Here is a 55366-nt window from a genome sequence, read left to right as displayed (position 1 = left end):
GAATGTCGCCACGCGCCCGTCGTGCACCAAAATAAAGCACTGACGCATCAAAATAGAGCACGGCGATGGGGCGCCACTGCACGGGCGGTGATAAACTGCTGCAAAACAGGGAGTTAGGCCCCCTGGAATCTTGGCATGGGTTTTGCTGTTAGGAATCCTGCCAAGATTCGCTGGCCGCTGACGGAGCGCTCGCAAGCAACCGCCGCACCAGGAACACGCACTGCGCCGAAGACTGTGGCACGACTTTACACCCCATGGAGGACATCCAATGTCAGAGCATACTCTGAACCTGATCAAGAATAGCGAAGCAAAATGGGTCGACCTGCGCTTCACGGACACCAAAGGCAAGGAACAGCACGTCACCCTGCCCGCCAGCTCCGTGGACGAAGATTTCTTCGAAGACGGCCAGATGTTCGATGGTTCCTCCATCGCCGGCTGGAAGGGCATCAACGAGTCAGACATGATCCTGATGCCGGACGACAGCACTGCGGTGCTGGATCCCTTCACCGATGACACCACCGTTATCCTGCGTTGTGACATCGTCGAGCCAAGCACCATGCAAGGCTACGAGCGCGACCCGCGGTCCGTTGCACGTCGCGCCCAGGAATACCTGCAGACCACCGGTATTGGCGACACCGCCTTCTTCGGCCCTGAGCCCGAGTTCTTCGTGTTCGATGACATCAAGTGGCACGCGGACATCTCTGGCGCGGGCTACGCCATCAGCTCTTCCGAGGCCGCCTGGTCTTCCAACCTGCACCAGGAAGACGGCAACACCGGCCACCGCCCGCGCGTCAAAGGCGGCTACTTCCCGGTTCCCCCCGTGGATTCGCTGCACGACATCCGCGCAGCCATGTGCACCGCCATGGAGCAGATGGGCCTGGGCGTAGAGGTACACCACCACGAAGTGGGCACTGCCGGGCAGTGTGAGATCGGCGTCAAGTTCAACACGCTGGTGAAGAAAGCAGACGAAGTACAGATCCTCAAGTACTGCGTGCACAACGTGGCGCACGCCTACGGCAAAACCGCCACCTTTATGCCCAAGCCACTGGTGGGTGACAACGGCTCTGGCATGCACGTTCACATGTCCATCTCCAAGGACGGCGTGAACACGTTTGCTGGCGACGGGTACTCCGGGCTGTCGGAAACCGCGCTGTACTACATCGGCGGTGTCATCAAGCACGCCAAGGCGCTGAACGCGTTCACCAACCCGGCGACCAACTCCTACAAGCGTCTGGTTCCCGGCTTTGAAGCGCCTGTGATGCTGGCCTACTCTGCCCGTAACCGCTCCGCGTCGATCCGCATTCCCTACGTTGCGAGCCCCAAGGGCAAGCGCGTGGAAGTGCGCTTCCCCGACCCGGCTGCCAACCCCTACCTGGCCTTTGCCGCACTGCTGATGGCGGGCCTCGACGGCATCCAGAACAAGATCCACCCCGGCGATGCCGCCGACAAGGACCTGTACGACCTGCCACCCGAAGAAGGCAAGGCCATCCCCACCGTGTGCTCCAGCCTGAGCGAAGCGCTGAAGTCACTCGATGAGGACCGTGGCTTCCTGACCGCAGGCGGCGTGTTCACCGACGACATGATTGATGGCTACATCGACCTGAAGGCGGCCGACATCGAGCGCCTGAACATGACCACACACCCGGTCGAGTTCGACATGTACTACTCCGTGTAAGCTGCGGAACGCTGTTTCCAGGCCCGCCACGTGCGGGCCTTTTTTATGCCCGCAGCACCCCGCCCCGGGGATAGGGCACCAACGCTTTTTCTGCTAAGGTTATGGGGAATCGCCGCGCCGGAGGCTATCGGGCATGATCCGTCTACTGCTGCTGTTATCGCTGCTGTTGCCTGTGGCCACCCAGGCCAGTCAGCCTATCTACAAATCCACGGATGCCCAGGGCAACGTGGTGTTTACCGACAAACCACCCGCCGAAGGCACCGCCCGTGAAGAAGTGACCCTGCGCCGCCTGAACACGCAGCCAGCGCCCGACATGAGCAGTGCGCCCGCGCCGCGCGATATCGCCCCGGAGGCGGAGCCAGCCGTAGCGCGGACGGTGACGATCATCTCGCCGGCAGACCAGACCGTGATACCCATGGGGCAGGGTGACTTTACTGTAGAGGCCTCTGCACAGCCCCCACTCAGCTCGGGCGAGAAGCTGGTGCTGCAGATTGACGGCGCACCCGTAGGCGATGCCCAGACGAACGGACGCTGGGCCCTGACCAATGTGTTGCGCGGTGGTCACGACCTCACGGTGGTGCGCCTTGGCGCCAGTGGCGCCGAAGTCGCGCGCTCCCCATCGGTACATGTCCAGGTCATGCGGCCCTACAATATCCAGAACCGCAACTAGCCCACACTGGACAGCGCCAGCGCTGCCGTGCACTATATTGGTGCGAATTATCAGCGGCTGCGGGAAAACACTTCGACAACCTGCCCTGAATCGCTGAGACTTGCCATTTTCGCCTTTTAAGTAAGTGCTCGCTACCAATATAACCCTATTTTTTATTGGTCAACCAGTGAGGCGCCTCTCCTAAAGGCCAAGTTGGCGTTATTCTTGCTTTGCCAACAGGCGTACCGCGCTCAGGCGGTCAATCATGGGGCAGGCATGCAGCAGAAACCCGACATTCTGGACCACATCAGCACCGGCGTGATCGCTTTGGACGCACAGCTGCGCGTCACGGCGATCAACTCGGCGGCCGAGGTGCTGCTGGAAGCCTCGGCCACGCGGGCCATGGGCATCGACGTCAGTCAACTGGTGCAGCACCCGGGTGAATTGCTGCAAACCCTGAAGCAGGCCCGGGCCAACCGCGCCACCCTGGCCCGGCGGGGCATGCTACTGGTCACACACACCGGCCAGGAAGTACAAATCGACCTGATTGTCACCGTGCTGCACGGCGAACAGGGCGATAGCCTGCTGCTGGAGCTGATTCCTATTGACCGGCTGCAGCGGATCAGCCGGGAAGAAAGCATGCTGCACGCGCAGGAAACGACCCGTGCGGTGATCCGTGGTCTGGCGCATGAGATCAAGAACCCGCTGGGTGGCGTGCGGGGGGCGGCCCAGCTGCTGGCCAAGGAACTGCCCAACGAAGAACTCGCAGAGTACACCCGTATTATCATCCGCGAGGCGGACCGCCTGCGCGACCTGGTGGATCGCCTGCTTGGTCCCAACCAGCGGCTGGCGATAGAGCCGGTGAATATCCACGAAATCATTGAGCATGTGCGCAACCTCATCTCGGCCGAGGTGAATAACGCTGTCACCATCAACCGCGACTACGACCCCAGCCTCCCGCCGCTGCCGGTAGATCGCGCACAGCTCATCCAGGCGGTGCTGAACATCATGCGCAATGCCCTGCAGGCGGCGGCGTCGCCGGAAGCGTGCAGCATTCTTCTGCGCACCCGCTCGCAGCGGCAGTTCACGATCAGTGGTCGGCGACACCGCCTGGTATGCCGCGTCGATATCATCGACAACGGCCCCGGTATTCCGGCAGACCTGCAGCAGGCCATTTTTGTGCCCATGGTGACCGGACGCCCGGACGGCACCGGGCTGGGACTGTCCATAGCGCAGTCCATCATCAACCGCCACGGCGGCCTGCTGGAGTGTGCCAGCGAACCGGGCAACACCCGTTTTACCCTTTATTTACCAATGGAACAGAGCCATGCAGAGACACGCTAAAGTCTGGGTCGTGGATGATGACAGCTCTATCCGCTGGGTGCTGGAACGCGCGCTCAGCCAGGCCGGTATCGACAACGAGAGCTTTTCCGATGGCGACCAGCTGATCGAGCGCATGCTTTCCGAGCAGCCGGACGTCATCATCAGCGACATACGTATGCCCGGTATCGACGGCCTGGACCTGCTGACGCGCATCAACGATCAGCACCCGGAACTGCCTGTCATCATCACCACCGCCCATTCCGACCTGGAGAGCGCTGTCGCCTCCTACCAGCGCGGCGCATTTGAGTACCTGCCGAAGCCCTTCGACATTGACGAAGTGGTGGCGATCACCGAGCGCGCACTGGCACAGGCGCGGGAGAAGCGCGGGGAAATGACCCTGCCCGAAGCCCTGCCGGACACCGAGATCATCGGCGAAGCCCCGGCCATGCAGGAGGTTTTCCGCGCCATCGGGCGACTGGCACAGAGCAACATCACCGTGCTGATCAACGGCGAATCCGGTACCGGCAAGGAGCTGGTGGCCCGGGCCCTGCATCGCCACAGCCCGCGGGCCCAGCGCCCCTTCATTGCCCTGAACATGGCGGCGATACCCCGGGACCTGATGGAATCCGAGCTGTTTGGCCATGAAAAGGGCGCCTTCACCGGTGCCAACAGCAAGCGCGAAGGCCGGTTCGAGCAGGCCAACGGCGGCACACTGTTTCTTGACGAAATTGGCGACATGCCAGCGGAAACGCAAACGCGCCTGTTGCGGGTGCTCGCCGACGGCGAGTTCTACCGCGTGGGGGGGCATACCTCAGTCAAGGTCGATGTGCGCATCATCGCCGCGACCCACCAGGACCTGGAAGAGCGGGTACAGCGCGGCGACTTTCGCGAAGACCTGTTCCACCGCCTGAACGTGATCCGTATCCACATACCCAAGCTGGCGGAGCGGCGCGAGGACATCCCGCGGCTGATGAAATTCTTCTTTCGCAAGGCCGCCGAGGAACTGGGCGGTGAGCCGAAGCTGCTGCTGCCGGAGACCGAGCGCTTTCTTACCGCGCTGTCCTGGCCCGGCAACGTGCGGCAGCTGGAAAACACCTGTCGCTGGCTGACCGTCATGGCCTCCGGGCGTGAGATTCACCTGCGCGACCTGCCTCCGGAACTGGGCAAGGTGGCGGCGCCCGCGGCGGGCGGCGGCTCCTCGCAATGGAACGAGCAACTGGGCCAGTGGGCGCGCAAGGAACTGCAGCAGGGCAAGCACCACATTCTGCGCCAGGCGGTACCCATGTTCGAGCGGGCCATGATTGAAGTGGCGCTGGCGCAAACCCAGGGCCGCAAGCGCGATGCCGCGGAGCTCCTGGGCTGGGGTCGCAATACGCTCACCCGCAAAATGAAAGATCTGGATATGAGCGACTGAGGGACGGCATACTGCGTGCATGCTGAACATCGTCCTGTACGAACCGGAAATTCCCCCGAACACCGGCAATATCATCCGCCTGTGCGCCAACACCGGCTGCCAACTGCACCTGATTGAACCACTGGGGTTCGAGCTGGACGACCGCCGCCTGCGCCGCGCCGGCCTGGACTACCGGGAGTTCGCCAACGTGCAGGTGCATGCCTCACTGGAAGCACTGCGCAGCAGCCTGCCACACTCGCGCCTGCTGGCTGTCAGCACCCGGGGCACCACGCCACACCACAGGGCAGACTTCCGCCGTGGCGACGCGATTCTATTGGGCCCGGAAACGCGCGGTCTGCCCCAGGCGCTGCTGGATGCATTGCCGGCGGAGCAGGTCTTGAGAATTCCCATGCAGGCCGACAGCCGCAGCCTCAACCTGAGCAATGCGGCTGCCATTCTGTGTTACGAAGGCTTGCGCCAGCTCGGCTTTCCCGGGCTGGCGTGAACGGCGGGGCGTGCGCAGCCGACCGGCGCCGGACAGGCGCGGCCGGGTAGCAGACTAGTGCTCGGTGCCAGCGGCAGCGGCCGGTGCCTGGCCCTGCTCCTGTGAGCGCGCCAGCGCCTGCATATACAGGCCATCGAAGTTCACCGGCGCAAGCATGACCGGGGGAAAGCCGCCCTTCACACACAGGGAGTCGATATTCTCACGGGCGTAGGGGAAGAGGATGTTCGGCGCCGCCGTGGCCAGTACGCGGCGCAGATTCTCGCCGTCGAAGCCCTTGATCAGGAAGATGCCCGCCTGCTGGATTTCAACCAGGAAGGCTGTTTCGTCTTCCATCTTGGCAGTCACCGTAATGGTCAGCACCACTTCGTAATTGCCGTTCTCGTCAATGGCATCGCTCTTGGTGTTGAGGTCGACATTCACCTTGGGCTGCCACTGCTTGCGAAACACGCCCGGGCTGGCAGGCGACTCGAACGACAGATCCTTGTTGTAGATGCGCTGCAAAACAAACTGCTGTTGCGCCGGTTCTTGTGCGGCGCCTGCTGCTGTTGCTTGTTCATCGGCCATTGAGCCGTCCTCCATCAGGTTGTGTTAGCGGCCGGGCGCCTGTTGCGCCTGGGCCAATAGGGAATCGAGACGGCCCTGGCGCTCCAGCGCCACCAGCTCGTCGCAGCCGCCGACATGCACGTCGCCGACCCATATCTGCGGCACCGTATGGCGACCGCTGAGGCGCTCCATCTCGGCGCGCTTTGCGCGGTCACCATCGACCGGAATGTCCAGAAACTCTACGCCCTTGTCGGCCAGCAGCCTGCGCGCTCGCACGCAATAGGGGCAGAAGCGCGTGGTGTACAGGGTTACCGGAGCCGTCACGAGCGCGACCTACTTGACCGTGGGCAGCTGCAGGTTACTCCACTCCAGCATACCGCCACCCATCTTGTAGACCTTTTCATAGCCGGCGGCCTTGAGCTGTTTACCCGCAGGGCCAGCTGTCTGTCCCATCTTGCAGACCAGGATGACCGGGCGCTGGCGATACCTGGCCAGTTCGTCCATGCGGGCAGGCAGTTTGGCCGCGGGAATGTTCAGCGCATCGACGATGTGCCCGCTTTTGAACTCCGCGGCATCGCGCAGGTCAACGAAAACGCCCTCTTCCGCGTTCACCAGGGTAATGGCCTGCTGTGGCGTCAGGGCCGGACCGGACTTGCGTGCCTCGTGCATAACCAGCATGACGACAACCGCCAGCAATGCGGCAAACAGCAGCCACTGCTGTATGAAAAATTCGATAAACAGGGCCATAACCGTGTTGTGCGCTCACCTGTGAGAAACTGTTCGGAGGCCACCCCGGGCACACATTGGCAAAGCGCCGGCGGGAGGGCTGCAGAAAAGGCCGCAAGTATACAGGCTAAGCCCTGCGGCAACCAGCCTGCCCGGCGGGCGATGCGATTCCCCCAGCGACAGGGTAGAATGGCAGCCCCCCGGCTTTTCGCCACCACCGGAGCATTGGATCAAGCATGAGCAACCCCCGCAAGCAGCCCACCGTACTGATCATCCTGGACGGCTGGGGCCACCGCGCAGAGGCCCGCGACAACGCGATTGTGCAGGCCAACACCCCGGTGTGGGACCGGCTCTGGTGCGAGGCGCCGCATACGCTGGTGTCTGGTTCGGGGCTGGATGTCGGGCTGCCCGCAGGGCAAATGGGCAACTCAGAGGTTGGCCACATGAGCCTCGGCTCCGGCCGGGTTATCTACCAGAACATCACACGCATCGACCAGGCCATCGCCGATGGCAGCTTCAACAACAACCCTGCCTATACGCAGGCGATCGACGCCGCAGTCACCGGCGGCGGCGCGGTGCATGTACTCGGCCTGCTGTCCCCCGGCGGTGTGCACAGCCACGAGGACCAGATACTTGCCGCCGTGCGCCTGGCCGCGGCGCGCGGGGCGAGCCAGGTGTATCTGCACGCATTCCTGGACGGACGCGACACACCCCCGCGCAGCGCCGACGCGTCTCTGGCCAAAGCCGAGGCACTGTTTGCCGAGCTCGGCTGTGGCCGCGTTGCGAGCATCGTGGGGCGCTACTACGCCATGGACCGCGACAACCGCTGGGAGCGCATTGAGCAAGCCTGGCAGCTGCTGACAACCGGCACCGCAGCGCACCACGCCGACACCGCGCGGGCCGCCCTCGCGGCCGCCTATGCCCGTGATGAAAATGACGAGTTCGTGCTGCCAACCGCAGTCGGCGCCGAGGGTGACCCCAGTGGCGCCATATGCGATGGCGACTGCGTGTTGTTCATGAACTTCCGCTCTGACCGCGCGCGCCAGCTCACCCGCGCCTTCACCGACCCGGCGTTCAACAGTTTCGAACGTGGCGCGGTGCCGAAACTCGCTGGTTTCGTCACCACCACTGAGTACGCGGCAGATATCAACGCACCCTGCGCCTTCCCGCCGGAGCACCTGAACAACGTGCTGGGCGAATACCTGGCGGATCAGGGCAAAACCCAGCTGCGCATCGCTGAAACCGAGAAATATGCTCACGTCACGTTTTTCTTCAGTGGCGGACGGGAGGACACATTCCCGGGCGAGGAGCGCATCATGGTGCCCTCACCAGACGTCGCCACCTATGACCTGCAACCCGAAATGAGTGCCCCGGAAGTCACCGACAAACTGGTTGAGGCCATCCACAGTGGCCGCTACGACCTGATTGTCTGCAACTACGCCAACGGCGACATGGTCGGCCACACCGGTATTTTTGCCGCCGCGGTACGCGCCGTGGAAGCCCTGGACGCCTGTCTGGGCAGGGTGGAAGCGGCCTTGCTGGAGGTGGGCGGCCAGGCTCTGATCACCGCGGACCACGGCAACTGCGAGCAGATGGTCGACTACGAATCCGGCCAGCTGCATACGCAGCACACCACTGAGCAGGTACCGCTGGTGTATATCGGGCAGCGGGACTGTGAACTGGATCCCGCCGGCGGTATTCTCGCCGATATCGCACCCAGCCTGCTGTGCCTGATGGGGCTACCGCAACCCGCGGAAATGACCGGGCACAGCCTGGCGCGCTGCCAGGATTAGCCATGCCTCGCCTGCGCCAGCATCGTGCAGGCCTGTTGCTGGGCATCGCCCTGCTCTGCCTGCCACTGGCCATGCCCGCCTCGCCACAGGATGACGAAGCGCAGGCGCGCGCCAGTCTCGCCGAATTGCAGGCCCGGATCAAGGCCGTGACCGGGCAGCTGGACCAGGCGCGCAGCCAGCTGAGCAGCGAACAGAAGCAGCTCCGTGAAGCGGAAAGACGTCTCGGCGAGCTGCAGACAGCAATCGGCAACAACCGCGACGCCATCCGCAGCACCGAGGCCGAGCTTGCCTCACTCGCCCGGCGCAGCAGCGAGCTGGAGGCCGCCCGCGACAGCCAACAGGTACGCATAGGTACCGAGTTGCGCGCGGCCTGGCAAATGGGTCAGCAGGGCACAGTGAAAGTGCTGCTCAATCAGGAAAGTCCACACACGGTGGCGCGCGCCATGGCCTACTACCGCTACTTCTTCGAGGCGCGCAACGAGCTGGTGGTTGCCTATCGCGCGACACTGGCGGAGCTTTCCGCCGTCGCAGCCCGCAGCCAGACCGCAGCCCTCGAACTGGAAGCGCAGCAGGCGCAGCTGCAGAGCCAGCAGGAAGCACTGCTGGCCTCGCGCGCGCAGCGTGAGCAGGCCATTGGCGCGCTGGCTGCCAATATCCGCAGCAAGGACGACGAGCTACAGCAACTGGAGCGCGACAGGGAAGAGCTGGAGCAACTGTTGGAGTCGATCAAACAGGCCATCGTAGAAATCGAGCTGCCGACCGACTACAAACCCTTCGCCAGCCGCAAGGGCAGCATGAGCTGGCCCATCGAGGCCCGCCGCAGCAACGGCTTCGGCGCCAGCCGCGGCGTCGGCGGCATGCGCTGGCAGGGCATCAACCTCATCGCCGAGGAAGGCACGCCGGTGCGTGCCATCCACCACGGCCGTGTGGTGTTCGCCGACTGGCTGCGCGGTTCCGGCCTGCTGCTCATACTCGATCACGGCGACGGCTACATGAGCCTGTACGCTCACAACCAGAGCCTGTTGAAAGAGGTCGGCGAATGGGTGGCACCGGGCACGCCGGTGAGCACCGTCGGCAGCAGCGGCGGCCTTGAGCGCTCGGCTCTGTATTTTGAAATACGCAAGGATGGCAAGCCTCTGGACCCGGTCGCCTGGTGCCGCTGAAGCCCCGCGCTTGCGCGGTTTCAGCCGGAATCGGTTACACTGGGGCCTTTCATCTGGCAACGGCGCAACGCCGACGGCGGTAACTCATGCAGTCACAGTTCTCTCCCCTGGCAGTCCTGCGCAGTGCGCTGCTGGCCTGTTTCCTGGGGGCGCCCGCAGCGCTGGCGCAGCACACTCAACAGGATGCCCAGCTGCCGCTGGACGCGCTGCGCACCTTCGCCGACGTGTTCAACCAGATCCGCATCGGCTACGTGGAGGAAATCGACGACAGCACACTGCTGGAGTACGCCATCCAGGGCATGCTGATGAACCTGGATCCACATTCTGCCTATCTCACGGAAGAAGCCTTCGAAGACCTGCAAACCAATACCAGCGGCGAGTTCAGCGGGCTCGGCATTGAGGTGGGCATGGAAGACGGCTACGTCAAGATCGTCGCGCCCATTGACGGCTCGCCCGCCGCAGAAGCAGGCCTGATGAGCGGTGACCTGATCCTCAAGCTGGATGGCAAGCAGGTGAAAGGGCTTTCCCTGAACGAGGCCATTGAACTCATGCGTGGCCCGAAGGGTAGCCCAATCGAACTGCAGATAGGCCGGCCCGGCACCAGCCAGCCTTTCGATATCACCCTGAAACGCGACACCATCAAGGTGGCCAGCGTGCGCGAGCGCTTTCTGGAGCCGGGCTACGGCTACATCCGCGTAGCGCAGTTCCAGACCGGCACCGGTGACGATGTGGGCGCTGCGCTGCAGCGGCTGATAGCCAAGGGCCCGCTGAAAGGCCTGGTGCTGGACCTGCGCAACAACCCCGGCGGTGTGCTCGGTGCCAGCGTTGAAGTAGCCGGGTTGTTCATGGATGGTGGACTGGTGGTGTACACCGAGGGCCGACTGGCCAACTCGGAAATGCGCTACTCGGCTGAAGCCGGGGACGCCAGCGGCGGCGCGCCACTGGTGGTACTGATCAATGGCGGTTCCGCCAGCGCCTCGGAAATCGTGGCCGGGGCCCTGCAGGACCAGAAGCGCGCGGTCATCATGGGCACTGACAGCTTCGGCAAGGGTTCCGTGCAAACTGTCATGCCCATCTCTGAATCCCGCGCCGTCAAGCTCACCACCGCGCTGTACTTCACACCCAACGGCCGCTCCATCCAGGCGTCAGGTATCGAGCCCGACATTATTGTAGAGCGCGCCCAGGTCACTGCCTACGACACATCCAACCAGATTACCGAAGCCGACCTGACGCGCCGGCTGGACAACGTGAACGGCGAAACCCGCCGCAGCCAGCGCCAGTCGGAGGGCCTGCTGGGCACCGACAACCAGCTCTATGAAGCGCTCACGCTGCTGAAGGGCGTGAACATCCTCGGCCTGCGCAGCGCCCCTGCCAACGCCGGTACGGCGGGCGACGGCTGACCGCATGTGGCGGGGTCTGCTGCTAGCATTGCTGCTCCCTGTAGCCGCCTGGGGCATGCGCCCGCTGGAAACGCCCCAGGCCTTGCCCGTCTCCGGCGGCCTAGTCGGCACCGCCTACCGCGCGCCGCTGCCCAGCCAGCCCCCGCCCTTCGTACTGCCACCGGGCGACCCGGCCACGCTGGTCATTATCATTGACGACCTCGGCAACCGCCTCAAGGAAGGACGGCAGACCGTCGCCCTGCCCGGACGCATCAGCGTGGCGGTGCTGCCCCACACACCTCACGGTGCGCGCCTCGCCGAAGAGGCCCACCGCGCCGGCAAGGACGTGATGCTGCATGCCCCCATGAGCACACTGGATCACCGCCCCCTCGGGCCTGGCGCGCTCACCAATGAGTTATCGCAAACCGAGTTCCGCGACACGCTGGACGCCGCGCTGGCCAGCGTGCCGCATGTGCGGGGCGTGAACAACCACATGGGCAGCGGGCTCACCCAGAGTCCCGAACCCATGCGCTGGCTGATGGCCGAGCTCACCGAGCGCCAGCTCTATTTCGTGGACTCGCGTACCCACAGTGCCACCGTGGCCGCCGCCGCCGCGGCCGAAGCCGGCCTGCCGCACCTGTCACGGCAGGTGTTTCTGGACAACGTGGCCGACCCCGAGGCCATTGCCGAGCGCTTCCTCGCCGCCGTAAGTCAGGCCCGACAGCGAGGCCTTGCGGTGGCGATTGGGCACCCGTACCCGGAAACCATCGCCTTTTTACAAGCGGTACTGCCCGAGCTGGAGGCGCAGGGCATACAATTGGCGACGGTTTCGGAAGTGTTGGGGCTGTAGCGCCGTCAACCGCCCTGTTTCATTGCGTTTGCTCATTGCGAGCGCTGTGCCATGATTAACGCATAGCGCAGAAAAGCGCCCAAGCAACAGCCTTTACCATATTGATTGAATCCGCGAGGTGGTGGGGGACTAACTAAACGTTTCCCCCGCCGCACCCTCTATCTCAAAAACGGGCAAAATGCGCGGATACTGGTTTGCCCACTCCTGGTACTGCTTGTAGACAGGTGCATGCCGGCAGCACAGGGCAAACTTCTCGTCACGCTCTGCGCCTTCCAACAGTCGTGTTTTCACATTGTAATTCTTGCGTTTGTAGCGCATTGCCGCATCAGGGGTGGCGCGAAGATTATGCGCCCAGTGGGGGTCCCTGCTGGTGCCACCGCGCGAACCCACGACCAGCAGCTTGCCATCGCCAGTGGGAAAGGCCGGCAACACCGTGGAGCGCGGCAAACCCGATTTGCGGCCTAGCGAGGTGAGGATGCAGGGATTGTTATAGCCGGATTTGTCATCTTTTGTGAAGATCCAGATGATTGGTGAGAAAGCGAACCATCGGACGCAGAACACATCAAAGACACGGCCGAACTCCGAGCCGCCGAACCATCTGATGAATTGCTGAACTGGCGACACCTTCATTGCAGATTTCCCTCTCGCCCGGCTGTCAATCGTTATGTGTGGTTTGACGGTACTCGCGAGACAGCTCAAGTAGCCGGTCCTGCGGAATGCATCTGCCGGCGGCGGTCATGCACGTTTATCACCCAGCTTCAGCTTCCCCATCACTTCACTGAGTGACAGACCTTGAATCTCGACGACCTTCCTTTGCGCAACCTTGCCTGCAATTATAGTGACAGCGCTTCGAGGGACGCCCAGTTTTTCTGCCAATAGCGCCTCGACAGCCGCGTTCGCTTTCCCATTCTCCGGGGGTGCCGGCACTCTTATTTTAAGCATATCGCCGAGCCATCCTGACATTTCCGAGCGGGATGCTCCTGGCACTACTTTTATATTGAGTTTTGTAATCGCGCAAGAACCCCGTTTCGGAAGAACACAACCGAGCCCACATTATACGGAAAGCACCTCAGGATATTCTTACGGTCAAATCCCTCTCAACACAGCCACCCTCCGCTGTATAAGGTCGGTTGCCCCGATGACTGCTTAGGGTAAACTCAGTGGCCACGACTAAACGCAAATGCGAGTCGGCATGGATACACCGCCACAACTATATTGTGACAACTGCCACAGTGCCCTGCATGGTGCTTTTTGCCATGAATGTGGCCAGGAAAAGAAGAGCTATATCCGCAATGTCAGCGGCGTCATCACTGAGTTCTTTGGTGAATTCAGTAACTGGGATACCCGGGTCTGGCGAACACTGTTCCCCCTGTGGTTTCGACCGGGCTTCCTCAGCCAGCGCTACGTGTCCGGCCACCGGGTACCCTACGTACCGCCGCTTCGTCTTTACCTGTTCACATCCATCATTGCCTTCCTGCTGTTTTCGCATCTCACCCCTTCCGATGTCGTAACCATCGAGAGGGCGCACGATGCACCGGCGCTGGAAGTGAATGAACAACTGCAAAACCTGTTGGACAACCCGCAGCCAGTGATCACGCGGTTTTTCCGCCTCGCCCCCCAGGTGATGTTTGTTCTGCTGCCCACCTTTGCGCTGATACTGAAACTGCTCTACCTGCGCTCGCACCGCTATTACACGGAACACCTGATTCTGGCGCTGCACAACCACAGTTTCATTCTGCAGATGCTCGCATTTTACCTGGGGGTGACCGCACTGGAGCGGATACTGGCCACCCACTGGCTGGTGGCCGCCCTGTCCTGGCTGGACACACTGATTATGTGCTGGATTCCAACCTATCTGCTGCTGAGCCAGAAGTGCTTCTACCAACAACGCTGGGGCAAGACGCTGCTGAAATTCTGCCTCACCGCTTCGATCTACAGCGTACTGCTGTTGGCAGCTGGCTCAGGCCTGATCCTGTTCAGCGTTCTATCCCCCTAGCGGGCAAGGCCAGAGAAGCAAATACCAACCCTGGAGCTGCGCCACCGCGCGAGGTCTGGATATCACTTCGGCGCGTAACGGGCCTCGAAGGCAGGCGGGTCCTGGTTGTAAAGCAACACGCAGGCCTGGCAGATACAGACTCGCCCCTTTGCTGCACCCGGCACCAGGTCCACCAGAGCCCTCGGGATACTGGCCCCAGCACACCAGCAGGGCTGCGTGCTGTTCACGCCGCAGGCATTCGTGCCGCCGCAAAAGGGGCAACTGTCCTCACAGAAACGGGTAAGCATTATATCCTCCGCAAAATGTTCGCGACTCAACGCCGGTTGCAGCAGTGCACGTCACCGCTGCGCCACCTGCGCAAGCTCACTTCGGGTGAGCGGCCTCGTGGTACCGGCTTGCAACTCGCCCAGCCTCACAGGCCCTATCGACACACGGTGTAACGACAGGACCTTGTTACCAAAATGGCCGAACATGCGTTTCACCTGATGGTACTTGCCCTCAACCAGCGACAGCCTGCAGGTCCGGGCAGAGCGTATTTCCAGTTGCGCGGGCAGTGTAGTCATTCCCTCATACGCGAAGTAAATACCGGCCCGAAACGCCGCCACATACTCCTCGCTCAGGGGCCTGGCAACACTGACTTCGTAGACTTTCGGCAGTTTCGTTTCCGGTGCACTCAGCCTGCGCGACCAGGCACCGTCGTTCGTCAACAGAACCAGCCCTGTCGTATTGAAGTCCAGACGCCCTGCAAGGTGCAGCTCATGTTTCCTGGGGTGGCGGACGAGATCCAGCACCGTGGGGTGCTTACCGTCCTTGGTAGCGCTGACCACACCAGCAGGCTTGTGCAGCGCAAGGTATACCGGCTGCGCGTCGCTCAGGACGATTCCGTCCAGCACAACCCGGGTGAACCGGGTAACCGGCTGTCGGATGCAGTGCGCAGGGATGCCGTCCAGCAGGATTTTGTGCTGCGCAATCAGCAGGCGCACCTCCCCCATGGAAAAACCGCTGTTCTGGGATATGAACCGGTCAAGCCGGGTGGTTGAGCGCTTCATGCTGGATCGGTGCTACCGACGCCCTTCGGTTCGGACTACGGTCGAGTTCTGCCGGGGCCCACGAGCAGTGCGCTGAGCTGCCCGTTTACCCTGAAACTCTGGATGAGCAAATATAGGCTGAGGAACAGGGCGCCTCCAAAAAACGCGGCAACACCCAGGCACAACCCCGCGACGGAGAAACCGTGGCGCCAGGACACCCACAGCGCCACCAGCGTAAGCATGAACATGAAATCCAGATTGAACTGTCCGGCCCAGCCCATGCGGGCCATATCACCGAAGAAGACGCTGAGCAGGCCGAAGCCATGCTCGCCTATCACGATTCCGGTATACGCCGTCAAAACGATAAACACTGCAACCAGCAACACTCTCAAAGCTGTCATCACGTTCTCCTGCCAAAAGCCTGTAGCCGCATCATCGCGCCCAGCCGGCCGCTGCCTTCCTGTGCGCAGCCAATGACGCTATCACAGGCTGTGCCGTTTTTTCAGCCGCTGCATCTCACTGAGAATACTGACGAGCCTGTAAGCACCCCAGACCATGACGGCCCCGCCCGCCCCAAGGAGCAGGTTGACGACACCCGGTTCATTGAGCAGGGGGTGAAAAGCTGCTCCTTTCGCCGCGAACTTCCCATACAGCCCCAGCCCGAAGAGAAGGGTGCCGGGAGCCTCAATGATCTGCACTTTGCGCAGTTGCCTGTTTAACGCCTCGAGTTGTTCCTGGGGTTGTTGCTGCACGTTCACCTCCCGGCTTCTGGTAGACAGGTCACGTGACCTGCGGTCATCGTGCAAAGACCGCTTACTTACAAACAGCTTTATAACAAATTCTGCTAACACAATCGCCAAGCGTTTCTTTCCCGCCCGCGCAGAGGCGACTACTATCTGCAAACTTCTTCGGAGACAACATCATGGTATGGCAGGGCTGGCTTTCACTGGGTTTGGTGGGGGTGGTGCTCGCCCTGCTGATTGCCACGCGACTGCGCCCCCATGTGGTCATGCTGGGTGCGCTCACCGTGCTGGTGACAACCGGCGTACTCAGTGCGGGGCAGGCACTCGCGGGGTTTGCCAATGAAGGGCTGGCCACCGTGGCCGCAATGTTCGTTGTCGCGGGTGGCATTCAGGCTTCCGGCGGTGCAGAGCTGATTGTGCAGCGCCTGCTGGGCCGGCCCACCACCGCGCGCGGCGCCATGCTGCGCCTGTTTGCGCCGGTGGCGCTGCTCAGTGCCTTTCTCAACAACACGCCTATCGTGGCCACCATGATTCCGGCCGTGAACAGCTGGGCACGGCGCATCAATGTCGCGCCCTCCAAGCTGATGATTCCGCTCAGCTACGCCGCGATTCTCGGTGGCACGCTGACACTGGTGGGCACCAGCACCAACCTCGTGGTGAACGGCCAGTATCGCAGCCTGACCGGCGCTGAAGGGTTCTCCCTGTTCGCCATCACCGCGGTGGGGCTGCCGGTGGCCCTGGCAGGTGCCGCCTTCATGTGGCTGTTCTTTGCCCGCTGGCTGCCGGAACAGCGGGACAACGCGCCCTTCGCCAACCTGCGCGAGTTCACACTGGAGGTCGCGGTGGCCCCGGGCGGCCCACTGATCGGCAAAACCGTGGAGCAGGCCGGCCTGCGGCATCTGGTGCGCGTGTACCTGGTGGAGATCGAACGCGAAGAGCAGGTCATTTCGCCCGTCGGCCCTGATGAGACATTATACGGCGGCGACCGACTGGTATTCGCAGGCGATACCGATGCGATTGCAGACCTGCTGCGCATCAACGGAGTGGTGCCCTCTACGCAGGTCACTGCCGAGGCCGCACCACCCAGGGACCGGGCCGAGCGGCGCCTGGTGGAGGTGGTCGTGTCGCCGCACTGCGCCGCGGTGGGCCAGGCCATACGTGACGCACAGTTTCGCGACCGCTACGGCGCAGCTGTGCTGGCAGTCGCCCGCAACGGGGAACGGGTGCGCGGCAACCTCGGCAGCACGGAACTGGCAGCAGGCGACACTCTGCTGCTGGAAGCGGGCCCAGACTTTGTCACCCGACAACGCCACAGCCGCGACTTTCTGCTGGTCAACGACCTCGCCACCGAACCACCGCGGCATGATCGCCTGTATCTGGCGTGGTGCATTCTCCTGGGCGTTGTGCTGGCGGCTGGCACAGGCCTGTTGAGCATGCTGAATGCCGCTTTGATCGGCGCGCTGCTCATGCTGCTGGCGGGCTGCTGCTCGCTGGAACAGGCAGAGCGCAGTCTGGATCTCACGGTGTTGCTCACCATCGGCGCATCGTTCGCGCTGGGCGCAGCACTGGAGCAGTCCGGCGCCGCGCTGTTCCTGGCGCAGGGCCTGATCAGCCTGGGGGCTGACAGACCCTGGCTGCTACTGGTGCTCACCTACTTCACTGTGTCGTTGCTGACAGAAGTCATCACCAACAACGCGGCGGCCATTCTCATGTTACCCATTGCGCTCAGCGTAGCCGCCAACAGCGGCCTGGACCCGGTGCCCTTCGTACTGGCCATCATGATGGCTGCCTCGGCCAGTTTTGCCACGCCGCTGGGCTACCAGACCAACCTGATGGTCTACGGTCCGGGCGGCTACCGGTTTACAGATTTTCTCCGAGTGGGTGTGCCAATGAACCTGTTTATCGGTGCCGTCACCCTGGGGGTACTGTTGCTCGGCTGGCCGCTGCTGCCGCCCACAGAGTAACCTGCTGCGCGGTGGCCGCAGTGCATTGCATCGCGCAGGGCGAGCGGGGAGAATGCAGGGGCACGCAGGCGCAGGAGCGCGCTGCGGGTATGGGAGCCGGAATGCGATGAACCAGCAGCAGGCAGACATCGTGATCGTGGGAGGCGGCGGAGCCGGCCTGCGCGCGGCCATCGCCGCGGCCGAGAGCAACCCCGGCCTCGACATCCTGCTGCTGTCCAAGGTGTACCCGATGCGCAGCCACACGGTCGCGGCAGAGGGCGGCTGTGCCGGCGTCATCCAGGCGCACGACAGCGTCGACGCCCACTTCGACGACACCGTGGCCGGGGGTGACTGGCTCTGCGACCAGGACGTGGTGAACTATTTTGTGCGCCACGCCACGGAAGAAAACCTGCGGCTGGAGCACTGGGGCTGCCCCTGGAGCCGCAAACCGGACGGCAGCATCAACGTGCGCGCCTTCGGCGGCATGCAGATAGAGCGCACCTGGTTCGCCGCCGACAAGACCGGCTTCCATATTCTGCACACGCTGTTCCAGACATCGCTCAAGTACCCCGGAATTCGTCGCTGTGACGAGTACTTCTGCACCGACCTGCTGGTGGAGGATGGCCACTGCGCGGGTCTGCTCGCCATCGACATGCGCAGCGGAGAGCAGACCCTGATTGCGGCATCCGCTGTTATTCTCGCTACCGGCGGTGCTGCCCGCGTGTATCGCTATAACACCAACGGCGGCATCGTCACCGGTGACGGTATGGCGCTGGCCTACCGGCAGGGCGTCCCCCTGCGCGACATGGAGTTCGTGCAGTACCATCCCACCGGCCTGCCCGGCTCGGGGATCCTGATAACCGAGGCAGCACGCGGCGAAGGTGGTGTACTCACCAACCGCGAGGGCTACCGCTACCTGCAGGACTACGGCCTGGGCCCGGAAACGCCGCTGGGCCAGCCGCAGAACAAGCAGATGGAGCTGGGCCCCCGCGACCGCCTCAGCCAGGCGTTCTGGCACGAAGAGCAGGCGGGCCGCACAGTGGCCACGGAGCGGGGCGCGGCGGTGTACCTCGACTTGCGGCACCTCGGTGAACAGCACATCCAGGAGCGCCTGCCCTTCATCCGCGACCTGGCGCGCACCTATGTCAACGTGGACGCCGTGCACGAACCCATTCCCGTGCGTCCTACAGCCCACTACACCATGGGCGGCATTCAGACCGACCGCCACACTGCCACCTGTCTGCCGGGGCTGTATGCGGTGGGCGAGTGCGCCAGCGTGGGGCTGCACGGCGCCAACCGGCTGGGCTCCAATTCGCTGGCAGAACTGAGCGTTTTTGGCCGTCTGGCGGGGGAGCAGGCGGCAGAGCGCGCAGCACAGGGGTTGGCGGTGGACCCGCAACGTCTACGGCCACAGGCTGAGGCACAGGCCGCCGGGCGGGAAGCGTTGCGTACGGCAAACGGCCCGGAACGCCTCGCCGCCCTGCGCGATGAAATGGCCTGCGCCATGGAGGGGGGCATCGGCATTTTCCGCGTGCCGGCACAGATGTCCGCGACCGTCGAGAAGATTGCCGAGCTCAAGGCGCGCTATCAGCAGCTGGGCCTAAAGGATGGCAGCCGCGCCTTCAACACGGAATGGCTGCAGGCGATCGAGCTGGGCTTTCTGCTCGACGTCGCCGAAGCGATGAGCCACGCCGCGCTGGCGCGGCAGGAGTCCCGCGGCAGCCACCAGCGTCCGGAGGATTTCCCGGCGCGCAACGATGCGCTTTTCCTCAAGCACAGCCTGGCCAGGCAACAGCAGGGAGGCGCGGCCGAGGTCAGCTGGCAGGACGTGGTCATCACCCGCTCGGCGCCGGGCGAGCGGCACTACGGTGGCAAGGCGACCGGGGAGGCAGGCAGGTGAGCGACACTATCGAGCTGGCGGTCACGCGCTACCGCCCCGAGCAGGACACGCAGCCCTGGGAGCAGCGCTATACCGTGCCCTGCAGCGACGACATGTCCGTACTCGATGCCCTCAACTACATCAAGGACGCACTGGACCCGTCCCTGAGCCACCGCTGGTCCTGCCGCATGGCCATCTGCGGCAGCTGCGGCGTGATGGTAAACGGCGAACCGAAGCTGTCCTGCAAGACCTTCCTGCGCGATTACCGCGAAGCCGGTGTGCTGGAGGTCCGGGCGCTGGACAACCTGCCGGTAGAGCGCGATCTGGTCGCGGACATCAGCGGCGTGGTCGAGCATATCGAGGCGGTGAAGCCCTGGTTGATACGCCATAGCGAGGCCCCCGTCGACACGGCACACTCACAGACTCCGGCGCAGATGGCGCGCTACCACGCCTTCAGCCAGTGCATCAATTGCGCGCTGTGCTATGCCGCATGCCCGCAGTTCGGGCGCAACCCGGCGTTCCTGGGCCCCGCCGCGCTCACCCTCGCCCAGCGCTACAACCTGGATTCCCGCGATGAAGGCAGCAGCGAGCGCATGCCCTGGCTGAATGCGGAGGAGGGTGTGTGGAGCTGCACCTTCGTCGGCTACTGCTCGGAGGTCTGCCCCAAGGACGTAGACCCGGCCTCGGCGATCAACCGCGGCAAAGTGGCATCGGACATCAACTACGGGGTCAACCTGTTCCGCCTGCTGCGAGGCAAGGGCGATGCGTAAACCCTGGCAGCCACAACAACCCCGCAGCTGGTGGCTGCGCAACCCGGCCTACCGCCGCTACATGCTGCGGGAAGCCACCGCGCTGCCCCTGCTGCTGTACACCCTGCTGCTGCTCGCCGGGATAGTCCAGTTCAGCCGTGGCGAGGCCGCTTTCGCCACCTGGCTCAGCTGGCTGCAAACGCCGGCAGGGCTGCTGCTGCAGGGTATCGCGCTGGCGGCGGCCCTGTTGCACGCGGTGACCTGGGTCGCACTGGTGCCAAAGATTCTGGTCATCGACAGCGACCGCCTGCGCATTGATCCGCGGCATGTGTTGCGTGCCCACCAGCTCGGCGCGCTGGCCGGCAACCTGGGGCTGGTCGGCGCCACACTCTGGCTGCTGTGGCCAGCAGGGGGCGCGTAACCATGCGCCGCTCCCACGAGCCCATCAGCTGGTCCCTGTTCGGCGCCGGCGGCATGCTGCTGGCGTTTATCGGCCCGGGGCTGATTGCGAGCACGCTGCTGCTGGGCTGGCTGGTGCAGGATCCACAGGCGCTTTATGCCACACTGAGCAGCGGCCTGCAGCACCCGCTGACGAGGCTGGCGACGCTGGCCGTGATTGCACTACCGCTGTACCACACCGCACATCGCCTGTATCACGGCCTGCACGACCTGCACATCAAAGGGCCGACCTGGCTGCTCGGAGGGTTTTTTTACGGCGGGGCTACGGCACTCAGCGCCCTGTGTGCCTTCTGGCTGTTCACGCTGTAATCCAGCGCCGCTAGAGACGCACCTCGATGCCCCGCTCGGCCATATAGGCCTTGGCTTCGGGCACGGTGTATTCCGCAAAGTGAAAAATGCTGGCGGCCAGCACCGCATCGGCACCGCCCAGCAGAATGCCATCCACCAGGTGCTGCAGGTTGCCCACACCACCGGAGGCGATCACGGGAATATCCACAGCGTCCGTAATCGCGCGGGTGACACCCAGCTCAAAGCCGTTTTTGGTGCCGTCACGGTCCATGCTGGTGAGCAGGATTTCCCCGGCTCCCAGCTCCGCCATCTTCACCGCCCAGGCGACCGCATCGATGCCGGTGGGTTTGCGCCCGCCGTGGGTGAAGATTTCCCAGCGCGGCTGGCCGTCCACATCGGCCACGCGCTTGGCGTCGATCGCCACCACGATGCACTGGGCACCGAAGCGCTGCGAGGCCTGGCGCACGAGTTCGGGGTTGTGGATTGCGGCCGTATTGATGCTGACCTTGTCGGCGCCGGCATTGAGCATGGTGCGGATGTCGTCGACCGAGCGGATGCCGCCCCCCACCGTGAGCGGAATAAACACCTGCTCGGCAATCTGCTCCACGGTGTGGACCGTGGTCTCGCGGCCCTCGTGGCTGGCGGTAATGTCCAGGAAGGTGATTTCGTCAGCGCCCTGCTCGTTGTAGCGGCGGGCGATTTCCACCGGGTCACCCGCGTCGCGGATACCGACGAAATTGACCCCCTTGACCACGCGCCCGTTGTCGACGTCGAGGCAGGGGATGATGCGTTTGGCCAGGCCCATGGCTCAGGCCGCCGCGTCACACAGGCGTTGCGCTTCGGCCACGTCCAGCGTGCCCTCGTAGATGGCCCGGCCGGTGATGGCACCGCAGATGCCTTCATGTGCCACAGCCTGCAGGGCCCGAATATCCTCCAGGTTGGTGATGCCGCCGGAAGCGATCACCGGAATGCGTGAGGCCCGGGCCATGCCCAGTGTGGCTTCCACGTTCACACCCTGCATCATGCCGTCGCGGGCAATGTCGGTGTAGACAATGGCGGACACGCCATCGGCCTCGAACTGTCTGGCGAGGTCCGTGGCCAGTACCGTGGACACCTCTGCCCAGCCGTCGGTCGCTACCAGCCCATCCCGGGCGTCCAGGCCGACGATGATCTTGCCCGGAAACGCGCGGCAGGCCTCGGCGACAAAGGCCGGCTCCTTCACCGCTTTGGTGCCGATGATCACATAGCTGACACCGGCCCGCACATAGTGCTCGATGGTCTCCAGGCTGCGAATGCCACCACCGATCTGGATCGGCAGCCTGGGCCAGGCGGCGGCAATGGCCGTCACCACCTCGCCGTTGACCGGCTCTCCGGCAAAGGCGCCGTTCAGGTCCACCAGGTGGAGGCGCCGACAGCCCGCGTCCACCCAGCGCCGGGCGACGGCCAGCGGGTCATCAGAGAACACCGTGCTGTCCTCCATCAAGCCCTGCCGCAGGCGCACGCACTGGCCGTCTTTCAAATCGATAGCGGGAATGATCAGCATGAGGGTGTCCAGTTGATGAAGTTGCGCAGCAGCTGCAACCCGGCGGTGTGGCTCTTCTCCGGGTGAAACTGGGTGGCAAAGAGATTGTCCCGGGCCAGCGCCGCATCGGCACAGACGCCGTAGTCAACGCTGCCTGCGACGAGCGAGCGGTCGGCAGCGGTGACGTAATAGCTGTGCACGAAATAGAAACGGGTGGCATCCGGAATGCCATTCCAGAGTGGGTGCTCACTTACTCTGCGAACCTCACTCCAGCCCATGTGCGGCACTTTCAGGCGCTGCCCTTCGGCGTCGTGCAGCGGCTGGCCAAAGTGGCGCACGGTGCCCGGAATCACGTTCAGGCAGTCCACGCCGCCGTTCTCTTCCGAGTGGCTCATCAGCGCCTGCATGCCCACACAAATGGCCAGCACCGGCTTGTGCTGCTCGGTCAGGGCCACCTGCAGCAGCTCGTCGCAGCGCAGGCGGCGGATCTCCGCCATACAGTCGCGTATGGCGCCCACACCCGGGAAGACGACGCGGTCCGCCGCGCGGATCTGCTCAACATCGTGGGTCACCACCACGCGTTCAGCGCCGACATGCGCCAGCGCACTGGCCACCGAATGCAGGTTGCCCATGCCGTAGTCGATCACTGCCACTGAACCGCTCACGGGTGTTACAGCACACCCTTGGTGGAGGGCATCATGCCGGCCATGGCCGGGTCCGCCGAGAGCGCCATGCGCAGCGCGCGGCCGAAGGCCTTGAACACCGTTTCGATCTGGTGGTGGGTGTTCTCACCGCGCAGATTGTCGATATGCAGCGTGACCTGGGCGTGGTTGACGAAGCCGTGGAAAAATTCCTGGAACAGGTCCACGTCAAAGCCGCCCACGGAGGCGCGGGTAAACGGAATGTGATACACCAGTCCCGGCCGGCCGGAGAAGTCCACCACCACGCGGGACAGCGCTTCATCCAGCGGCACATAGCTGTGGCCGTAACGCACAATGCCTTTCTTGTCGCCCACCGCCCTGGCGAAAGCCTGGCCGAGGGTGATACCGATGTCCTCCACCGTGTGGTGGTCGTCGATGTGCAGATCGCCCCTGGCATGGATGTCGAGATCGATCAGGCCGTGGCGCGCAATCTGGTCCAGCATGTGCTCGAGGAAGGGGATACCGGTGTCAAATTTCGCCTGACCGGAACCGTCGAGATTCACCGTGGCGGTAATCTGCGTTTCCAGCGTGTTGCGAGTCACACTCGCCTTGCGCTCAGACATGCTATTCTCCAGAACCTGCACTGGCGGATGGGAACCGGGGCCAGGCCCGGAAAAGCGCGCCATTATAGAAGAAAGCCGGGCCGAATTCACCGTCAGATATGCCGCGGTAGCGTTGGCCACAGGCGGGCATCCCGGGCAGCGGGTAAACTGTGGCGAGCCCAGCCGCGTACCAACTCATGAACAGTCGCGGCAGCACACCAAACACGCAACCACCACAAGCCGCCACCGAACAAGGACTCCACACCCATGCACGCCACCCTGCCGCTGCTGGAAGCGACCGATTTCCCCGCCCTCAGGCGGGCTGCGCTGCAGACCCTGCAGGTCAACCTCGGTTACCTGTGCAACCAGAGCTGTGTGCACTGCCATGTCAACGCCGGCCCCACCCGCACCGAGATGATGAGCGACGACCTCATCGATCTCATACCCCGGGTATTGCAGGCACGCGGCGTGTCCCTGCTGGACCTGACGGGCGGCGCCCCGGAAATGCACCCGCGCTTCCGCCACCTGGTGACCGCGGCCACCGCCCAGGGGGTGAGGGTGATGGATCGCTGCAACCTCACCATCCTGCGCGAACCCGGTTATGAAGACATGGCGGAGTTTCTCGCCCGGCACCGGGTGGAGATCGTGGCCTCCATGCCCTGCTATTCGCCGGCCAACGTCGACCAGCAGCGCGGCAACGGCGTGTTCGACAAGAGCATCGCCGCCCTGCAGTCACTCAACGCCCTGGGCTATGGGCAACCGGGCAGTGGTCTGCAGCTGAATCTGGTCTACAACCCGTTGGGCCCCACCCTGCCGCCTAACCAGCAGGCGCTGGAGGCAGACTACAAGCGGGAACTGCGCGCGCATTTCGGTATCGAATTCAACGCCCTGTTCACGCTGGCCAACATGCCCATCAAGCGTTTTGGCAGCACACTGATTTCCAAGGGCCAGTTTGCCGCCTACATGCAGCTGCTGAAAGACGCCTATCAGCCTGGCAACCTCGAGGGTGTCATGTGCCGGTCGCTGGTGAGCGTGGACTGGCAGGGTTACCTGTACGACTGCGACTTCAACCAGCAGCTGGACCTGTCGCTCCCAGGCCACGAGGGCAGGCCGCAGCTCGCCAGCCTGCTGACGGGCGGACTGGATGGCCGCGAGATACGCACCGCCGACCACTGCTATGGCTGCACCGCCGGCCAGGGCAGCAGCTGCGGTGGCGCCCTGAACTGACCCAGGCCAGAACCGGGCGCCCTGTGCGGCTCCCTCAAGGAGAACCGTGTTGAACCGTAAGCTCTTGATTGTTGTGGCCCTGCTGGGCCTGGTGCTGGGTTTCTTTGCCCTCGGCCTGCATAACTACCTCACCCTGGACCAGCTGAAAGCCCGCCAGGCACAGTTTGCCCAGACGCTGACCGCGCATCCGATCGCCGTACCCGCGGCCTACTTCGGCATTTACGTCCTGGTCACCGCACTGTCGCTGCCCGGCGCGGCCATCATGACACTGGCTGGCGGCGCCCTGTTTGGCCTGGGCTTCGGCCTGCTGCTGGTGTCCTTTGCCTCCAGCATCGGTGCCACCCTCGCGTTTCTGGTTGCGCGCTTCCTACTGCGCGACAGCGTGCAGCAGCGCTTCGGCGAGCGCCTGAAGGCCATTGACCGCGGCATCGAGCGCGACGGCGCGTTCTACCTGTTCACCCTGCGGCTGGTGCCGATTTTTCCCTTTTTCGTCATCAACCTGCTGATGGGCCTGACCCGTTTGCGCACCTGGACATTCTACTGGGTCAGCCAGGTGGGCATGCTGGCAGGCACTGCGGTCTACGTGAACGCCGGCACGCAGCTGGCCGCCGTTGAGCGTCTTGGCGACATCCTGTCGCCGGCGCTGCTGCTCTCGTTTGTACTGCTCGGCCTGTTTCCCTGGATGGCCAAACTGCTGGTCGCCGCCGTGCAGCGCCGCCGCGTGTATAAGCGCTGGCAGCGGCCCACACGCTTCGACCGCAACCTGGTGGTGATTGGCGCAGGCGCAGGCGGCCTGGTGTCCGCCTATATCGCCGCGGCAGTAAAAGCCAAAGTCACCCTGGTGGAAGCGCACAGAATGGGCGGCGACTGCCTGAACTACGGCTGCGTGCCCAGCAAAGCCCTGATCAAGAGCGCCAAGGTGGCACAGCAGATGCGCCACGCCGGTGACTACGGGTTGATCGCCAGCGAGCCACAGTTCAGTTTTCGCGAGGTGATGGCGCGCGTCCATCGCATCATCGCCGAGATCGAGCCCCACGACAGCGTCGAGCGCTACACCGGACTGGGCGTGGAGGTGCTGCAGGGTTACGCCAGGATCATCGACCCCTGGACAGTGGACATCGCCCTCAACGACGGCGGCACACAGCGCCTGACCACGCGCTCGATTGTCATCGCCGCCGGCGCTGCACCACTGGTGCCCGACCTGCCCGGGCTGGAGGATACGGGTTACGTCACCAGCGATACGCTATGGGAGCGCTTTGCCGAGCTGGATGCGCTGCCGCAGCGACTGGTGGTGCTGGGCGGAGGTCCCATCGGCTCCGAGCTCGCCCAGGCCTTCGCCCGGCTGGGGTCCAGGGTCACGCAGGTCGAGCGCGGGCCGCGCATCCTGCCGAAGGAAGACCACGAGGTAGCGGCGCTGGCGCGCGACGCACTCACCGCGGACGGCGTTGAGATACTCACCGGGCACACGGCACTGCGCTGCGAACAGGTCGCCGGCGAGAAACGCCTGATCGTGGAATACCAGGGTGGCGAACGCGCCATTCCCTTCGACCAGCTGCTGGTCTCTGTGGGCCGCCGGGCGCGACTTACGGGCTATGGCCTGGAAGAGCTCGGCATTCCCAGCAATCGCACCGTCACCACCAACGAGTACCTGGAGACTCTGTACCCGAATATCTACGCCGCCGGCGATGTCGCGGGGCCCTACCAGTTCACCCACACCGCAGCGCACATGGCCTGGTACGCCGCGGTCAATGCACTGTTCGGGCAGTTCAAGCGCTTCAAGGTGGACTATTCGGTGATTCCCTGGACCACGTTCATCGACCCCGAGGTCGCGCGTGTCGGCCTCAGCGAGCAGGAGGCCATCGACCGCGGCATACCGCACGAAGTGACCCGCTTCGAACTCGCCGAGCTGGACCGGGCCATCGCCGACAGTGCGACCCGGGGGTTCGTCAAGGTACTCACCGTGCCCGGCCGCGACCGCATTCTGGGCGCGACCATTGTCGGAACCCAGGGCGGCGACCTGCTGGCGGAATTCGTGCTGGCGATGCGCCACGGCCTGGGCCTGAACAAGATTCTCGGCACTATCCATACCTACCCGACACTCGCAGAGGCCAACAAATACGCCGCCGGTGCCTGGAAGAAGGCTCACGCACCCGAACGCCTACTGCGCTGGGTGGCGCGCTACCATCAGTGGCGGCGCGGCGGCAGCGCGTAAGCGCCTGCACACCGCCTACTGCAGCGCCGCTTCCGACAGATAGCGCTGCAGAAACGCATCCGCTGCAGGCAGGGCACTGCCCGCCGTCAGAAACGTGAGAATGTGACCACGGGCGGCGAGGCGCTCCAGTTCCACCGCAACGCCCTGCGCACGCAGGGCCTGCGCAAACTCCTCAGCGTGGTCGATGGGCACCAGCGTGTCGCGGGTACCGTGAAACAGGTAGAAGGGTGGCGCATCGTCGTGCACGCGCGTGACCGGTGAAGCGGCGGCGAAGGTTTCGGGAATTTCCGTCAGGCGCCCGCCGAGAAACTGGGGCACCAGCTTGCCACCCGGGAACTTGCGCAGGTCCATCGGCGAGCCACCGGCAATGACCGCGGCGGGCCGCGTTTGGGCTCCGCCCCAGGGCCTGTCCAGATCATCGCCAGTGCCCGCCGCCAGCGCCATCAAGCTCAGCAGGTGAGCACCCGCGGAATAGCCAAAGGCGGCAATGCGCCGGACGTCCAGTTCCAGGCCGGAGGCTTCCCGGTGCAGCCAGTGCATCGCCTGCTGCAGGTCGTACACCTGGGCCGGATACTTTGCCTCCGGCGCAAACCGGTAGCTGGCGTTCAGCACCACATAACCCTGGCCTGCATAGTAGCGTGCCAGCCGGTCCATATCATCGCGGCTGCGGCGCTCCCAGCCCCCACCGTGCACCAGCAACATGCCGGGAAATGGACCCTGCCCCTGGGGCAGATACAGATCGGCCTCCAGCGGCTGGGGCCAGTCCTGGGGCGTGTACACCACGGTCCGGATGTCTGCGGCCGGCTGCTTCGGCCCGGGCACCACGCCGCATCCCGCCACCGTAAACGAGGCGGCGGCGACCACCGCGGCAAGCAGTAATTTCATGGCCTGTGACCCTTGCGTGAATACATCATGTCCAGTTTACGCAACAGGAAACGATTCGGCCCTGTGCGCAGAGTGCAGGGCAAACTGCAGTACACTGGGCCGATGCGCAAACACCCCACATTCGCCGACCAGGTTCTTGCCTGGTTTGACCAGCACGGCCGCAAGGACCTGCCCTGGCAGCACGATACCAGCCCCTACCGGGTATGGATGTCGGAAATCATGCTGCAGCAAACCCAGGTGCGCACGGTGATCCCCTACTACCAGCGCTTCATGCAGCGCTTCCCCGACGTGCAGGCCCTGGCCCAGGCGCCCATCGATGAAGTGCTGCACCTGTGGACCGGGCTCGGCTACTACGCCCGCGCCCGCAACCTGCACCGGGCCGCACAGCAGGTGTGCACAGAGCACGGCGGGGTGTTTCCACGCAGTCTGGAGGCCCTGCAGGGCCTGCCCGGCATCGGCCGTTCCACCGCTGGCGCCATCCTCGGCATCGCCTTCGGAGAGTGGGCCGCCATTCTCGACGGCAACGTGAAACGGGTGCTGGCGCGCTACCACGCCGTTGCCGGGTGGCCCGGGGATACCGCGGTGCATCGCCAGCTCTGGGCCTTCGCCGAGGAACATACACCGCAGGCGCGGGTTGCCGATTACACCCAGGCGATGATGGACCTGGGTGCCACGCTCTGCACCCGTAGCAGACCTCGCTGCACAGAGTGCCCGCTACAGGCAGGATGCAGCGCGCTGGCACAGGGTCGTCAGGCGGATTACCCCGGCAAGAAACCGCGTAAGGCGCTGCCAGTGCGCAGCACCGTGTTCCTTGTGCTGCGGGATACACAGGGCCATGTACTGCTGCAGCAACGCCCCCCGAGCGGTATCTGGGGCGGGCTGTGGTGCTTCCCCGAACTGCCCTCATTGCAAGTCGCCCCCGACTGGTGCCTGGAGCAGCTTGGCCACGCCGCGCGCTCGCTGGAGTCTGGGGCTGCCTTCCGCCACACGTTCAGCCACTACCACCTGGATATCCAGCCGCTGTACGCGCAACTGGACGCGCAGCCCGAGGCCATCATGGATGCCGGTGACCGGCTCTGGTATAACGTGCAACAACCACCCGAAATCGGCCTGGCCGCACCCGTTGCCCGGTTGCTGGCGAGCCTCTGACCGCGGAGCAAGCACATGCCCAGAACCGTATTCTGCAAGCGCTACCAGCAGGACCTCGAAGGCCTGGACGCACCACCCTACCCCGGCCCCAAGGGGCAGGAGATCTTCGAGCATGTGTCGAAGAAGGCCTGGAGCGAATGGCAAGCGCAGCAGACGATGCTGATCAACGAAAAGCAGCTGAGCCTGATCGACCCCGCCACCCGCAAATACCTGCAGGAAGAGATGGACAAGTTTTTTGCTGGCGAAGAACACGACCGCGCGGAGGGCTATGTACCACCGCCCAGGGAAAACTGAGACTGCTTGACTCCCGTAGCCACTACGGTTTTAATACGCACCCTCCGCTATAGCAGTACACGCCCGGATAGCTCAGTTGGTAGAGCAGGGGATTGAAAATCCCCGTGTCGGCAGTTCGATTCTGTCTCCGGGCACCATATCTTCTCCCGTCCAGCCAGCATTCTCCTGCGACACTCCGACCTCCCGCTCAACGGTACTGCGACGGGCCCGATTACTTCCGGACAGTTGCCCTCACAGCGCACAACGCTCCGCCCAGCACCACACATTCCTTTCGGCAAGCCCCCGCTCTAGCCTGCGGCGACCTCAGGGATGCTTCCCACAATCGCTATCGCCTCAATCTCAATCATCAGCTCCGGCAGTGCCAGGGCACGCACCTCCACAATGGTGTCTGCGGGGTAGGGCGGTGTGAAGTACTGTCTGCGCAGCTCCACAACATCGGGAAAATGGCTCATGTCCGTCAGGTAGATCGTGACTTTCACCACCTGCGCCAGGCTACTGCCCCCGGCTTCCAGCACATCGGCAAGGTTGCGAAACACCTGCTGCGCCTGTGCAGCAAAATCGCCCACCCCAACCAGCTCCCCATGGCTGTTGATAGCAGCCTGTCCGGAGGTGATCACCAGGTTCCCCACGTGGAAGGCTTGGGAAAGGCGGTAGGGCGCCAGCGGGTCGGGTTGAGTGGCGATCTGCCGGGCGCAAACTGGATTGTCGTCAGTCATGGCCTGCGCTCCGCTCAAGGGACATGCATCAACGCTTGATATCGGTTATCTGCCGGTAGAGCTTGTCTGCCTCTTCCGGCAACACGGAATACAGTCGTATGTTGCCATTACGCTGTGCCTGCATGGCCTCGCCCACCTTCGATTGATACGCTTTTTGCAGTTTCTTGAGCTGCCTCTCTTCGGGGCTCTTGAATAAACCCAGCATCACCTTTCTCCTCACGTGTGCGTGTAGGTGGATACGGGTGAGCTGGCTTTTGGTTCAACGCCGCTGGAGAAAAAGGCAATGGCCATCACTGGAACGCCGTCTACACACTGCAATTGCGCTGCGTTTTCTTCGAGTCGCAAACGGGTGCGTCGTCCTCCGTTCATAGCCCAAGAGGCTGAGAGAGATCAGGGCCGTCACCCCACGCACCCCCTACACCAGCAACCACACATTCTCCCGCGCCGCGCACTGTCCCTTGAGCCCGCCGACCACCTCGACGCTGGCCAGCTTCCGCAGCGCGTAATGGGCGGCGTAATGCCGCGCCACCTCGTCGTCGGGCACCGCGAACGGCGGCCCCTCCATGGCCCGCTGGTCGTAGTCAAAGCACAACAGCAACTGTGGTGCGGTTGCCGTGATCTCGCGCAGATGCCCGGTGTAGCGTTGCCGCATCGGCGCTGGCAGCGCGACCAGCGCTGCCCGGTCATAGCTTGCCTGTACCGCGCCCAACAGGCTGCGCGTCAGCTGGAAAACATCACCCACGAAGATCTCTACATCACGGGCGCAATAGCGCCGTAGTACGCCGGCTTCGCTGATTTCGGGCGTCAGCCCCAACTCCTCGAACAACGCCTGAACCGCCTTTTCACTCAGCTCCGCGCCCGCCACACGGTAACCCTGTGACAACAACCAGCCGATATCCAGTGTCTTTCCACACAGGGGTACGAACACGCGATCGCCAGCCGAGAGCGACAGCGCATCCCAGTGGGCCACCAATAGCGGGTTTGCCTCGGCAGCGTGAAAGCCGATCTCGTTGTGCTGCCAGCGCTGGTGCCAGAATTCAGGTTCCATGCTCACTCCTGCTTGCGCACTGCGCGCTCCAGACCAAATACATGGGCATCCTCCGCCCCCAAATCCCGCAGTGCGTCAGCGAGATGCAACAGGTAATCGCGATTGGGACCACTCGGGCCCACGGCGCGGTCGATCTGCGCAGCGATTTCCGCCTCACTCGCGGGCCCCAGGTAGGCGGGGTTGTCCGGCCCTGCGATATACACCAGGGCCTCTTCACGCGCGCCACCCTCGAATTCCGCATCCACCACCACCCTCAGGTAGCCATTCTTTTCCCGATGGTCCAGGTGTTCGAAAACGGCCGGGGTAATCTCAAACGCCATGCCCTGGCAAACCGCACCGGCGCTTTCCACCAGGGTGACCACGCGGCCCGGTGCCGCGGGCGTACCGCGATGGTCGTGTGAGCCCTGCCAGAAACGGCGCGCCCACCCGCGAATAATAGCGGGGCGCCGCTGTAGAAACGGAAAGTCCACTTTGTAGATCAGCGAGCCGTAGCCGAACAGCCACAGGCGCTCGTGACTGGCGAAGTAGCGCATGGCGCGGTTTCGAGCGATGGTGTCAGCATCCGTCAGTGTCGACATGGTGCGCGGCGACCTCCCCTGTGCGCTGCGGTATACTGCGCGCCGAAAACTTGTTGAACCGTCCACACCGGCCACACGTCGGCGACGGCTCCACCGGCCACCAAGGATAAAGCACCGCGATGAAACTTCACCACCACGTCACCCGCGAAGCCTACGCGCCTCCCAGTACGCGGCAACGGGTTTTCGTCCGCTACCTGGTGTCCATTCTGATCGACCTGGTGGTACTGAATCTGTGCGCAGAATACTGGCAGCACGTGCAGATTTCCTCCTTCAGCGTTACCCTCGCCGCCGCACTGCTGCTGCAGTTGCTGCTGCAGGGCACCCTCGTGATCGAGCACCGTATAGCAGCCTGGTTCTCCGGGCGCCGGGGTTTGTCCTGGCAGTTCCTGCGTTTCTTTTCCACCTGGCTGGTTTTGTTTGCCTCCAAGTTCGTCATGCTCTGGGCGATCGACCTCGCCTTCGGTGATGCCTTGCGGTTTACCGGCCCACTGCACGGCGTTGTGGCATTCCTGGCGGTGATTATCGCCATGGTAGCGGCAGAGGAGCTCGTCGAGCAGGTCGTGCGTCGGCTCGCCTGAGCGCGCGCCCTCGGGGGCTAGGCCTGCATTCCCCAGAGTGGCTTGGTACCCGTGCGCGGGAGATGAGGCAACACCTGCTGCTCGAAGAACTGCAGCATGGCCCAACCGCGGGTGGGGTCGATACCCCCGAACAGGGGGGTCAGGTACAGTGAGCTGTGTTCGCCCAGCTCCCGGGCCAGGGCCACTACCGCTTCCGGCCGCAACACCTGGTAGGCACCGCTCTCGCGCACTGTCTCCGCCGTCATGCCGCCCGCATAGGGGCCCTGGGGTGTGCCGTAGGCCTCCGCGGTCCAGCGCGAATAGGAATCCAGCACGTGCAGGATATGCGGCGCAATCCACTGCCAGTCCGCCTCAGGGTCTTCCGACACCCAGAGAAAGGTGGGGCCCTGCCGCGGATAGGGGCCGGGATCCGGCTTGCCCAGACGCAGGCAGGCGTCACGGTAGGGTTGCCACACCTTGGGCGGAAACAGCGGCACCAGAAACCCATCGGCAATTTCGGCGGCTATGCGCGCCACCTTCGGCGCCATGCCACCGAGCAGGATGGGCACCGGTTTATCCGGCACCGGCGACACCAGGCAGGGGCGCCCCTCGTGGTTGAAGGGTGCGCCGGTCCAGGCCGTTTTCAACAGCCGCGCCGTGTTGCAGGTCAGTGCGAAGCGGTCCTCCACCCGCCGACCGTACATGGCGAACTCCACCGGCCGGTAGCCAAACCCCAGACCCAGCTGCATGCGCCCGGCGCTGGCGAGCTGGGCCACGGCGAGGTCCTCCGCCAGGCGCACCGGGTCGTACAGCGGGGCAAGCAGTACGGCGGTGCGCAACGCCACCTGCCGGGTACGCCCCGCCATCGCCGCGGCCAACACCAATGGCGAGGGGTTATAGCCGTCCTCGGCGCAGTGATGCTCACCGAGGCCCAGCACGTCGAAGCCGACACCATCAGCCCACTCGGCCATGTCGAGCGCCGCGGCATAGGCCGCTGCCCTGCCCACGCCAAAGTCCGGCGTGCGCATATCAAAAATCATCACCAGTTCCACGGCGTTGCTCCTCGGGCGACCACTACCAGGGCAGACACTGTACCAACGCCGGCGCAACACCCAAACCGGTTTCAGCGGCCGGAGACGATGGGGCGCATCAACTGGCTGTTGGGCCCGGGAACAATACCCGGCTGTTGTAACGGTGGGCGCAGGCCGGGGCGCTGCGGCGGGTGCGGCCGATGGCCCGGATGCCAGGGAATGACCACGGGGGGCACATACACCGGCACGTAGTGGACGGTCGTCTCTGGCTCCGATTGCCGGGCAGGAGGGCGGGCCTCGACCTGCGCCCGCAGCCTTGCCACCTCGCGTTCAAGCTCGCGTTCGCGGCGACTTTCCGCCAGCCGGTCGGTGCTGTAACGCATCGCTTTCAGCTGCCGCTCGGCGGCGGCCGGATCGCCCGCCTCGGGTGCGCGTATCCGCAACACTTCGGTGCCGGTGCCCTGCGCCGGCGGCGTATCGGAAAACTGCACCGTGCCGTTGGGCCCCTCGGAACGGTAGACCGTGGTGTCGGCGCCCAGGGCGAACTCCCCTGCGAGGAACAGGGCGATGGCGCTTGCAATAATTACTGGCTGAAGCATGCGCTCAGTATAGATCAGTTGACAGATCAGGGCGCTGTGGTTACCCGGCCGGATTCTCTTGATGTGGATCAAGCTCTGCGCTTTTCACCCCCGGTTATACCGCAGATGAGGTATGAGCGGCTTGCCTTGGGAGGGGGATAGTCGGTATCAAAGATCATCCGGAACCGGAGAATAACCATGACCGCACAACAAATGAATGACATCGACCGCCTCTACGCCAGCGCGCGCAAAATGGTACCGGCCCTGCGCGAGCGCCAGACCGAAGCCGCGAGCCTGGGCCACCTGCCCGAAGCCACAGTACGCGAGATGCAGGAAGCGGGTTTCTTCCGCATCATGCAGCCCGCACGCTTTGGCGGCTACGAAATGGAACCGGAGGTGTTCTTTCGCGTGCAGATGACCCTTGCCGAGGGCTGCATGTCCACAGCCTGGGTGCTGGGTGTCGTGGCCATCCACAACTGGCAGTTGGCGCTGTTCGACGAACGCGCCCAGCAGGACGTGTGGGGTGAAGACACCAGCGTGCTGATCTCGTCCTCCTATATGCCGGTCGGCAAGGTGACCCGCGTCGACGGCGGCTACAGGCTGAGCGGTCACTGGGGTTTTTCCTCGGGGTCCAAGCACTGTGGCTGGGCCTTCCTGGGCGCCATGGTGCCGCCGGAAAACGCCGGCGAGGCGCCGGACTACCGCACCTTCCTGGTGCCACGCAGTGACTACCAGATCGTGGATAACTGGGACGTGAGCGGTCTGGAAGGCACCGGCAGCCACGATATTGTGGTGAAGGACGCCTTCGTCCCCGAATACCGCACCCACCGCTCCATTCACGGCTACGAGTGCAACAGCCCCGGCAACGCGGTGAATACGCATCCGATCTTCCGCCTGCCTTTCGGCCAGATCTTCGTGCGCGCCGTGTGCAGCTCGGCCATTGGCGCCCTGCGCGGCGTCACCGACAGCTACGTGCAGGTGAACCGCGAGCGCGTGGGCCTGAACGACGGCAACAAGATCGCCACGGACCCCGATGCGCAAATGGCGCTCGCGAATGCCATTGCCACCGTCGACGAGTGCGAGACCATCATGTTCCGCAACTTCGACAAGATGCTGGACGCCGCGCGGGAAGGCCGCTCGCTGCCCATTGAAGAGCGCATCAAGATGCGTTTCGACGCCTCGCGGGTAGGCGCCAAGTGCGCGGATGCAATCAACGCCATGTTCATTGCCTGCGGCGCGCAGGGTATCCACCGCGGCCATCCACTGAACCGGGCCTGGCTGGATATCAACGCCGGCCGCACGCACGTGGCCAACAACCCGTTCAAGTTCGGCCGCAACCTTGGTGGCAACCTGATGGGCCAGCCGAATACAGACTTTTTCCTTTAATACAACACCATAACGAGCAGCGCACTGCACCGGAGAGACCCATGACTGTTCAACAAAAAATCGAACCCTATGTGATCAAGGCCGAACCGCGCCCCGAGCGCTATGCCCGCGGCTGGTACGTCATCGGCAACGCAGCCAGCGTTACCACCACACCGCGCATGCTGGAAGTGTTCGGCACCAAGCTGGTTGCCTACCGCGGTGAAGAGGACGGCGCCGTGCACATCCTCGACGCCTACTGCCCGCACATGGGCGGCGACCTCAGCGGCGGCAAGGTCTGTGGCAATTCCGTGGTCTGCCCCTTCCACCTGTGGAGCTGGGGCGCAGACGGCGTGTGTGACGACATTCCCTACGCAAAGAAAATTCCCGACAAGGCGGTGATCAAGTCCTGGCCTGTGCTGGAGCGCAACGGTCTGGTGCTGGTGTGGCAGGACCCGGAAAACAACGCGCCCATTCCGGGGCAGGAGCCCGAGGAACTGGCGGACTGGTACTCGGGTGAGTGGACAGACTGGGAGATGCGCGAAGTTCCGATCCAGTCACTCGGCCGCGAGCTGGTAGACAATATGGCGGACATGGCGCACTTCGGGCCGATCCACTACTCGACGGTGAAATCCTTCCGCAACACCATGGAGGGTCACAAGTTCGTGCAATACATGGTGGGTGGTCATCAGATCCTGACCGAAGGTGAGGGCGGTCTGATCACCAGCGTCGCCAAATATGAGGGCCCCGCCTACATGACCACCACGATGACCGGCAGCATGGACGGTCACCCGATGACGGTGCACCTGCTGGTCAGCCACATACCGGTGGACATGGGCAATTTCATCATCAATTTTGGGGTGATGATGCGCAAGGACCCGAGCATGAGTCCCGAGGAAAACCAGAAAATGCTGGATGAGTACACGGAGAAGAACATCGAGTCTTTCCACCAGGATGTGGCGATCTGGAACAACAAGTGCATCATCGACAACCCGCTGATGTGCGACGGCGACGGCCCCATCCACATGGTGCGCAAGTGGTATAGCCAGTTCATGACCAACGTCGCCGATATTCGCCCCGACCAGGTGAAGGCACGCGAGCATGTCACGGTCGACGGTCCGACAGTGGACGAAGTGCTGGCTGCCCAGCGGCAGTAACCCGCGCCATTCAGGCGCCGGAGTGCCTCGCGCGCTCCGGCGCTTTTTTCGTTAAACTGGCGCAAATTCGTGTGGAGCAATGCGTTTGTTCGCTCTCGTCGCCATCAACATGCTCATCGTCATGCTCACCGTGGCGATCCACTACGAATTCCTGCACTGGATGACGCGCCTGCTGCCGCGCCTCGGTATTGTGCACCGGGCACGTATCGTTGTCGGGGTCGCCGGTGCCATGGTGGCGCACTCCATCGAGGTGTGGGTATTTGGCGTTGCCTACTACCTGATGATCACCACGCCGGGCTGGGGCGAACTGCACGGTGAGTATTTCGACGGCTCCCTGCTGGATTGCATCTACTTCTCGTTCACGGTGTTCACCACACTGGGTTTCGGCGATATTTACCCGGAGGGCAACCTGCGCTACCTGATCGGCATCGAATCACTGACCGGCCTGGTGCTGATCACCTGGACCGCCTCTTTCCTCTACTACGAAATGCAGCGCAACTGGAGCGGCACCTGATGAGCACCCTCACTATTCGCGAAGCGCGCCGGGAGGACTGCCCACTGATTCTGCAATTCATTCGTGATCTGGCCCTGTACGAGCGCGCGCTGGAGGAGGTCGAAGCCTCTGTGCCGCAGCTGGAAGCCCTGCTGTTCTGCGACCACCCGAAAGTCTACGGCGTGATCTGTGAGGAGGGCGACAGGGCCCTGGGCTTTGCCCTGTATTTCTACAATTTTTCCTCCTGGCTAGGGCGTCTTGGGCTGTACCTGGAGGACCTGTATGTAAACCCCGCCGAACGCGGCAAGGGGGCGGGCAAGGCACTGCTGCGCTATCTGGCGCAGGTGGCGGTCAATGAGGGTTGCGGGCGCTTCGAGTGGAATGTGCTGGACTGGAATGAACCCGCCATCCGTTTCTATGAGTCCTTCGGCGCCCGGCCCCAGAGTGAGTGGACGGGTTACCGCCTGACCGGTGACGCACTGCGCAGGTTCGCCGCGGGCAGGGACTGACGCAGCGCGCAGAGCGGTGGATTGCACCTGGGCTGCGACGAACCGGGGTGAAGCCACCGGGACGGCCGGCGTATACTGGTGGCATGCGCATGTCGGAGCTTCTGCAGAACAAGACCATCCTCTTCTGGGCACTCCAGGCTGCCGGCTGGAGCGGCTGGGCAGTTTCCTATTACCTGGGCATCATGGTGTGGAGCACACCACCCGAGGGCTATGAGTTCTACCTGCCCCTGGTCAGCCTGATAGGGATTGGCTTCACGCTGCTGCTGCGCCACCTGTACCGACGCACCTGGCAGCAGCATATGGCCTGGCGCGGGCTCGCCGTGCTCGGCGGCTCTTACCTCGCTGCCCTGGCCTGGATGGGCCTGCGCGCTACGCTGTTTCAGCTGATGTTCCCGAATGAGCAGCTGGGCAAGCCCGAGATGGCCTGGTACAACTATTTTTCAGGCACGGTATCCGCGTTCTGGGTAATGCTGGTGTGGAGCGTGTTGTACTTCGGCATCAAGTACTACCTGCTGGTACAGGCGGACAAAGAGCGCCTGCTGACGGCGATGTCCATGGCGCAGCAGGCGCAGCTAAAGATGCTGCGCTACCAGCTCAACCCCCACTTCCTGTTCAACACGCTGAACGCCATCTCCACGCTGATACTCGAGCAGGAGACCCAGCTCGCCAACACCATGGTCGGTCGCCTCAGCCGCTTCCTGCGCTACTCGCTGGAAAACGATCCGATGGAGAAGGTGACTGTAGCCGAGGAGTTCGACGCCCTGCGCCTGTACCTGGATATCGAAAAAGTCCGGTTCGGCGACCGACTGCAGCTGCATTTCGATCTTGCGCCACAGGCACGTGACGCGCTGATGCCCTCCCTGCTGCTGCAACCCCTGGTGGAAAACTCCATCAAGTACGCCATCGCCACCGCGGTGCACGGCGGCAGCATCGGCGTCAGTGCGATGCTGGAGGATACCGAGCTGGTGCTCACGGTGGCCGATGACGGCCCCGGACTGGATATGCGCGTCGGCCGCAACGCCAAGGGAGGCGGTGTCGGGCTCAGCAACATCCGCGACCGGCTGAGCGCCCTGTACGGCGAGCGGCAGTCGTTCCGGTTGGGCGCCACCGAGCCTCACGGGCTCACCACCACCATCCGCATACCACTGGAATACGAGGAGGCCGGTTGATGCAGGCCCTGTCCACCATTATCGTCGACGATGAAGACCTCGCCCGCCGCGGGCTCGCGCTGCGCCTGAAACAGATTCCGGGCATCAATATCGTCGCGGAGTGCAGCAACGGCCAGCAGGCCCTGCAGGCGATCGCCGAACACGAGCCGGACCTGCTCTTCCTCGATATCCAGATGCCGGGAATGGACGGCTTTCAGGTACTGTCGGAACTGCAGGCCGACACCCTGCCGATGGTGGTGTTCGTCACCGCCTATGACACCTATGCGGTGGATGCCTTCAAGGTGCATGCCGTCGACTACATCCTGAAGCCCGTAGACGAAGCGCGGCTGGAAGAGGCCGTGGAGCGGGCACGCCAGTTCGACGAGCAACGCGCGTCGGCGCGCGACAAGGCGAAGTTGATGGATCTCGTGATGGGCATGACCGGCGCCAACGCGCAGACCGTGGAGGCCATGGCGGAATCCGGGCGCCAGGGCTGGCCGGACAAGCTCACCGTGCGCGACGGCAATGCCATCCATTTCATCAAAACCGCCGACATCACCTGGATCGATGCCGCCGGCGATTACATGTGCATCCACGCCGCGGGCAAGACGCACATCATGCGGGTCACCATGAAGGAGCTGGAAGCCATGCTCGACCCGGCGCAGTTCCTGCGCGTGCACCGCAGCACCATCGTCAACGCCCTGGAGATCACGGGAGCCGAAAGCCTCGACAGCGGCGAGTACCTCCTGCACCTCGACAGCGGCGCCCGCATCAAAGTCAGCCGCGGCTATCGCGATCGGGTGCGCACCCTGCTCGGCAGCTGACAACGCTGCGTTCACGGGGCTGGCAACTGCCGCGCAGTCGCGCATAATGACGGCAGGCCTAGGCAGGGGAAGCAACAGCTATGAACATGAGCAAGGTGGTTTTCGGATTTTTCGTGCTGCTCGCGGTGACACTCAACTTCGGGTTCTTCATCGGCGACATCGACAACCCGCAACACCACGATGTGTACGAGCTCTTTGCGGCGCTGGTTGTCAGCCTCATTGCCACGGTGCTCAAGTTCGGTGAGCGCTCACAGATGGGCGCCATTCTGCTTGCCTCCAGCCTGGTGGTGAACCTGCACTTGCTGGCCGCCGCCGTGGTCTGGGCCGTTGCGGTACATGTCATGGAGGTTGGCCTCACACCGCGCGTGATGGCGTCCATCGTGTCACTGTCCGGCGGCGCGCTGCTCGCCAACCTGGTGTCCCTGGTACTGCTGACGCTGGATACGGCCGGCCTCAGCCGGAAATAATCCGCCATGAGCCGGCATGCGCATAAATCCCTGGTATTCCTGTTCCTGCGGCGCATGCGCATGCCGCTGGTCATCCTCATTTCCGCCTATGCCATCGCCACAGTCGGGTTTACGCTGATCCCCGGTGTGGATGACCAGGGCAACCCCTGGCGCATGAGTTTCTTCCAGGCTTTTTACGTGGTGAGCTACACCGGCAGCACGATCGGATTTGGCGAGGTGCCCTACCCGTTCTCCGAAGGCCAGCGACTCTGGACCATGGTGAGTATCTACCTGACGGTTATCGCCTGGCTGTTTTCCATCGGCTCGATCGTTTCCCTGCTGCAGGATCCTGCCTACACCCGCGCCCTGCGCCGCGCGCGGCTTGCGTGGAAGGTGCGCAATCTCAACCAGCCCTTCTACCTGGTCTGCGGCTACGGCGACACGGGCCGCATGCTGACCAGCGCACTGACCGATCGCGGCTATCAGGTGATTGTCGTCGAGCACAACCAGGAAAAGGTCGAAGCGCTGGAGGTGGTCGAGTTTCTCGCGCCAGTCACTGCCTTCTGCATGAATGCCAACCTGCCGGACAACCTGGTTGAGGCCGGTCTGCGCAGCCGCTGGTGCACGGGTGTCATCGCTGTGACCGGCGAGGGGCACGTCAATCTGAAGATCGCTATCAGTGCCACGCTGCTGAACCACAAGGTGGCCGTGTATGCCAGCGCAGACACGCGCAACGATGCCGACAACATGCGTTCGTTCAACACCGACTGCGTGGTCAATCCCGTCGAGGAGTATGTGCGCCGTCTGGAGCTGGCGATCGATAAACCCGACCTGTTCCGGCTGTACCACTGGCTCAACTCCGGCCCCGGCGCCCGGCTGGCCCGATCCACCTCGATCCCGCGCGGCAAGTGGATTGTCTGTGGTTATGGCCGGGTGGGTCGCGCGGTGTACCAGCTGCTGCGCGAACGCGGCATGGATGTGACCGTCATCCACCCCGATCCGGAGCAGGCCGGCTGCCCCCACGGCTCGGTGATCGGCCGCGGCACGCAGGCGGAGGAACTCAGCGCGGCGGGCGTGGAAGACGCCGTCGGCATTGTCGCCTCCACCAGCGATGACGCGGACAACCTGTCCATCCTCATCACGGCACGCGCACTGAACCCCGATCTGTTTCACGTGGTACTGGAAAATGGACTCTCCAGTCACGCGCTGTTCCGCGCCGCTGAGCCGGACTTCCTCGGCCAGCCCAGCATAGTGGTGGCCGGTACCATTCTCAGCCGCATCAGCTCCGGGCTGGTAGAGCCGTTCATTCAGCAACTGCTGCAATTGAACAACGACACCGGCCGCGATGCCCTGGCGCGCTTCCTGCGCCACCAGAATGACCATCCGCCCGAGTTCTCCTCGGGCCGCATCAGCAACCGCCGCTCACCGGCGCTGGCACGCGCACTCTCCGCGGGCCAGCGTATTACCGTGGGCAACCTGCTGGCGGATCCCAGCAACTGGCGTGCACGGCTGCATCTGGAAGTCGTCATGATCCGCAAGCAAAAGGAGGACATCCTGTTCCCCCCCGACGATCTGCCGCTGGAAATGGGCGACCGGCTGTTACTGGCGGGCCGCGACGGCGAGGCCCAGCGCCTGCAGGCCGTGCTGGAAAACGATCAGCGCCTGGAGTATCTGCTCACCGGCCGGGACCGCCAGCAGGGGCTGTTCTGGCAGTGGCTGGAGCGGCGCAAAAGCAGCCACCGCAGCAATGGCTGATCAGCGGCAGACGATAGCGTCGCCCTGCCCTTCGCGGTCGACAATGTCACCGATGATTGCCGCCTCGGCATAGCCTGCTTCCCGCAGCGCTGCGAGCAGCGCCGGCACAGACTCTTGCGCCACACCCAGCAGCAGGCCACCGCTGGTCTGCGGATCAAACAGCAGGTCGTAACGCGGGCCTGCCGCACTTCCCGGGGCAACGCCCTGGGCGTTTGCCTCATGCATGGTGCTGCGCCGCCCCGCCTCCAGCTGCGCAAGTGCCCCAGTCAGCGCCGGCAGGGCCGCCAGCGACAACACCGCGGCCTGCTCCGGCCGGAGCATTTCCCGCAGGTGCCCCCACACACCGAAACCGGTGACATCCGTCGCGGCGCTAACGCCATGGGCCAGCGCCAGACGTGCCGCAGCCTGGTTGCTCTGCAACATGCTGGTGATAGCGTCGTGCACCTCCCGGCCATCAGCCCGCTGCTGCATGTGCGCGGCAAACAGGGTGCCGGTGCCCAGCGCTTTGGTCAGTATCAGCTGGTCCCCCGGCCGCAGGCCGCGCTTGCGCAGAAGACGGCCCACCTCCATCGGCTCGCCGCTGACCGCGAAACCCAGCGCCAGCTCCGGGCCCTGCAGGCTGTGCCCGCCCAATAGCCGGCAGCCCACCGCCGCAAACTCGTGCAGTGCGCCGGCCAGCAACTGCACCAGGTCGCGCTGCTGGATTGCCGGATGACTGAAGGGCAGTGTCACAGCCGCCAGCGCTGCGGTCGGCTGCGCGCCGCTGGCGAACAGGTCCGAAAGCGCATGATTGGCCGCAATGCGCCCCATCAGCCAAGGGTCTGACACCAGACTGCGCAGAATATCGAGACTCTGCAACTGGATACCGCCCGCTGGCGTCGTGATACGCGCTGCGTCTTCGGCACCCTCATCTTCCGGACACTGCTGCGGATAGTGCTGGCGCAGTTGCGCCAGTGCCGCCGCAAGCCGGTCACCGGCCACTTTCGCGCCACAACCGCCGCAGGGTGGCTGAGCATCCGCGACACGCGCCTCGGGCAGCGCCTCCACGATGCCGGGCATAGGCTCGGGCAGGGACACAAACCGCGCCATAAACCGTCGATCAATCCGGTCCTTCCAGCGCCAGACCCAGTCACCGGTGGCCGCGAACGGCCCGCGTTCCGCCACTGCACGCTGTGTTCCCAACGACAGCAGGGAGAGAAAACGCCGCTGCGGCCGGTGGCGGCGCTGGGGACGCTGCATCAGCGCGTTGCGCAGGTTCGCGGCCAGCACCGGTGCCTGCCGCACCGCATACACACCGGCTTTGGGCCGCGGGTGTTGCAACTGCGTGGCGATATCTCCCGCGGCAAAGACGGCGGGGTCATCGACCGACTGCAGGGTGTCGCTCACGGCGAGGAAACCGCCCTCGACGGTGCGCAGGCCACTGGCCCCGACCCAGGGCGCCGCCGCCGCGCCGGTACACCAGAACAGCGCGTCAAATGCCGCAGTGTTGCCGTTTTCCAGTGTCAGCTGCGCCGCCGTGACGCGATTCACCCGACTGCCGCACAGCACGCTGACGCCCGCCGCCGCCAGTGCCCGCCGGGCAGCGGCCCTGGCGTGTCGATTGTAGCCGGGCAGTATGTCGGCGGCCGCGCAAAACAGGCTCAACTGCGATGTCCTGTCACGCAGCCGGTGCGCCATGGCCAGGGCCAACTCCACGCTCCCGGCGCCACCGCCCACCAGGGCAATGTGCGTTGCCTGCCCATTGCTTCGCCGCAACAGCGTGGATTCAAGTGCCTGCCAACGGGCCCAGAAGTCCGCCACGGGCTTGACCGGCGTCGCATGCTCCCGGGCGCCGGGCACGCTGTCGAGGTCTGGTTGGGAGCCGATGTCCAGACTCAACACGTCATAGCCCAGGGCGGGACGCCCGGATATGCTGAGCTGGCGCGCCGCCGGGTCCAGAGCCGTCACCGCAGCCTCGATAAAGCGTGCTCCCGCCCACTGGCAGAGCCGCGCGAGGTCGATATGGGTGTCGTCAAACGTGTAGTGGCCCGCAATCAGCCCCGGCAACATGCCCGAGTAGGGTGTGTGGCTGGAGGGCGATACGAGGGTGATGCGCAGGCCGGCGAGCGGGCGCATGGCGAGCATTCGCAGCGCCAGCGCATGTGCGTGGCCGCCACCCACCAGCACCAGGTCACGCTGCACCGGGTCCACGGTCAGCAAGACAGTTCGCCCCTAACGTAAGCGATGACCTCCCGACGGTCACCCTGGAACAGGACAGTACCGGCCCGCTGTGCCAGTTGGTAGCTGTACATCGGGTCGTAATAGGCTTCCAGCAGCTCGCGAATCCAGGCGCCGTGCGCTGCGCTGCCCCCGCCGCTGTGCTGCAGCGCAAACGCCTGTTCCATGGTGGCGCGCAGCGCCTGGTGGCGGGCGCCACCCAGCCGTTTGCGAATGCCGTCGAGCCCCTCCAGCAGGCGGGTGCGGTGCATTGCCGGGCCTTCAACGGCTCCGAAACGCTTCGTGTAACGCGCGCCCAGGTCAACGATATAGTCGTCAAGAATCACCGCCACGCGTTCTTCCAGCCGCTCCTCCACCACCAGCATGGGCGCGCGCTGCATGCTCTGACGCAGGTTTTCGGGCAGTGCAACACGCCCAATCAGGCGCCCCTCATCCTCGAGCAGCACCGGCCCGGGCCGGCGTGCCAGCCGCTGCAGGAAAGCGATGCTCAGCGCGTTCTCGAAATCGATCTGGCTGGGCTGCGGTTCCGGCAAATGGCCGAAACTGGAGCCGCGGTGACGGGCCATGCCCTCGAGGTCCAGTGCCTCCGGCAACGCGTGAATGACCCGGGTTTTCCCGGTGCCTGTGCGCCCGCTGACCAGCACCAGTTGCGCCTGCTCCAGCGAGCGGGTCAGTTCCTCGAGCAGAAACCGGCGCAATGCCTTGTAGCCGCCTTCGATACGGGGGTAGACAATGCCTTCGTCAGCCAGCCACTGCTGCACGGTTTGTGAACGCAGGCCACCCCGCCAGCAGTACAGGTAACCCTGCGGATGCCGCTGCGCGAACGCGCGCCATTCCGCTACGCGCCGCTCCCGCTCACGACCCGCTACCAGTCGATGGCCGAGTTCGATGGCCGCCGCCTGGCCGCGCTGTTTGTAGCAGGTGCCGACCTGGGCGCGTTCTTCATCGGTCATCAGTGGCAGGCTGGTCGCACCGGGGAAGGCGCCATGGGCATACTCCCCGGGCGAGCGCAGGTCCATGAACACCGCGTCCTCCAGAAACAGGCGACGGTAGTCAGCGCATACCGGAAGATCGGTCACCCGCAGGTTTACTCCATTTCTCCGCCGAACAGATCGACCACGCGGGTCTGCAATCGCGTAACCAGGTCAGACATCAGTGCGAAGTCCGCGTCGAGGCGCGCCGCATGATCTGCTTCCGGCAGGTCTTCGTTTTCCTTCATCAACTCATCCGAAAACTTCAGGCGACGCAGGCAGAGATCCTCTGCCAGCACCAGCGAGAGCCGCTCTTCCCAGTGCAGTGCGAGACGCGCCACCTGTTTGCCGGCGTTCAGGTGAGTCTCCACCTCTTCCCCCAGCAAATCAACGCCGCGACAGCGTACGACACCGCCCTCGTCGCCGGGTTCGCGCAGTTCGCACTCCTCACCCAGCACGAAATCATCGGGCAGGCTCTGATGGGCCAGCCACGCGGTCATGGTCGCCGTCGGCGCATTGTTCACCTGCGGCAGGACGACAGGGAAGGTGCCGATACACTCACGCAGCAGGTTGAGGAATTCCTCGGCACGCGCCGCGCTGGTGGCATCGACAAACACCCAGTTGGCACGCGTGTCGATATAGGCATAAAGATACGAGGAGCGGGTGAAGGCGCGCGGCAGGAAATCGAGCACGATTTCATCCTGCAGGGTCATGCGCTCCTTGCGATACACCTTGCGCCCCTGGTCGTCTTCAATCGCCGCCACTTTCTCCGCCAGCTGCTCCCGCACAACCGTCGACGGCAGCAGCCGTTCCTCGCGCCGCAGGCGCAGCAGAAAGCGGCCGTCCACCGGGTGCACCAGAGCCTCGGTCTCCGCACCCAGCGCCGGCACCCAGCCCAGGGACACAGGCTGCGTTGCGGCGCAGTGCTGAAACCCGCGCTGGGCCAGCTGCGTTTCGAGTTGCTCCGCAGACAGGGAAAAGGGGCTTGTCAGGCGATATGCCCGCACATTTTTGAACCACATAGAAGACTCCGCTGAAGACCGCCGGCCGCGGCGGTCAAAAGGCGGATTGTACCTCATGCGACAACTCGGGACAGACTAACCGGGTTGCGGCTATGCGGTGAGGCTCCTACCATGCAGGCTGGATCAACCGGAGAGCAAAACCGATGCACTACCTGCACACCATGGTACGCGCCAGCGATCTGAACGCCTCGCTGGATTTCTACTGCAACAAGCTGGGCCTGGTGGAGGTGAACCGCTACGACAGCGAGGGCGGGCGTTTCACGCTGGTCTACCTGGCGGCGCCGGGCGATGTGCAGCGGGCGCGCGAGGAAAGCAGCCCGCTGCTGGAAATTACCTGGAACTGGGACCCGGAGAACTACAGCGGAGGCCGCAACTTCGGCCACCTGGCCTACCGCGTTGACGACATCTATGCCACCTGCCAGCGCCTGCTGGATGCCGGCGTGACCATCAACCGGCCGCCGCGCGACGGCCACATGGCGTTCATTCGCTCACCGGACGGCATTTCGATTGAATTGCTGCAAGCCGGCGAGAGCCTGCCCGCCGCCGAGCCCTGGGCGTCCATGCCGAACACCGGCAGCTGGTGAATCGCAGGCGCTGCGGCTAGCTGCGCAGAAACGCCAGCATCCAGCGTCCGACACGCTCGGCCTCGGAGTCCTCTGCCAGCGACGCCATGCCCTGCGTGTAGGCCTCCTCGCCGATACGTTCGCGGCGAAATTGCATGACCGCCTGCGCGTAACCCGGCACGAACTCGGGATGACCCTGGAAGGTCAGGATGTGATCACCCAGCTGGCACACGGCGTTTTCGCAGAATTCGCTGCCGGCGAGCACCTCGGCGCCCGCTGCCGGTGCCACCACCTGATCCTGGTGACTGACCAGAATCGCAAAGGCCGCCGACCCCTGATCGTGCCAGGCAGGCAGACGCTGGAAGCTGTGCCGGTGAATGCCCACGCCCCAGCCCTTGGGTGACTTCTCGGTCTTGCCGCCCAGGGCCTCGGCCACCAGTTGGTGCCCGAAACAGATACCCAGCAGTTTTTTCTTCCGCGCGTGCAAGGTCCGCACAAACTCCTTCAAGCGCGCTATCCACGGGTCGCTGTCATACACGCTGCTTTTGCTGCCGGTAATCAGATAGGCGTCCACCTCATCGATATCCTGCGGATAGATGCCCTCCTGTACATCGTACACGCGAAACTCAAGGGTCGGGTCGAGCCGGCTGAGCAGGGCGATGAACATGTCGGGGTACTCGCCGAAATCCGGCACCCACTCAGGCCTGACGGCGTCTGTCTTCAGGATTCCCAGTTTCACTGTGCACTTCCCGTGTTGCGTGGCGGCGGAAGTTCGCATGGTATGAGAGCGCCCACCCGCTGTAAATTGCTATTGCACGCACTGCCGTATCCCCCGTGCAGCACGCCTGATTTCATCAAATCGTCACCCCGCTGTCACACCGCTGCCACACCGACACGCCATTGTGGATGCATGAAGCTGCTCACCGCCATGCACAGGCTGGACCTTCACCTGCTCGCCCGCATATTTTCCCAGGGTGAGCGGCGTATGGTACGCCCGCTTGCCCGCGCCGTGTCACGCTCCGGCGACGGCTACCTGCAGGCACTGGTGCCCCTGTTATTGTGGCTACTCGGCGTGCCGCAGGCTGTGGGGTTCGCCACGGCGCTGGCCACCGCCCTTGTCGCTGAGCGCGCTCTTTACTGGAGCCTGAAAAACAGCCTGCGCCGGCGACGCCCGCAGGTCGCGGTACCCGGTTTCCGCAGCCTGATCACCGCGTCCGACCAGTTCAGCTTTCCGTCAGGCCACACCTCGGCGGCGTTTCTGCTGGCAACGCTGCTCACACTGTTCTACGGCGGCCCCTTCGTGGTGGTCTTCGTGTGGGCCTGTGGGGTGGCCCTGTCCCGCATCCTGCTCGGGGTACATTTTCCAGGTGACACCGTCGCAGGGGCCCTCATGGGCGCGGGCATTGCGCTGGCGACTGCGCAACTGCCGGGGCTGCTGCCTTGATGCGCATTCTTTACGGCGTACAGGCCACCGGCAATGGCCACATCAGCCGTGCCCGCGCCATGGCCCGGGCCTTTGAGGGTCTGGACGTAGAGATTGTCTGGGTGTTTTCCGGTCGCGAGCGGGACCAGCTGTTCGATATGGCGCCCTTTGGCGACTTCCTGCACTGCCGCGGCCTGACCTTCGCCACCGAGGCCGGCAGGATCCGCTATCGCAGAACCCTGAGTCAGGCCCGATTGTGGCAGTTTCGCCGCGATGTGCGGACGCTGCCCGTGCGGGGCTTTGATCTTGTCGTTACCGATTTCGAACCGGTTGTAGCTCGCGCCGGCCGCAGGGCGGGTATTCCCACCATCGGCATCGGCCATCAGTACGCTTTCGGCGGCGACACCCCGACACCGGCGGGACACTGGCTGGCACGGCGTATCATGCAGGCCTTTGCCCCTGTGGACAGGGGGATCGGCCTGCATTGGCACCCCTACGGCAGGCACGTGCTGCCACCGATTCTGGACCTGCCCGCGCTGGATATCCGAGCCAAGGGACATATTGTTGTCTATCTGCCGTTTGAGGACACACGCCACGTCGTGGGCGTCCTGCAGCAGTGCCCTGAGCAGCGCTTCGAGCTGTTCGGACCGGCACTCCCGGAAGCCGTGTCCGGCAACGTGCATCTGCACCCCGCCCGCGTCGCAACCTTCAAGCAGGCTCTCGCAGGCTGTTCAGGGGTGATCTGCAACAGCGGCTTCGAACTGGTCAGCGAGTGCCTGCAGTGGCGCAAGCCGGTGCTTACACGCCCGCTGCGGGGGCAGCTTGAACAACTGGCCAACGCGATGGCCCTGCGCGAGCTTGGGTACGCAACCGTGACCGCAGAACTGACTGCAGATTCGCTGGCGGCCTGGCATGCACGGCCCAACACAGCGCCGACGGTTCACTTTCCCGATGTGGCAGCTGCGCTCGCACGCTGGCTGGCGGACGGCGCGCGCAGCGAACCGGACACCCTGCAGCCGCTGCTCTGGGGCCACACACTGTCTCCACCGCAAAACCCGCGCAACGCACTTGGGAAACAGCCGGCCATGGGTTAGCCTGAACCCTCTTCAGGGCAAGGTGTTCATACCGTGCGGTGCGCATTCTTTGTTTTCTGCCTGACGCTGAGCGCGCAGGTCCTTGCATCCGGCGCCTTTGTCGGCAGCGATAACTGCGGCAGCTGCCATACTGAGCAACACACGCAGTGGCAGGGGTCGCATCACGATCTGGCGATGGAGACACCGACGGAACAGTCAGTGCTGGGCGACTTCAACCAGGCCACCTTTACTCATCGCGACGTGGTCACAACCTTCTTCCGCAAAGACGCTGCGTGGTTCATCCGCACGGCGGGGGAGGATGGCAAACTGGCCGACTTCCCCGTGCGCTACACCTTCGGGGCCTATCCGCTGCAGCAATACCTTCTGCCACTGTCCCGCGGCCGGCTACAGGCCTTTGAGATCGCCTGGGATGCGCGACCGGCGGCAGAGGGTGGCCAGCGCTGGTTTCACCTCAACCCCGACGAAGTGACTGACCACACCGATCCGCTGCACTGGACCGGCCCCTACATGAACTGGAACACCCGCTGTGCCGAATGTCACAGCACCAACGTGGAAAAGCGCTACGATGCGCGTACGCGCAGCTTCGACACCCGCTTCAGCGAAGTAGATGTGAGCTGTGAAGCCTGCCACGGCCCGGGCGAAGCACACCTGAAGCGGGTCGCCGATGGCAGCGTGTCCAGCGTGGCTGGAGGGGGCTTCCCGGTCGCCCTGCAACAGCGGGGTGACTGGGCATTCAACGAGGGCGCCGCCATCGCCAGCCGGCTGGAGCCGCTGACAGAGAACACACAGATCGACAACTGCGGCCGCTGCCACTCCCGCCGGGGCACCCTGGGTGACTATCACTACGGCAAGCCGCTGCTGGACACCCACCGCCTGGCCCTGCCGGAAACTCCGCTGTACTACCACGACGGGCAGATCCGCGATGAAGTGTTCGTCTACGGCTCCTGGGTGCAGAGCAAGATGCACCAGGCCGGTGTGGTCTGCAGTAACTGCCACGAGCCCCATAGCCTGCAACTGCGCGCACCGGGCAACGGGGTCTGTGCACAGTGTCATCAGGCAGCGGTGTACGACCAACCCGAACACCATCATCACCCGGAGGGGTCCAGCGGGGCGTCCTGCGCCAACTGCCACATGCCTGAAACCACCTATATGGTGGTCGACCCGCGCCGCGACCACAGCATGCGCATCCCGCGGCCTGACCTCAGCGTCACCATGGGCGTCCCCAACGCCTGCAACCAGTGCCACGTCGATCAAACGGCGGACTGGGCGCTGGCCGCGGTGCGGGACTGGGGGGTGAACTTCACCGATAGCGGCTCGCACCCGGCCCGCGCACTGCAGCGATTGCATGCCGGACAGGCGCAGGCAGTGCCTGATGTACAGGCACTGGCGGCGGATGGCAGCGCCACCCCCATCATGCGCGCAACCGCGCTCGCCGCCCTGGGGCAGACCGGCGGTGGTGCATCGCCGGAGGCACAGGCGCTGCTTGAGTCTCCCGATCCCCTCCTGCGTCTCGGCGCCGTGCGCGGGGCCAGCGGCCTGCCACTGCCGCAGCGCTACAGCCTGCTGCAGCCACTGATCAGCGATGACATCACCAGCGTGCGCATGGCAGTCGCCGAGAACCTGGCTGCGGTACCCCTGGCCCAGGTTCCGCCGGCACAGGCCGACGCCCTGCGCAGCCTGTTCGCCGAGTACATTGCCATACAGTCACTGCATGCGGATATGCCGGGGGTGCAGCTACAGATGGGCATGTTCCTGCTCAACCGCGGCGACCTGCCCGCAGCCGAAAAAGCCTACCGCGAAGCACTGCAGCTGAACCCGCAGCTGCTGCCCGCCCGCCTGAACCTCGCCGACCTGCTGCGTATGCTGCAGCGGGAGGACGAGGCGCGCGCCGAGCTGCAGGCGGCACTCGCCATCGCGCCGGACAACGGCGCAGCGCTGCACGCGCTGGGGCTACTGGAAACCCGGTCGGGCAACCGGGCACTGGCTCTGGAGTATCTGCGGCGCGCCGCGGAGCAGGAGGAGGAAGGCACTCGGCACCGTTACGTGTATGCCATTGCCCTGTACGACAGTGGTGACATCACACAGGCGATTACCACGCTGGAAGCGGTTCAGCGACAGGCACCGGGTAATGCGGATATTCTGCTGGCACTCACCAATTACACAGCCAGCAGCGGCGATCTGGAGCGCGCGCGGTACTGGGCGCAGCAGCTGGTGGCCAGCGACCCCGGCAACCGCAACTACCGCGCCCTGCTTGGGCGTCTGGGTGGCCCTACCCGCTGAGGACGTCAGGCGCCGGCCGGCACGAAGACCAGGTTGAAGGTGACCGGTACTGCCGTGCTGATGGCGTTCAGGCCGGCGACGGATTGCAGCGCACGCACACCGTCAGCCAGGCCGAAGGTCTCCGCGTTGACCACTACCGGCCGGGCGCTGATCACCCGCAACAGGCCGCCTTCGGTCCCGGTGACCAGCACGGACACGGACAGCTTGGCCTCGGTGCCGTGCAGCGTCAGCAGCACTTCGATATCCGTGGACACCACACCACCGTCCGTCACGATGGCGAGCACTTCCGGTGACACGTTGGCGGCGATGTTCGCCGCGGGAAACTGCGCGGTCTTGAACAGCAGCTCGCGCATGCGTTCATTGCGAATGGGGATCAGGGTTTCCACGCTGTCGAGATCAATGCCCACCTGCACCTGCCCTTCAGCGCTGACGAATCCCACCAGAGACGTGAAGTGGTGACTCTCGGCAATCGCGTCGTTCTTGATCGACAGGAAATCCAGGCTGGAACGGCTGTTGTCCAGCTCCCACTGCGCCTGGGCCAGTGCACTGCCCAGCAGCATGGCCGCGACAAGCAGCCCCTTGCAGATCGAATTCATCACCTCACCTCCATCATCATGTTGCGCTGACCCTACTATAAGCGATTTGAGTACAGATACCGCTGTCAGTTCACTCGCAAGGTCGGCGGAGTGCGGCGCCTCAGAGCACCGCAATATCGGCCAGGTCACCCTTGCTTTCCAGCCAGGCCTTGCGATCCCCCGCACGTTTCTTGGCGAGCAACATATCGAGCATGCTGTTGGTCTCGTCGCCGGCGTCTATCACCAGCCGCACCAGGCGACGTGTGTCGGGATCCATGGTGGTCTCGCGCAGCTGCAGCGGATTCATTTCGCCGAGGCCCTTGAAGCGCTGCACGTTGACTTTGCCTTTCTTGTTCTCGGCCTGAATGCGGTCCAACACCCCCTGTTTTTCGCTTTCGTCCAGCGCATAGAAGACCTCCTTGCCCACGTCGATGCGGTACAGCGGGGGCATGGCGACGAACACGTGGCCCGCCGTCACCAGCGGGCGGAAGTGCCGCACAAACAGCGCGCAGATGAGCGTGGCGATGTGCAGGCCGTCGGAGTCGGCGTCGGCCAGGATGCAGACCTTGTGATAGCGCAGGCCGGACAGGTCGTCGCTGGCGGGGTCGATGCCGAGCGCCACCGAAATGTTGTGCACTTCCTGCGAGGCAAGAATCTCCTGGGAATCCACTTCCCAGGTATTGAGGATCTTGCCGCGCAGCGGCAGGATGGCCTGGAACTCCCGATTGCGCGCCTGTTTCGCGGAGCCGCCGGCGGAATCCCCTTCCACCAGAAACAGCTCGCCGCGGGTGGGGTCCTCGCCAGAACAGTCCGCCAGTTTGCCGGGCAGGGCAGGGCCTGCCGTGACTTTTTTCCGGGTCACCTTGCGCGCCGTGCGCAGGCGGTTCTGGGCGCTGTTGATGCATAGTTCGGCAATACGCTCAGCCTCGCCGGTGTGCTGGTTGAGCCACAGGCTGAAAGCATCCTTGGCCACACCCGAGACGAAGGCCGCGGCCTCGCGGGATGACAGCCGCTCCTTGGTCTGGCCCGAGAACTGCGGGTCCTCGAGCTTGACCGAGAGCACGTAACAGCAGCGATCCCAGATATCATCGGGGGCCAGACGCACGCCCCGGGGTAAAAGGCTGCGCAGCTCGCAGAACTCACGCATCGCGTCCAGCAGCCCGGTGCGCAGGCCGTTCACATGAGTGCCACCCTGCGCCGTGGGAATCAGGTTGACGTAGGACTCGGCAATCACCTCGCCACCGTCCGGCAGCCACTGCACCGCCCAGTCCGCCGCTGCGCTGCGGCCGCTGAAGCTGCCGACAAACGGCTGCTCGGGTACACAGGGAGAGTCAATGGTCGCGTCGCAGAGGTAGTCCGTCAGGCCGTCCTCGTAATACCACTCGTCAGTCTCGCCCTTTTTCTCGTCCAGGAAGGTGACGCGCAGCCCCGGGCAGAGCACCGCCTTGGCGCGCAGCACGTGTTGCAGGCGTATGACGGAGAAATTTACCGAATCGAAGTATTGCGGGTCCGGCATGAAATAAATGGCGGTTCCCGTGTTGCGTTTGCCGCAGGTGTCGATCACCTCGAGTTCACTGGCTTTCTCGCCACCGGCGAAGGCCATGCGATAGACATTCCCGTCGCGGCGGATCGTGACTTCCAGCCGGGTAGAGAGCGCGTTCACCACAGACACGCCGACACCGTGCAGTCCGCCGGAAAACTGGTAGTTCTTGTTGGAGAACTTGCCGCCGGCGTGCAGCGTGCTGAGAATCACCTCCACGCCCGGCCGGCCCTGCACCGGGTGGATATCCACCGGCATGCCGCGGCCGTCATCGCTCACCGTGATAGCGCCATCCCGGTGCAGTATCACATCGATGCGACTGGCGTGCCCGGCGAGGGCCTCATCGACGCTGTTGTCGATCACTTCCTGGGCGAGGTGATTGGGGCGTGTCGTATCAGTGTACATGCCGGGGCGCTTGCGCACCGGCTCAAGCCCGGTGAGGACTTCAATGTCTTCCGCGGTGTAATTGCTCATGCCTGCCTGTGGTTTCCTGGAACTGCGTTAGTCGGGCGGGCTGCATTGTAACCCAGCAGCGCGGTCTGGCGCCCGTCTGGCGACTAATCCTGCAGATAACCGCCGCGGTTCAGGTCTACCGTGAACGCAACGTCCCAGACACGGGAAACCCCGGTGTCAATGCGGCCATCGGGGTGCAGTTCCAGCCAGCGGTAACCCGGCGGCAGCGTATCGGCACGAAAATTCTCGCTGTCGGGCGCAAATTGCACACAGGTGGAAGGTGACCCCAGCAGGCGCAATCCCCGCCAGATGCGGTCGACCTCCTGGTGCACATGCCCCCAGAGTACGCCGCGCACGCCGGCGTACGCTGCGAGCACGTCGAACAGGGCATCGGCATCGGCGACCCGCTGTTCATCCAGCCAGTGACAGCCAATGGGCAGCGGATGATGGTGCAGGCAGATGAGGCTGAACAGCCCCTCTGCCGCCGCCAGTGCCAGAGTCTCACGCAGCAGCGCCAGCTGTTCTGCGCCCAGATGACCCCCCACCTCACCGGGCACCTGGGAATCGAGCATGACCAGCTGCCAGCGCCCCAGGCGGATGTCGTTGCTGAGCAGGGCGCCCGTCGTGTCCACCGCAGCCATGCGGGCACGGTCGTCGTGGTTGCCCGGCAGCCAGAACTGCGGCGCGGCAAAGCGCTCGAAATAGCCTCGCAGGCGCTGATAGGCCTCCAGGAAGCCATGGTTGGACATATCACCGGTGCCCAGCACGGCGTCGACGCGCGGCCGTTCCCGCAGGGCGAGGTCGATCACCGCCTGCAGTGAGTGGTCGGTATCCATACCCAGCAGCTCGCCGCCGCGTTCACGACAGAGATGCGTATCGGTCAACTGCAGCAGGCGCACCACGTCGTCGGCTACGGGAACAGTCTGGCGCTTGATCTCGACCATCGCCATCAGCGCTCAGCGTACATTGCCCGGTGTGGAGGCGGGCAACTGCCCCAGGCCATTGGCCTGGCAGTGGGCCAGCCAGTCGCCGAGGAACTCATTCTGCTGCAACTTTTCGTCCTGCTGGAACATCTGCTTGTTGGGGTAACTGTAGCGCGCCTGAATGCGGCTCTGGGACTGGAACGCGCCTACTTCTAGCATGCCCGCGTCATGATAGGCGCGCACGTCGATCACCAGCCGGCGCAGCCAGCGGTCTTCCCCGTGTAGCTGATGCAGGCGAAAAAACGTGGTGTAGCGGCTACGCTCCAGCACTTCCAGCCTTACGCGGGCGGCGCCCAGCGCAAACTCGCGCGTGTTGGCCTGTTCATAATCCGGGAACAGACGCAGCAGGCGCGCATAGTTCGCCTCGCACAGCGCGTGCAGGCGCTTGAGATCCATTTTGAAGGGGCGCTTGCGGGCCCGCTGCACT

At 64.1% G+C, this 55366-nt stretch carries 60 protein-coding genes and 1 tRNA gene (1 of these 61 only partly in view); 33 read left to right on the top strand and 28 right to left on the bottom strand.

The annotated features are described in order from the left end of the window. Positions 1-268: 268 nt before the first annotated feature. The 5 genes from glnA to trmL all read left to right on the top strand — a co-directional run bounded on the left by glnA (position 269) and on the right by trmL (position 5545). Positions 269-1675: a glutamate--ammonia ligase gene (glnA, locus tag R3E49_RS03145; protein WP_290741311.1), complete on the top strand. Its 1407-nt coding sequence runs from the start codon at positions 269-271 to the stop codon at positions 1673-1675. Positions 1676-1808: 133 nt separating this feature from the next. Then, the gene (locus R3E49_RS03140; RefSeq protein WP_371293708.1) at positions 1809-2345 is read left to right on the top strand and encodes a DUF4124 domain-containing protein; all 537 of its coding nucleotides are present in this window, start codon (positions 1809-1811) and stop codon (positions 2343-2345) included. 255 nt (positions 2346-2600) lie between these two features. Then, complete coding sequence (glnL, locus tag R3E49_RS03135; protein WP_371293707.1) at positions 2601-3668, top strand: nitrogen regulation protein NR(II); 1068 nt, start codon at positions 2601-2603, stop codon at positions 3666-3668. Continuing rightward, the gene (gene glnG / locus R3E49_RS03130; protein WP_290741305.1) at positions 3652-5061 is read left to right on the top strand and encodes a nitrogen regulation protein NR(I); all 1410 of its coding nucleotides are present in this window, start codon (positions 3652-3654) and stop codon (positions 5059-5061) included. Before glnL ends, glnG begins: the two co-directional genes overlap by 17 nt. Positions 5062-5080: 19 nt before the next feature. After that, positions 5081-5545 carry a tRNA (uridine(34)/cytosine(34)/5-carboxymethylaminomethyluridine(34)-2'-O)-methyltransferase TrmL gene (gene trmL / locus R3E49_RS03125; protein WP_371293706.1) on the top strand — a complete coding sequence of 155 codons (465 nt, stop codon included), beginning with the start codon at positions 5081-5083 and terminating at the stop codon, positions 5543-5545. Positions 5546-5599: 54 nt separating this feature from the next. Here the strand turns inward: trmL and secB are convergent, their stop codons facing one another. Genes secB through R3E49_RS03110 form a run of 3 tightly spaced genes read right to left on the bottom strand, consistent with a single transcriptional unit; the run spans position 5600 to position 6835 of the window. After that, positions 5600-6109: a protein-export chaperone SecB gene (secB, locus tag R3E49_RS03120; RefSeq protein WP_290741300.1), complete on the bottom strand. Its 510-nt coding sequence runs from the start codon at positions 6107-6109 to the stop codon at positions 5600-5602. A 24-nt stretch (positions 6110-6133) separates the two neighbouring features. Beyond that, positions 6134-6412: a glutaredoxin 3 gene (grxC, locus tag R3E49_RS03115; protein ID WP_290741298.1), complete on the bottom strand. Its 279-nt coding sequence runs from the start codon at positions 6410-6412 to the stop codon at positions 6134-6136. Positions 6413-6421: 9 nt separating this feature from the next. Continuing rightward, complete coding sequence (locus R3E49_RS03110; RefSeq protein WP_371293705.1) at positions 6422-6835, bottom strand: rhodanese-like domain-containing protein; 414 nt, start codon at positions 6833-6835, stop codon at positions 6422-6424. A gap of 215 nt (positions 6836-7050) precedes the next feature. Here R3E49_RS03110 and gpmI point away from each other — a divergent pair, with 215 nt between their 5' ends. From gpmI to R3E49_RS03090, 4 genes are all read left to right on the top strand, one after another. Beyond that, positions 7051-8607 carry a 2,3-bisphosphoglycerate-independent phosphoglycerate mutase gene (gpmI, locus tag R3E49_RS03105; protein WP_371293704.1) on the top strand — a complete coding sequence of 519 codons (1557 nt, stop codon included), beginning with the start codon at positions 7051-7053 and terminating at the stop codon, positions 8605-8607. A 2-nt stretch (positions 8608-8609) separates the two neighbouring features. Continuing rightward, entirely contained in the window at positions 8610-9770 is a 1161-nt protein-coding gene (locus R3E49_RS03100) for a murein hydrolase activator EnvC (RefSeq protein ID WP_371293703.1), read from the top strand. 86 nt (positions 9771-9856) lie between these two features. Continuing rightward, positions 9857-11170 (top strand): S41 family peptidase, encoded by a 1314-nt coding sequence (locus tag R3E49_RS03095; RefSeq protein ID WP_371293702.1) that lies wholly within the window; start codon positions 9857-9859, stop codon positions 11168-11170. A 4-nt stretch (positions 11171-11174) separates the two neighbouring features. After that, positions 11175-11999 (top strand): divergent polysaccharide deacetylase family protein, encoded by an 825-nt coding sequence (locus R3E49_RS03090; RefSeq protein ID WP_371293701.1) that lies wholly within the window; start codon positions 11175-11177, stop codon positions 11997-11999. Between the two features lie 129 nt (positions 12000-12128). Here R3E49_RS03090 and R3E49_RS03085 read toward each other — a convergent pair whose 3' ends face one another. Both R3E49_RS03085 and R3E49_RS03080 read right to left on the bottom strand, forming a co-directional pair. Further along, positions 12129-12629, bottom strand: coding sequence for a nitroreductase family deazaflavin-dependent oxidoreductase (locus tag R3E49_RS03085; protein WP_371293700.1), 501 nt, complete (start codon positions 12627-12629; stop codon positions 12129-12131). Between the two features lie 105 nt (positions 12630-12734). Continuing rightward, positions 12735-12995 carry a DUF167 domain-containing protein gene (locus tag R3E49_RS03080; RefSeq protein WP_371293788.1) on the bottom strand — a complete coding sequence of 87 codons (261 nt, stop codon included), beginning with the start codon at positions 12993-12995 and terminating at the stop codon, positions 12735-12737. A 196-nt stretch (positions 12996-13191) separates the two neighbouring features. Here R3E49_RS03080 and R3E49_RS03075 point away from each other — a divergent pair, with 196 nt between their 5' ends. After that, positions 13192-13995 (top strand): DUF3667 domain-containing protein, encoded by an 804-nt coding sequence (locus tag R3E49_RS03075; RefSeq protein WP_371293699.1) that lies wholly within the window; start codon positions 13192-13194, stop codon positions 13993-13995. Positions 13996-14057: 62 nt separating this feature from the next. On the opposite strand, the gene R3E49_RS03070 is transcribed toward R3E49_RS03075, so the two are convergent. From R3E49_RS03070 to R3E49_RS03055, 4 genes are all read right to left on the bottom strand, one after another. Next, entirely contained in the window at positions 14058-14282 is a 225-nt protein-coding gene (locus R3E49_RS03070) for a cysteine-rich CWC family protein (RefSeq protein WP_371293698.1), read from the bottom strand. Between the two features lie 51 nt (positions 14283-14333). Beyond that, a complete protein-coding gene (locus R3E49_RS03065; RefSeq protein ID WP_371293697.1) occupies positions 14334-15044 on the bottom strand; it encodes a pseudouridine synthase in 711 nt (236 codons plus the stop codon). Between the two features lie 35 nt (positions 15045-15079). Continuing rightward, the gene (locus R3E49_RS03060; RefSeq protein WP_371293696.1) at positions 15080-15424 is read right to left on the bottom strand and encodes a hypothetical protein; all 345 of its coding nucleotides are present in this window, start codon (positions 15422-15424) and stop codon (positions 15080-15082) included. 81 nt (positions 15425-15505) lie between these two features. Next, entirely contained in the window at positions 15506-15775 is a 270-nt protein-coding gene (locus tag R3E49_RS03055) for a hypothetical protein (RefSeq protein ID WP_290741268.1), read from the bottom strand. A gap of 170 nt (positions 15776-15945) precedes the next feature. Here R3E49_RS03055 and R3E49_RS03050 point away from each other — a divergent pair, with 170 nt between their 5' ends. From R3E49_RS03050 to frdD, 5 genes are all read left to right on the top strand, one after another. Beyond that, a complete protein-coding gene (locus tag R3E49_RS03050) occupies positions 15946-17730 on the top strand; it encodes an SLC13 family permease (protein WP_371293694.1) in 1785 nt (594 codons plus the stop codon). 106 nt (positions 17731-17836) lie between these two features. Beyond that, entirely contained in the window at positions 17837-19609 is a 1773-nt protein-coding gene (gene frdA, locus R3E49_RS03045; RefSeq protein WP_371293693.1) for a fumarate reductase (quinol) flavoprotein subunit, read from the top strand. Further along, positions 19606-20358 (top strand): succinate dehydrogenase/fumarate reductase iron-sulfur subunit, encoded by a 753-nt coding sequence (locus R3E49_RS03040; protein WP_371293692.1) that lies wholly within the window; start codon positions 19606-19608, stop codon positions 20356-20358. The genes frdA and R3E49_RS03040 overlap by 4 nt, the downstream gene beginning before the upstream one ends. After that, the gene (locus R3E49_RS03035; RefSeq protein WP_371293691.1) at positions 20351-20758 is read left to right on the top strand and encodes a hypothetical protein; all 408 of its coding nucleotides are present in this window, start codon (positions 20351-20353) and stop codon (positions 20756-20758) included. The genes R3E49_RS03040 and R3E49_RS03035 overlap by 8 nt, the downstream gene beginning before the upstream one ends. Positions 20759-20760: 2 nt before the next feature. Continuing rightward, positions 20761-21105, top strand: a complete 345-nt coding sequence (gene frdD, locus R3E49_RS03030) for a fumarate reductase subunit FrdD (protein ID WP_371293690.1) — start codon at positions 20761-20763, stop codon at positions 21103-21105. Between the two features lie 10 nt (positions 21106-21115). On the opposite strand, the gene hisF is transcribed toward frdD, so the two are convergent. The 4 genes from hisF to hisB are packed head-to-tail and all read right to left on the bottom strand — an operon-like array spanning position 21116 to position 23870. Then, the gene (gene hisF / locus R3E49_RS03025; protein WP_371293688.1) at positions 21116-21889 is read right to left on the bottom strand and encodes an imidazole glycerol phosphate synthase subunit HisF; all 774 of its coding nucleotides are present in this window, start codon (positions 21887-21889) and stop codon (positions 21116-21118) included. Between the two features lie 3 nt (positions 21890-21892). Beyond that, on the bottom strand, positions 21893-22627 hold the full coding sequence (hisA, locus tag R3E49_RS03020; RefSeq protein WP_371293687.1) for a 1-(5-phosphoribosyl)-5-[(5-phosphoribosylamino)methylideneamino]imidazole-4-carboxamide isomerase: 735 nt from the start codon (positions 22625-22627) through the stop codon (positions 21893-21895). After that, complete coding sequence (gene hisH, locus R3E49_RS03015) at positions 22621-23271, bottom strand: imidazole glycerol phosphate synthase subunit HisH (protein WP_371293686.1); 651 nt, start codon at positions 23269-23271, stop codon at positions 22621-22623. Before hisH ends, hisA begins: the two co-directional genes overlap by 7 nt. A gap of 5 nt (positions 23272-23276) precedes the next feature. Then, positions 23277-23870, bottom strand: a complete 594-nt coding sequence (gene hisB / locus R3E49_RS03010; RefSeq protein WP_371293685.1) for an imidazoleglycerol-phosphate dehydratase HisB — start codon at positions 23868-23870, stop codon at positions 23277-23279. A gap of 246 nt (positions 23871-24116) precedes the next feature. Here hisB and arsS point away from each other — a divergent pair, with 246 nt between their 5' ends. Both arsS and R3E49_RS03000 read left to right on the top strand, forming a co-directional pair. Beyond that, positions 24117-25076, top strand: a complete 960-nt coding sequence (gene arsS, locus R3E49_RS03005; protein ID WP_371293684.1) for an arsenosugar biosynthesis radical SAM (seleno)protein ArsS — start codon at positions 24117-24119, stop codon at positions 25074-25076. A 49-nt stretch (positions 25077-25125) separates the two neighbouring features. Next, entirely contained in the window at positions 25126-27288 is a 2163-nt protein-coding gene (locus tag R3E49_RS03000; RefSeq protein WP_371293683.1) for an FAD-dependent oxidoreductase, read from the top strand. Positions 27289-27303: 15 nt separating this feature from the next. Here R3E49_RS03000 and R3E49_RS02995 read toward each other — a convergent pair whose 3' ends face one another. Next, positions 27304-28173: an alpha/beta hydrolase fold domain-containing protein gene (locus R3E49_RS02995; RefSeq protein WP_371293682.1), complete on the bottom strand. Its 870-nt coding sequence runs from the start codon at positions 28171-28173 to the stop codon at positions 27304-27306. A 102-nt stretch (positions 28174-28275) separates the two neighbouring features. On the opposite strand from R3E49_RS02995, the gene mutY reads away from it, so the two are divergent. From mutY to R3E49_RS02980, 3 genes are all read left to right on the top strand, one after another. Beyond that, complete coding sequence (gene mutY, locus R3E49_RS02990) at positions 28276-29322, top strand: A/G-specific adenine glycosylase (protein WP_371293787.1); 1047 nt, start codon at positions 28276-28278, stop codon at positions 29320-29322. 15 nt (positions 29323-29337) lie between these two features. Beyond that, positions 29338-29616 (top strand): oxidative damage protection protein, encoded by a 279-nt coding sequence (locus tag R3E49_RS02985; protein ID WP_371293681.1) that lies wholly within the window; start codon positions 29338-29340, stop codon positions 29614-29616. 61 nt (positions 29617-29677) lie between these two features. Continuing rightward, positions 29678-29753: transfer RNA gene (locus R3E49_RS02980), tRNA-Phe, on the top strand. 150 nt (positions 29754-29903) lie between these two features. Here the strand turns inward: R3E49_RS02980 and R3E49_RS02975 are convergent. The 4 genes from R3E49_RS02975 to R3E49_RS02960 all read right to left on the bottom strand — a co-directional run bounded on the left by R3E49_RS02975 (position 29904) and on the right by R3E49_RS02960 (position 31958). After that, entirely contained in the window at positions 29904-30332 is a 429-nt protein-coding gene (locus tag R3E49_RS02975) for a RidA family protein (RefSeq protein ID WP_371293680.1), read from the bottom strand. Positions 30333-30360: 28 nt separating this feature from the next. Then, a complete protein-coding gene (locus R3E49_RS02970) occupies positions 30361-30537 on the bottom strand; it encodes a DUF6435 family protein (RefSeq protein ID WP_371293679.1) in 177 nt (58 codons plus the stop codon). Between the two features lie 210 nt (positions 30538-30747). After that, the gene (gene tmpT / locus R3E49_RS02965) at positions 30748-31380 is read right to left on the bottom strand and encodes a thiopurine S-methyltransferase (protein ID WP_371293678.1); all 633 of its coding nucleotides are present in this window, start codon (positions 31378-31380) and stop codon (positions 30748-30750) included. Between the two features lie 2 nt (positions 31381-31382). After that, positions 31383-31958: a gamma-glutamylcyclotransferase gene (locus tag R3E49_RS02960; RefSeq protein ID WP_371293677.1), complete on the bottom strand. Its 576-nt coding sequence runs from the start codon at positions 31956-31958 to the stop codon at positions 31383-31385. A 119-nt stretch (positions 31959-32077) separates the two neighbouring features. Here R3E49_RS02960 and R3E49_RS02955 point away from each other — a divergent pair, with 119 nt between their 5' ends. Next, positions 32078-32536 (top strand): hypothetical protein, encoded by a 459-nt coding sequence (locus R3E49_RS02955; protein WP_371293676.1) that lies wholly within the window; start codon positions 32078-32080, stop codon positions 32534-32536. A 17-nt stretch (positions 32537-32553) separates the two neighbouring features. On the opposite strand, the gene R3E49_RS02950 is transcribed toward R3E49_RS02955, so the two are convergent. Continuing rightward, positions 32554-33567 carry an LLM class flavin-dependent oxidoreductase gene (locus tag R3E49_RS02950; RefSeq protein WP_371293675.1) on the bottom strand — a complete coding sequence of 338 codons (1014 nt, stop codon included), beginning with the start codon at positions 33565-33567 and terminating at the stop codon, positions 32554-32556. A gap of 71 nt (positions 33568-33638) precedes the next feature. Then, a complete protein-coding gene (locus R3E49_RS02945) occupies positions 33639-34145 on the bottom strand; it encodes a DUF4124 domain-containing protein (RefSeq protein ID WP_371293674.1) in 507 nt (168 codons plus the stop codon). A 177-nt stretch (positions 34146-34322) separates the two neighbouring features. Between R3E49_RS02945 and R3E49_RS02940 the strand changes: the two genes are divergently transcribed. The 8 genes from R3E49_RS02940 to R3E49_RS02905 all read left to right on the top strand — a co-directional run bounded on the left by R3E49_RS02940 (position 34323) and on the right by R3E49_RS02905 (position 41818). Continuing rightward, a complete protein-coding gene (locus tag R3E49_RS02940; RefSeq protein ID WP_371293673.1) occupies positions 34323-35510 on the top strand; it encodes an acyl-CoA dehydrogenase family protein in 1188 nt (395 codons plus the stop codon). 41 nt (positions 35511-35551) lie between these two features. Next, on the top strand, positions 35552-36643 hold the full coding sequence (locus R3E49_RS02935) for a Rieske 2Fe-2S domain-containing protein (RefSeq protein ID WP_371293672.1): 1092 nt from the start codon (positions 35552-35554) through the stop codon (positions 36641-36643). Positions 36644-36722: 79 nt separating this feature from the next. Next, on the top strand, positions 36723-37157 hold the full coding sequence (locus R3E49_RS02930; protein WP_371293671.1) for a potassium channel family protein: 435 nt from the start codon (positions 36723-36725) through the stop codon (positions 37155-37157). Next, complete coding sequence (locus R3E49_RS02925; RefSeq protein ID WP_371293670.1) at positions 37157-37645, top strand: N-acetyltransferase family protein; 489 nt, start codon at positions 37157-37159, stop codon at positions 37643-37645. Before R3E49_RS02930 ends, R3E49_RS02925 begins: the two co-directional genes overlap by 1 nt. A gap of 89 nt (positions 37646-37734) precedes the next feature. Next, positions 37735-38814 (top strand): sensor histidine kinase, encoded by a 1080-nt coding sequence (locus tag R3E49_RS02920; RefSeq protein WP_371293669.1) that lies wholly within the window; start codon positions 37735-37737, stop codon positions 38812-38814. Then, on the top strand, positions 38814-39617 hold the full coding sequence (locus R3E49_RS02915; protein ID WP_371293668.1) for a LytR/AlgR family response regulator transcription factor: 804 nt from the start codon (positions 38814-38816) through the stop codon (positions 39615-39617). Before R3E49_RS02920 ends, R3E49_RS02915 begins: the two co-directional genes overlap by 1 nt. 80 nt (positions 39618-39697) lie before the next feature. Beyond that, entirely contained in the window at positions 39698-40084 is a 387-nt protein-coding gene (locus R3E49_RS02910) for a DUF6394 family protein (protein ID WP_290741181.1), read from the top strand. A gap of 6 nt (positions 40085-40090) precedes the next feature. Next, positions 40091-41818: a TrkA family potassium uptake protein gene (locus tag R3E49_RS02905; RefSeq protein ID WP_371293667.1), complete on the top strand. Its 1728-nt coding sequence runs from the start codon at positions 40091-40093 to the stop codon at positions 41816-41818. Here R3E49_RS02905 and selD read toward each other — a convergent pair whose 3' ends face one another. The 3 genes from selD to rdgC are packed head-to-tail and all read right to left on the bottom strand — an operon-like array spanning position 41819 to position 46028. After that, positions 41819-44008, bottom strand: coding sequence for a selenide, water dikinase SelD (selD, locus tag R3E49_RS02900; RefSeq protein ID WP_371293786.1), 2190 nt, complete (start codon positions 44006-44008; stop codon positions 41819-41821). Between the two features lie 2 nt (positions 44009-44010). Then, positions 44011-45114, bottom strand: coding sequence for a tRNA 2-selenouridine(34) synthase MnmH (gene mnmH, locus R3E49_RS02895; RefSeq protein WP_371293666.1), 1104 nt, complete (start codon positions 45112-45114; stop codon positions 44011-44013). 8 nt (positions 45115-45122) lie between these two features. Further along, a complete protein-coding gene (gene rdgC / locus R3E49_RS02890; RefSeq protein WP_371293665.1) occupies positions 45123-46028 on the bottom strand; it encodes a recombination-associated protein RdgC in 906 nt (301 codons plus the stop codon). Between the two features lie 143 nt (positions 46029-46171). Here rdgC and R3E49_RS02885 point away from each other — a divergent pair, with 143 nt between their 5' ends. Further along, positions 46172-46612 (top strand): VOC family protein, encoded by a 441-nt coding sequence (locus R3E49_RS02885; protein ID WP_371293664.1) that lies wholly within the window; start codon positions 46172-46174, stop codon positions 46610-46612. A 16-nt stretch (positions 46613-46628) separates the two neighbouring features. On the opposite strand, the gene R3E49_RS02880 is transcribed toward R3E49_RS02885, so the two are convergent. Next, on the bottom strand, positions 46629-47330 hold the full coding sequence (locus R3E49_RS02880; RefSeq protein WP_371293663.1) for a GMP synthase: 702 nt from the start codon (positions 47328-47330) through the stop codon (positions 46629-46631). A gap of 171 nt (positions 47331-47501) precedes the next feature. Here R3E49_RS02880 and R3E49_RS02875 point away from each other — a divergent pair, with 171 nt between their 5' ends. From R3E49_RS02875 to R3E49_RS02865, 3 genes are read left to right on the top strand one after another with little or no spacing between them, the layout of a single operon-like run. After that, entirely contained in the window at positions 47502-48035 is a 534-nt protein-coding gene (locus tag R3E49_RS02875) for a phosphatase PAP2 family protein (protein WP_371293662.1), read from the top strand. Then, positions 48035-49108, top strand: coding sequence for a glycosyltransferase family protein (locus tag R3E49_RS02870; protein WP_371293785.1), 1074 nt, complete (start codon positions 48035-48037; stop codon positions 49106-49108). The genes R3E49_RS02875 and R3E49_RS02870 overlap by 1 nt, the downstream gene beginning before the upstream one ends. Before the next feature lie 33 nt (positions 49109-49141). After that, the gene (locus R3E49_RS02865) at positions 49142-51388 is read left to right on the top strand and encodes a tetratricopeptide repeat protein (RefSeq protein ID WP_371293661.1); all 2247 of its coding nucleotides are present in this window, start codon (positions 49142-49144) and stop codon (positions 51386-51388) included. A gap of 5 nt (positions 51389-51393) precedes the next feature. On the opposite strand, the gene R3E49_RS02860 is transcribed toward R3E49_RS02865, so the two are convergent. From R3E49_RS02860 to R3E49_RS02845, 4 genes are all read right to left on the bottom strand, one after another. After that, positions 51394-51984 (bottom strand): YceI family protein, encoded by a 591-nt coding sequence (locus R3E49_RS02860; protein WP_371293660.1) that lies wholly within the window; start codon positions 51982-51984, stop codon positions 51394-51396. Between the two features lie 100 nt (positions 51985-52084). Continuing rightward, on the bottom strand, positions 52085-53977 hold the full coding sequence (gene parE, locus R3E49_RS02855; RefSeq protein ID WP_371293659.1) for a DNA topoisomerase IV subunit B: 1893 nt from the start codon (positions 53975-53977) through the stop codon (positions 52085-52087). A gap of 83 nt (positions 53978-54060) precedes the next feature. After that, positions 54061-54906, bottom strand: a complete 846-nt coding sequence (cpdA, locus tag R3E49_RS02850; protein ID WP_371293658.1) for a 3',5'-cyclic-AMP phosphodiesterase — start codon at positions 54904-54906, stop codon at positions 54061-54063. Between the two features lie 6 nt (positions 54907-54912). After that, positions 54913-55366: the 3' portion of a DUF1249 domain-containing protein gene (locus tag R3E49_RS02845; RefSeq protein ID WP_371293657.1), read on the bottom strand. It continues 8 nt past the right edge of the window; 454 of the gene's 462 nt are visible here — the last part of the coding sequence; its start codon lies beyond the right edge, outside the window — the gene reads right to left on this strand; the stop codon is at positions 54913-54915.

The sequence above is a fragment of the Haliea sp. genome (assembly GCF_041395985.1).
GTDB lineage: Bacteria > Pseudomonadota > Gammaproteobacteria > Pseudomonadales > Halieaceae > Haliea.
Note: the sequence above shows the minus strand (reverse complement) of the source record. Positions and strands in the feature narration are given on the sequence as shown.

Bases quoted from the DNA above. Each gene is read 5' to 3' on its own strand.
- R3E49_RS02945 (WP_371293674.1), bottom strand. From the start codon at position 34,145: ATGCTTCAGCCAGTAATTATTGCAAGCGCCATCGCCCTGTTCCTCGCA.
- parE (WP_371293659.1), bottom strand. From the start codon at position 53,977: ATGAGCAATTACACCGCGGAAGACATTGAAGTCCTCACCGGGCTTGAG.
- R3E49_RS02975 (WP_371293680.1), bottom strand. From the start codon at position 30,332: ATGACTGACGACAATCCAGTTTGCGCCCGGCAGATCGCCACTCAACCC.
- R3E49_RS02870 (WP_371293785.1), top strand. From the start codon at position 48,035: ATGCGCATTCTTTACGGCGTACAGGCCACCGGCAATGGCCACATCAGC.
- R3E49_RS02910 (WP_290741181.1), top strand. From the start codon at position 39,698: ATGAACATGAGCAAGGTGGTTTTCGGATTTTTCGTGCTGCTCGCGGTG.
- R3E49_RS02930 (WP_371293671.1), top strand. From the start codon at position 36,723: ATGCGTTTGTTCGCTCTCGTCGCCATCAACATGCTCATCGTCATGCTC.
- R3E49_RS03090 (WP_371293701.1), top strand. From the start codon at position 11,175: ATGTGGCGGGGTCTGCTGCTAGCATTGCTGCTCCCTGTAGCCGCCTGG.
- R3E49_RS02915 (WP_371293668.1), top strand. From the start codon at position 38,814: ATGCAGGCCCTGTCCACCATTATCGTCGACGATGAAGACCTCGCCCGC.
- R3E49_RS02885 (WP_371293664.1), top strand. From the start codon at position 46,172: ATGCACTACCTGCACACCATGGTACGCGCCAGCGATCTGAACGCCTCG.
- frdD (WP_371293690.1), top strand. From the start codon at position 20,761: ATGCGCCGCTCCCACGAGCCCATCAGCTGGTCCCTGTTCGGCGCCGGC.
- frdA (WP_371293693.1), top strand. From the start codon at position 17,837: ATGAACCAGCAGCAGGCAGACATCGTGATCGTGGGAGGCGGCGGAGCC.
- R3E49_RS02905 (WP_371293667.1), top strand. From the start codon at position 40,091: ATGAGCCGGCATGCGCATAAATCCCTGGTATTCCTGTTCCTGCGGCGC.
- R3E49_RS02925 (WP_371293670.1), top strand. From the start codon at position 37,157: ATGAGCACCCTCACTATTCGCGAAGCGCGCCGGGAGGACTGCCCACTG.
- glnG (WP_290741305.1), top strand. From the start codon at position 3,652: ATGCAGAGACACGCTAAAGTCTGGGTCGTGGATGATGACAGCTCTATC.
- R3E49_RS03075 (WP_371293699.1), top strand. From the start codon at position 13,192: ATGGATACACCGCCACAACTATATTGTGACAACTGCCACAGTGCCCTG.
- R3E49_RS03065 (WP_371293697.1), bottom strand. From the start codon at position 15,044: ATGAAGCGCTCAACCACCCGGCTTGACCGGTTCATATCCCAGAACAGC.
- R3E49_RS02935 (WP_371293672.1), top strand. From the start codon at position 35,552: ATGACTGTTCAACAAAAAATCGAACCCTATGTGATCAAGGCCGAACCG.
- R3E49_RS03035 (WP_371293691.1), top strand. From the start codon at position 20,351: ATGCGTAAACCCTGGCAGCCACAACAACCCCGCAGCTGGTGGCTGCGC.
- mutY (WP_371293787.1), top strand. From the start codon at position 28,276: ATGCGCAAACACCCCACATTCGCCGACCAGGTTCTTGCCTGGTTTGAC.
- R3E49_RS02860 (WP_371293660.1), bottom strand. From the start codon at position 51,984: ATGAATTCGATCTGCAAGGGGCTGCTTGTCGCGGCCATGCTGCTGGGC.
- R3E49_RS02920 (WP_371293669.1), top strand. From the start codon at position 37,735: ATGTCGGAGCTTCTGCAGAACAAGACCATCCTCTTCTGGGCACTCCAG.
- R3E49_RS03100 (WP_371293703.1), top strand. From the start codon at position 8,610: ATGCCTCGCCTGCGCCAGCATCGTGCAGGCCTGTTGCTGGGCATCGCC.
- arsS (WP_371293684.1), top strand. From the start codon at position 24,117: ATGCACGCCACCCTGCCGCTGCTGGAAGCGACCGATTTCCCCGCCCTC.
- R3E49_RS03140 (WP_371293708.1), top strand. From the start codon at position 1,809: ATGATCCGTCTACTGCTGCTGTTATCGCTGCTGTTGCCTGTGGCCACC.
- cpdA (WP_371293658.1), bottom strand. From the start codon at position 54,906: ATGGCGATGGTCGAGATCAAGCGCCAGACTGTTCCCGTAGCCGACGAC.
- R3E49_RS02960 (WP_371293677.1), bottom strand. From the start codon at position 31,958: ATGTCGACACTGACGGATGCTGACACCATCGCTCGAAACCGCGCCATG.
- R3E49_RS02985 (WP_371293681.1), top strand. From the start codon at position 29,338: ATGCCCAGAACCGTATTCTGCAAGCGCTACCAGCAGGACCTCGAAGGC.
- R3E49_RS03050 (WP_371293694.1), top strand. From the start codon at position 15,946: ATGGTATGGCAGGGCTGGCTTTCACTGGGTTTGGTGGGGGTGGTGCTC.
- R3E49_RS03085 (WP_371293700.1), bottom strand. From the start codon at position 12,629: ATGAAGGTGTCGCCAGTTCAGCAATTCATCAGATGGTTCGGCGGCTCG.
- hisB (WP_371293685.1), bottom strand. From the start codon at position 23,870: ATGTCTGAGCGCAAGGCGAGTGTGACTCGCAACACGCTGGAAACGCAG.
- tmpT (WP_371293678.1), bottom strand. From the start codon at position 31,380: ATGGAACCTGAATTCTGGCACCAGCGCTGGCAGCACAACGAGATCGGC.
- glnA (WP_290741311.1), top strand. From the start codon at position 269: ATGTCAGAGCATACTCTGAACCTGATCAAGAATAGCGAAGCAAAATGG.
- R3E49_RS02970 (WP_371293679.1), bottom strand. From the start codon at position 30,537: ATGCTGGGTTTATTCAAGAGCCCCGAAGAGAGGCAGCTCAAGAAACTG.
- hisF (WP_371293688.1), bottom strand. From the start codon at position 21,889: ATGGGCCTGGCCAAACGCATCATCCCCTGCCTCGACGTCGACAACGGG.
- hisA (WP_371293687.1), bottom strand. From the start codon at position 22,627: ATGCTGATCATTCCCGCTATCGATTTGAAAGACGGCCAGTGCGTGCGC.
- R3E49_RS03060 (WP_371293696.1), bottom strand. From the start codon at position 15,424: ATGACAGCTTTGAGAGTGTTGCTGGTTGCAGTGTTTATCGTTTTGACG.
- glnL (WP_371293707.1), top strand. From the start codon at position 2,601: ATGCAGCAGAAACCCGACATTCTGGACCACATCAGCACCGGCGTGATC.
- R3E49_RS03095 (WP_371293702.1), top strand. From the start codon at position 9,857: ATGCAGTCACAGTTCTCTCCCCTGGCAGTCCTGCGCAGTGCGCTGCTG.
- trmL (WP_371293706.1), top strand. From the start codon at position 5,081: ATGCTGAACATCGTCCTGTACGAACCGGAAATTCCCCCGAACACCGGC.
- secB (WP_290741300.1), bottom strand. From the start codon at position 6,109: ATGGCCGATGAACAAGCAACAGCAGCAGGCGCCGCACAAGAACCGGCG.
- gpmI (WP_371293704.1), top strand. From the start codon at position 7,051: ATGAGCAACCCCCGCAAGCAGCCCACCGTACTGATCATCCTGGACGGC.
- R3E49_RS02875 (WP_371293662.1), top strand. From the start codon at position 47,502: ATGAAGCTGCTCACCGCCATGCACAGGCTGGACCTTCACCTGCTCGCC.
- R3E49_RS02940 (WP_371293673.1), top strand. From the start codon at position 34,323: ATGACCGCACAACAAATGAATGACATCGACCGCCTCTACGCCAGCGCG.
- R3E49_RS03070 (WP_371293698.1), bottom strand. From the start codon at position 14,282: ATGCTTACCCGTTTCTGTGAGGACAGTTGCCCCTTTTGCGGCGGCACG.
- R3E49_RS02955 (WP_371293676.1), top strand. From the start codon at position 32,078: ATGAAACTTCACCACCACGTCACCCGCGAAGCCTACGCGCCTCCCAGT.
- rdgC (WP_371293665.1), bottom strand. From the start codon at position 46,028: ATGTGGTTCAAAAATGTGCGGGCATATCGCCTGACAAGCCCCTTTTCC.
- R3E49_RS03110 (WP_371293705.1), bottom strand. From the start codon at position 6,835: ATGGCCCTGTTTATCGAATTTTTCATACAGCAGTGGCTGCTGTTTGCC.
- R3E49_RS02995 (WP_371293682.1), bottom strand. From the start codon at position 28,173: ATGAAATTACTGCTTGCCGCGGTGGTCGCCGCCGCCTCGTTTACGGTG.